The following is a 57,671-nucleotide window of genomic DNA, read 5'->3' on the forward strand; positions in this document are numbered from 1 at the left end:
TACACGAAACTGGGGCTGACCGCCAAAGTGCGCGTCTCGCAAAGTGTGTTGAAGTACGGCGCGCTGCTGCCTGACGTGCCGTTGCTCAAGTACAACGACGGTCGTTTGCTACCGACCATGTTCAACGGCGCAATGCTCACGTCCAAAGAGCTCAAGGACCTGACCTTTATGGCGGCGCGGCTGGACAAGTACACCGCCCGGGATTCCACCGATTCCCAGGACATCCGCGTGCACTGCAAGAACAAGCGCTATGCCTGCAACGTCACCGCCGATCATTTCGACATGTACGGCTTCGACTACAAGATCAACGAGCGCCTGACCGGCCAATATCACTACGCCGAGCTGGAAGACATCTACCGTCAGCACTTCGTAGGTTTGCTGGCCAACCAGCCGTTGGGCGAGGGCGTGCTCAAGGCTGACCTTCGACTGCTCAAAAGTGCCGACAGCGGTGCCGCTCGTGCAGGTTCCATCGACAACCGTGCCCTGAGTGGCATGCTCGCTTACGCCATCAGCGGCCACACCTTCAGCGCCGGTTGGCAGCGCATGAACGGCGACAATTCGATGCCGTATCTGGATGGGACCAATCCGTACCTGGTCAACTATGTACAGGTCAACGACTTCGCCGCTGCGCAGGAGCGCTCGTGGCAGCTGCGTTATGACTATGACTTCAAAGCGATTGGCATCAATGGCCTGAGCTTCCTGACCCGTTACGTCAACGGTGACCATATCAAAGTGCTGGGCAGTGATCAGGAAGGGAGGGAGTGGGAGCGCGACAGCGAACTCAAGTACGTGGTGCAGAGCGGGACGTTCAAAGATGTCAGCCTGCGGTTGCGCAATGCGACGTACCGGACGAACTACGAGAAGTTCGCCCGCGATGTCGATGAGACCCGGTTGATTGTAAGTTACAACTTTTCGGTGTTATGACCGGTAGGAGCTGCCGCAGGCTGCGATCTTTTGATCTTGCTTTTAATGGCCAAAATCAAAAGATCGCAGCCTGCGGCAGCTCTTACAGGAGGTGTGCCAGATGTGTCAGGTGAGTTGCTGGCGATATGGCAAATCAGGTCCGGTCTTGCTGCAGGTCAGCGCCGCAGCCTGCACTGCGAACTTGAGCATTGCATCAATCTGCTCACGAGTCAGCTGCTGCACACCCTCAACCGAATCCAGCTGCTGCTCGGTCAGCCAGGTAATCAACGCCGCCTGGAACGTATCGCCAGCGCCCACGGTGTCGGCAATTTTCACTGAACTCGCCGGTACCGACCATGAGCCATGGGCACGACTGAACACCGTCGCCCCCTCGCCACCACGGGTCAGAAACACCAACTGACAGCGATGCTGCAGCCAGCCTTCAATTACCCGTTGCGGATCCTGCTCGGGGTACAACAGGCTCAAATCCTCATCGCTGACTTTGATCAGGTCGGCCAGCTCAACCAGGGTGGCAATACGCGAACGCCACAGGTCGATATTCGGCTCAGGATTGAGCCGCACGTTGGGATCAAGGCTGATCAAGCGTTTACCGCTTTCCCGTTGCACCAATGCCAACAGCGTGTCGGCAATCGGTTGCACCACCAGCGAAAACGAACCGATGTGCAAGCCGCGTACCTCAGGGCCCAGTTCCGGCAGATGCTCGGTTTTCAGCTGACGATCCGCGCAGCCTTCACCCCGGAAGCTGTAATGCGGCGAACCATTGGCACCGACGGCCACCATTGCCAGGGTGGTAGGCGCAGCGAAATCCACCAGGTAATCCGGGCGCACGCCTTCATCCTGCAGGACCTGCTGCAAGCGTCGACCGAGATAGTCGGTGGACAGGCCGGCAAACAGCGCCGCGTCCACGCCCAAGCGACGCAAACCCACCGCGACGTTGAACGGCGAGCCGCCGGCAATCGCCTTGAAATTCACTTTTGAAGCCAGGCCGCTGGCGTCGTCTTCACTGAAGAAATCGAACAGCGCTTCGCCACACACCAAGTACATAGTTATTCACTCTTTAAAGGGTTGCGACATGCTGTTGATAGCGTTCGTAGGCTTGCTGACAGGCCGCCACATTGTCTGCGATCGGCAAGGTTTCGCTGGCTGGATCGAGCTTTACGCAGCGTTCGCATAGATCCTCCAGGCTGTCTTCATGCCCGTTTTCCCAGGACTTGCACCACGCTGCCTGAATCGCGGCGCCAAGGGCAGCGGCTTCGCTTTGTTCGGTGCAGATAACTGGGGTGTTCATGATGTCGGCGACGATCTGCCGCCACACCGGGCTTTTTGAGCCGCCGCCGATCAGGCAAATGCTGCGGCTTTGTAAGCCATTCTGGCGCAGCAGGTCCAGTCCATAACGCAAACCGAAGGTCGTGCCTTCGACCACCGCGCGGCACAGGTTGGCCTGGGTCAGGTTGGTCATGGTCAAGCCCAGGAGGCTGCCGGTGGCATGGGGCAGGGCGGGGACGCGCTCGCCGTTGAGGAACGGCAGTATGCACACGCCTTCGGCACCGATGGGTGCTTGCGCGACGAGGTCGTTGAACTGTTCGATATCCAGCTCGAACAGCTCGCGAATCACCCCGGTCGCGTTGGTCAGGTTCATGGTACAGATCAGCGGCAGCCAGCCACCGCTGGAGGAGCAGAACGTTGCGACGCAAGCGTCCGGACTGACTTTCGGCTGGTCGGCATAAGCGTACACCGTCCCCGATGAACCGAGGCTCATGGTGATTGCGCCGGGCTTGATATTGCCGGTGCCGATGGCGCCCATCATGTTGTCGCCACCGCCACTGGAGACCAGCGCCTGCGGGTTGATGCCCAGGTGTTCGGCGATGCTCGGCAGGATCGTGCCGACCGCTTGATGAGCGTCGATCAACTCCGGCAGCGCGGCTTGCAGTCGCCCGGTGGGATCGATGTCACGCAGCAGCTGCAAGTCCCATTGGCGGCTGCGCACGTTGAAATACCCGGTGCCCGAGGCGTCGCCGTACTCACTGCAACTGCGGCCGGTGAGCCAATAGTTGAGGTAGTCGTGGGGTAGCAGGATGCGCGCGATGCGAGCGAAAATCTGCGGATGTTGTTCTTTGGTCCAGAGCAGTTTGGAGACGGTATAGCCCGGCGCGATCACAACGCCGAGGCGTTCCAGCGAGCCTTTTTCGCCACCCAGATGGGCGAGCAGACGGTCGTTTTCCGGGGTGGATTCGGTGTCACACCAGAGTTTGGCCGGACGCAGCACCTGGCCCTGATCGTCGAGCAGCACCAGCCCGTGTTGCTGGCCGGAGACTCCGATGCCGAGGACCTGCTGACCGTCGACATTCGCCGCCAGCAATGCACGGCGGGTGGCAAGGGCGAAGGCTTCCAGCCATTGCGAGGTGTCTTGCTCGCGGCGGCCATTGGCGCCACTGATCAACGTGTGGGAGGCGGCACCCTGGCCGAGCACCTGACCGCTGACGGCATCGAGGATGATGGCTTTGGTGCCTTGGGTGCCGCAGTCGATGCCGAGGAATAGTTGTTGGTTTGCCATGGGCGGTCCTGCTGGTTTGTAACGTTAATCTGAAAACCACCCCTCACCCCAGCCCTCTCCCCAGAGGGGAGAGGGGGAAAGGGGGCCGATCTTTGTGCTTTTCAAGCCAGAGTTCGACTCGATTTTTCAGGTCGATGTAGCTCCAAGAGCAACTCGGTCAGTCCCCTCTACCCCCTGGGGAGAGGGTTAGGGTGAGGGGTGGTTCTCTCTGACACTCAAGCCACCTAGGCCAACACCCGCTCCAACGTCCGCGTCACCCCCACATCCCGCAAGCTGTTACAGCACCACTCAAACGCCGCCACAAACTCGGGCGAACGCGGGATCGCCGTACCAAAAATCTCCTCAACTGCCAGCAACCGCTGCGTGATCAACGCATCATCCGCCACCAACGCCTGACAGAACGCCGCCCGCGGATCAGGAATGCTGTAGGTCTCGCCATTCTCGTCCACGCCCTTCAAATACAGGGCCCAAGCGGCCACCACCAATGCCGCGCGCGTCGTCTCTCGTCCATCCGCGATCAATCGATTGATCGTCGGCACAGTGAACTTCGGAAACTTCGACGAACCGTCCGAACACACGCGCTCCAGCTGATCGGCAATCGCCTGGTTGGAGAAGCGCGCCTCCAGGGTGTTTTTGTACTCGGTCAGGTCAATCCCCGGCACGGGTGACAGTTGCGGGGTCACGTCCAGGTCCATATAGGCACGCATGTAGCGCACGAACAGCGGGTCGTTCATGGTTTCGTGAACGAAGCGGTAACCCTTCAAAAAACCCAGATAAGTGAGTGCGAGGTGACTGCCGTTGAGCAGTTTGATTTTCATCTCTTCATAAGGCGTGACGTCATCAGTGAACTGCACGCCGACCTTTTCCCAGGCCGGCCGACCGTTGACGAACTTGTCTTCCAGCACCCACTGCACAAAGGGTTCGCAGACCACCGGCCAGGCGTCGTCGATAGCGTGTTTATCGTGTAGTTGCAGCTTGTGTTCGGTGCTGGTCATCGGCGTGATGCGGTCGACCATCGCGCTCGGAAAACTGACATTGCTGGCGATCCAGTCCCGCAGATCGGCATCGCGCAGGGCGGCGAACGCCAGTAACGCTTTGCGAGTGACCGCGCCGTTGTGCGGCAGGTTATCGCAGGACATCAAGGTGAACGCGGGCGTGCCGGCTGCACGACGTTTGGCCAGCGCGGCGCAGAGAAAACCGAACACGGTTTTCGGCATGCTCGGGTGTGCCAGGTCGTGCTGGATTTGCGGCAGCTGGGCCATGAATTCGCCGGTGCTGTCGTCGATGCAGTAGCCGCCTTCGGTAATGGTCAGCGAAACGATACGAATCTCGGGGCTGGCGAGTTTGTCGATCAACGCTTGCGCGCCGTCTTCGGCCAACAGCATGTCGCGAATCGCGCCGATCACCCGAACTTCGGTGTCGTCGGTATCGCCCAACTCGAACAGGGTGAAGAGGTAATCCTGCTCTTTGAGATCGTCCCGGGCGCGGCGGTCTTCGGCGCGCAGGCCGACGCCGCAAATCGCCCAGTCGAGGTCTTCGCCGGTATTCATCAACGCATCGGTGTAATACGCCTGATGCGCCCGGTGGAAACCGCCAACGCCGATGTGCGCGATGCCTTGGCGGGTGTCGCTCAGGGCGTAGGCGGGCAGGACCACCTCGGGGGCGAGGCGGTTGAGGTTCTGTTTATTCAGTTTCATCACATGCTCTCTAAAATCAGGCCGCAGCGCGCAACGGGCGGGTCAGCGCCACGCCGTCGGCATCGAATAAATGGCAGTGATCGGCGTCCAGATGCAGGCTCAGCGACTCGCCATAACGGCTGGCCAGGTCGCCGCGAACGCGCATGGTCAGCGCTTCGCCGGACGAGGTCACCACGTGGCAGAAGGTGTCGCTGCCCAGGCGTTCGCTGACGTCGGCGGTGACCTGCAAGGTGCAATCGCCGGTTTGCGCGAGATTCAGATGCTCCGGGCGAATGCCCAGGGTCACCGCGCCGCCGACGCTCAGGTTGGCGCCGCTCAGCGGCAACGTGATGCGGGTGCCGGCGTCCAGCAGCACTTCGCAGCGCTGGCTTTCGACGCGGGTGACTTTGCCCTTGAGGAAGCCCATTTTCGGCGTGCCCAGGAACCCGGCAACGAACAGGTTGGCCGGCTGGTGATACAGATCCAGTGGCGAGCCGACTTGTTCGACTTTGCCGCCATTGAGTACCACGACTTTGTCGGCCATGGTCATGGCTTCGACCTGGTCGTGGGTCACGTAGATCATCGTGGCTTTGAGTTCTTTGTGCAGGCGCAGCAGTTCCAGGCGCATCTGCACCCGCAGGGCGGCGTCGAGGTTGGACAGTGGTTCGTCGAACAGGAAGATCTTCGGATTGCGCACGATGGCCCGGCCGATGGCCACGCGTTGACGCTGACCGCCGGACAACTGTTTCGGTTTACGTTCGAGCATCGGCCCGAGTTCGAGGATGCGCGCCGCTTCGCCGACTTTCTTCTCGACTTCGGCTTTCGGTACGCCCGCCAGGTCAAGGGCAAACGACATGTTTTTGCGCACGCTCATGTGTGGGTACAGGGCATAGGTCTGGAACACCATCGCCAGGTCGCGCTTGGCCGGGCTGACTTCGGTGATGTCGCGGCCATCGAGTTCGATGGTGCCACTGGTGACCTCCTCCAGGCCGGCGATCAGTCGCAGCAAGGTGGATTTGCCGCAGCCCGACGGGCCGACGAATACCACGAACTCGCGGTCGTTCACTTCCAGGTCGATGCCTTTGATGATGGAAAAGCCTTCGAAGCCTTTTTGCAGATTCTTGATTTTCAGGTTGGCCATGATGATGGGCCTCCACTTGTTGTTTTTTAAGATCAAAAGATCGCAGCCTTCGGCAGCTCCTACACGGAACGTCCGGCCGATGCGGTGCCCCTGTAGGAGCTGCCGCAGGCTGCGATCTTTTGCTTTTGATTTTTCATTTCACGGCGCCGAACGACAGGCCGCGGACCAATTGTTTCTGGCTGATCCAGCCGAAGATCAGGATCGGCGCGCAGGCCAGGGTCGACACCGCCGACAACTTGGCCCAGAACAACCCTTCGGGACTTGAGTACGAGGCGATCAACGCGGTCAGTGGCGCGGCTTTCGACGAAGTCAGGTTCAGCGACCAGAACGCCTCGTTCCAGCACAGGATCAGCGACAGCAGCACCGTGGACGCCAGGCCGCCCTTGGCGATCGGCAGCAGCACCCGGACCATTTCCTGCCACAGCGTGGCACCGTCGAGGCGCGCGGCTTCGAGGATGTCTTTCGGGATATCTTTGAAGTAGGTGTAAATCATCCAGACCACGATCGGCAGGTTGATCAGGGTGTAGATCACGATCAGCGCGATGCGCGTATCGAGCAGGCCGAAACTCTTGGCCAGCAGGTAGATCGGCATCAGCACGCCCACCGGTGGCAGCATTTTGGTGGAGAGCATCCACAGCAGCGTGCCTTTGGTGCGCTGGGTTTCGTAGAACGCCATCGAGTAGGCCGCCGGCACCGCGATCAGCAGGCACAGGGCGGTAGCGCTGAACGAAATCACCACCGAGTTCCAGGCGAAGCTGAAGTAATCGCTGCGCTCATTGATGTGCAGGTAGTTCTCCAGCGTCGGCGTGAAGAGGAACTGCGGCGGCGTGGCGAACGCGTCGATTTCGGTTTTGAAACTGGTCATCACCATCCAGAAGATCGGGAAGAAGATCAGGATCGCGATGGCCCAGGCCAGGGTGCCGAGCAGCAGGCTTTGCAGGCGGCGGGATTGTTGAAGGGTCATGGCGCAGGCCTCAGGCTTTGTCTGTCAGGTTTTTGCCGATCATGCGCACCAGCACGATGGCCGCGATGTTGGCGATCACCACCGCGATCAAGCCACCGGCGGACGCCATGCCGACGTCGAACTGCACCAGCGCCTGGTTGTAGATCAGGTAGGCGAGGTTGGTCGAGGCGTAGCCGGGGCCGCCGTTGGTGGTGGTGAAGATTTCGGCGAACACCGAGAGCAGGAAGATGGTTTCGATCATCACCACCACCGCAATCGGCCGGGCCAGGTGCGGCAAGGTCAGGTGCCAGAAGATCGCGATCGGCCCGGCACTGTCGAGGCGCGCGGCTTCCTTCTGTTCCTGGTCGAGGGACTGCATGGCGGTCATCAGGATCAGGATCGCGAACGGCAGCCATTGCCAGGACACGATGATGATGATCGACAGCAGCGGGTAGTGCGCCAGCCAGTCCACCGGCTGCGCGCCGAACAGTTTCCAGACGTAGGCGAGGATCCCCGACACCGGATGGAAAATCAGGTTCTTCCAGATCAGCGCCCCGACGGTGGGCATGATGAAAAACGGCGAGATCAGCATCACCCGCACGATGCCGCGACCGAGAAACTCACTGGCCTCCAGCAGCGCACTGATCAACACGCCGAACACCACGCTGATCAGCAGCACGCTGCCGACCAGCAACAAGGTGTTGGTGGCGCCGGGCAGAAAGCCCGAGTCGCTGAGGAAGTAGCTGAAGTTCTCCAGCCCGACGAACGCGTTCTCGCCGGGGTACAGCAGGTTGTAGCGGATCAGCGAAAAGTAAACGGTCATGCCCAGCGGCACGATCATCCACAGCAGCAACAACGCCACCGAGGGGCTGACCAGAAACCAGCCGGGGTTGGCCAACCGGCTTTTACGCACCGGTTGGGGAATGTCCATGTGAGCTTTGGCAGTTGAAATATTCATGGCGATAGAACCGATTGGGAACATGAGCAAAAGAGCGGTGAGTCCCCTGTAGGAGCAAAGCTTGCTCGCGATGAACGATGATGCGGTTCATCTGACAGACCGCGTCGCGACAATCGCGGGCAAGCCTTGCTCCTACAGGTAGTGCCGGGTTACTTGGGGTAACCGGCGCGCTTCATTTCACGTTCGGTGGTTGACTGGGCAGCGGTCAGGGCCTGGTCGACCGTGGTCTGGCCGATCAGCGCTGCCGAGAACAATTTGCCGACCTGGGTGCCCACGGCCTGGAACTCAGGAATGGTCACCAACTGGATGCCGATGTACGGCACGGGCTTGAGGGTCGGCTTGCTCGGGTCCGCGGCTTTCAGCGATTCAAGGGTCGCCTTGGCGAACGGCGCAGCCTTCATGTACTCATCGCTGTACGTCGAAGCGCGAGTACCTGGCGGCACGTTGGCGATGCCGTCTTTCTCGGCAACCAACGCACCGTATTCCTTGGAAGTGGCCCAGGCGCTGAAGGTCTTCGCCGCGTCCTTGGCCTTGGAACTGGTGGGAATTGCCAGCGCCCAGGAATACAACCAGGCCGAGCCCTTGTCGGTGGTCTCGTGCGGTGCGTAGGTGAAGCCGACGTGGTCGCTGACCTTGCTTTGGGTCTTGTCGGTGACGAAGGAGCCGGCCACGCTGGCATCCACCCAGATCGCGCATTTGCCGCTGTTGAACAGCGCCAGGTTTTCGTTGAAACCGTTGCTCGACGCACCCGGCGGGCCGGATTTTTTCATGGTGTCGACGTAGAAATTCAGCGCGTTTTTCCACTCGGGGCCGGTGAATTCCGGCTGCCACTGCTCATCAAACCAGCGCGCACCATAGGCATTGGCGACGGTGGTGATCAGCGCCATGTTCTCACCCCAGCCGGCCTTGCCGCGCAGGCAGATGCCGTACTGTTCTTTATCCTTGTTGGTGAGTTTGCTGGCGAATTCGCTGATCTGGGTCCAGGTCGGGTGCTCGGGCATGGTCAGCCCGGCGTCCTTGAACAGATCGGTGCGGTAATAGGTGATGGAGCTTTCAGCGTAGAACGGCAGGGCATACAGCGAACCCTTGACCGACAGGCCTTCACGCACCGACGGGAAGACGTCGTCGAGGGCATAAGACGCCGGCAAATCCTTCATCGGCTCCAGCCAGCCCTTGGCGCCCCAGAGTGCAGCTTCGTACATGCCGATGGTCAACACATCGAACTGTCCGCCCTGAGTGGCAATGTCGGTGGTCAGGCGTTGGCGCAGGACGTTTTCTTCCAGCACCACCCAATTGAGCTTGATGTCCGGATGCTCGGCCTCGAAGGTTTTCGAGAGTTTTTGCATGCGGATCATGTCGCTGTTGTTGACGGTGGCAATGGTCAGGGTCTGGGCGCCGAGGCTGACGCTGCTGAGGGTCATGCAGGTGAGGGCAAGCAGAGCTTTTACAGAAGGTTGCATCGTGCACTCCTTTTCTGCACCCGGCGGGTACAGAAGGACAGTTATTGTTTTTGTGTCTTCCGACGGCAGGAAGAATGTGCACTGATTACAGCCTTCAATTGATGACGTGACAAATCATCCATCGCACTTCGATCGATACTATTTTGCACTGGGTTTTGAGAGGAGAGGTGCAGGGAACGGCTTTTCAGCTGTTGACGCCTATTGAATCCGTACAGGTTTTCAGTGCGAAAACAGGTCTTAACCTGTGGGAGCGAGCCTGCTCGCGATGGCGTCGTGTCAGTCAACATTAATGTGGAATGATCCACCGCTTTCGCGAGCAGGCTCGCTCCCACAGGGATTTGTGATTAACCAAGGTTTTGTTCGGTCAACCGCTGCACCGCCAACCGCCGGTAATGCGACGGCGTCATGCCCTTGAGCTGCTGAAAGCGCCGATTGAAGTTGGAAATATTGTTGAAGCCCGACTCGAAACACACGTCGGTTACCGGCTTGTTGCCATCGGCCAGCAGCTCGCAGGATTTGCTGATGCGCAGGCGATTGACGAACTCGATGAAGCAGCGGCCAGTGGCTTGCTTGAACACTCGACTGAAATAGGTCGGCTTCATGCCCAAGTGCTCGGCGACTTCTTCCAGCGGCAGTTCACGGGCGTAATGCGCGAAGATGTAATCCACCGCCCGGTTGGTGCGATCGATGTTGTGCTCGTCGGCCAATTGCGGCGTCGTGGCGCCAGACAGCAGTTGATAGTCGTCAGAGGCCGCCAGCAACTCCAGCAAGATGAAAAAGTGCCCGAGGCGCGTCACGCCCTGGGTGTCGGCAATGCGCTGCATCAAGGTCATGGCCTGGCGGATGGTGCGCTTGCAGCGAAACTCGATGCCGTACTGGGCGCGCTCCAACAGCGGCGCCAGCGCCTTAAGCTCGGCAAACACCACGTGGCCGCTGTCGAACAACTCGTCCGTGAAATTGACCAGCATGTCGCGCTTGGGCACCACTTCGTCTTCGGCCACCTGGCTGATCCAGTTGTGGGGCAGGTTGGGGCCGGTGAGAAACAGCGATTCCGGATAGAAATTACCGATGTAGTCACCGATGAACACTTTGCCGGAGCTGGCGACGATCAGGTGCAGCTCGTATTCCTTGTGGAAATGCCAGCGCACCAACGGGCAAGGAAAACCGTGCTGGCGGTAGATGATGGACAACCCGTTGTGGTCGTCCATCAGTTCGTAGGAGGGGTCTGTCACGCGGGCTGTTCGGGTCATGTCAGGACGCTTTTCTTGTTATCGCTATCCGATCATGCCTCTTTTGGCGCCTGCTGTGCCAGCCTGCCACGACTATCGCTAACGGGTGACCCCATCGCGCGCGAAAGATGGTTAATTTCGCTTGCTCGCTTTCGTCAGGTTTACCGTTCGGCAGTAAGAGACAATGTTGGATTCTTCAATAAAATCGACATTGATGATGTTGCACTTTGATGCCCAATCGCTTTTATTCGGATCGAACCAGAAATTAAGCTCGTTATGAATATCCACAGGGCCGCCGAGAGCGCTGTAACTGGTGGCGGAAAGCGACCACGGTGCCCCTGTGCCCGGCGGGTATTTCAGCACATTAATAATGTGCTGTTTCAAATCAGCGGCATTGGTGATACCGCTGCCAGACCATTTGTGCGCGATCTGCTCGTGAAATACATTTCGATCAAGAGCACTGTGCCATGGGGCGGCGACTAAAATTCTTTGCATAGAGCTGATTTGTTTGAGTTCACGAAGACTCAGAGACCGGTTTTGGGTGGGGATTATGCGATCGCCGATAAGGAGCTTTATTACGCTGTTGAAGTAAGTGAAATCAAACTGATCCCTCTTCAGTTCATGAAAGTCCAGGATGATGAATTCGTTGGGGTTCTCTTGAAGAAATTCTTCCACGTCAAATAAAAGGTTCCCCAAGGTACGACCATTGCGGTAACCGTTGTGATGAATGCAGAATTTCCCGAGTCCCTGCGCGTCAGCGTCGTACATTAAACGGATATCGAGTGCTCGAGAACCGTGTCTCAGCTGAGCATAAAACGATTGGTGCTGACAGGCGAGCCAGTGGGCGCCTGGAATCAGCGGCCAGGATGCTTTCCAGTCGCTGCCCGCGTTATGAGTGCCTGGCAGCGTCAATTCGCAGAGCGACAATGTATCAATTGCCGGAGTAGCGGCCATCCAGTTGTTAAGTGTGTAATTATTCTGAACAAAGCTGTCCATTTAATGCATCCTTGCATTGATTTGTCAGGGGTGAGTAGTTGTGCCGAACTCAACTAATCAAGTTAAAGTTCGGCTGGGTATTTATAGGGGTGATGTTGAACCTGGTCAATACAGTGGTAATGCAAAATGTTTGTTGTTGGGGCAGGTGTTATAGCGGGCTTCGATTCTTTGCTTCAATCCATTGCGCCATGTACTGCGTACTTTTATGGTGATGATGACGCAACATGCTTCCCGTAAAGTTATCGCTTCTAAGTTGTGCCAGGTGCTGTTGGCAATACAACAACTTTTCGATCAGCGCCGGACCATGTTCCGATTGTCGATAACGATCGGCCAGCAATGTCTTCCCTTGGGATTGGGCGTCCGTCCATAGAGCCTCATCCTTGTACAGCTGAACCGCGCCATCGGCGAACGCCTGTGCTGTTCGGGTCACAGCCCCCGGCCAGAGATGTTCGCCATGCATCGCTTCTGCGCCGATTGGCGTTGTGATCGTGGGTGTGCCACACAGCATCGCGTCGACAATTTTGCCTTTGATTCCGGCACCGAAGCGTAGGGGGGCCAGACAAATCCGTGCGCCAGACATGACCTGCAACGCATCTTCTGCCCAGTTCATCACATGAAAACCCTGGCCGGGGTTGTGCAACGCAGTCGCTTTGGGCGGTGTGTAAGCACCGTAAATGTGCAATTGAGCCTTGGGCAGTTGTTCGCGGATCAGCGGCCAGATAGTGGTTTTCATCCAGAGCACCGCATCCCAGTTGGGCGCATGACGGAAGTTGCCGATGCTGAGAAAGTGCGCGCGGTCTTCAAAAGAAACCGGTGGCACGCTCGGAAGATCGACCATCAGCGGGCACCAATGCAGCAAGTGGCGCGGCAGCTTGAATTGCTCGACCAGCAACTCGATCTCTACTTCAGAAATCATCAGATTCAGGTCGCAACGATAAATCGCTGCGATTTCCCGTTTGGCCAGATCGGTCTCGGCCATGAGTTCAAACTCTTCACGTAATGCCGGCGCGAACAGCTCGTTGAAGTCATTGGCGTCGTCACTCGCCTTCAAACGCTCCTTGAGGCGTTCATGGCGGGCATCTCGCAAGCTTTGCAGGTCGGAGGTCTCAAGCACGCGCAAGGCATCGGGGCAGTGCTTCTCGACGCGCCAGCCGAACTGTTCTTCCATCATGAACCGATCGAACAGCACGATATCCGGGGCCAGTTCGCTGATGAACGTGTCGAAACTGCTGTTGTTCAATTCGATCGGGACTTCGCGAATGCCCAGGACCGCCAGGTCTGCCCGGTGTTCACCGGTGCCGGCCGGGCTACTGAAAGTAATGTCCCAGCCTTGCTGCAAGAAGGTCTCGAGAATTTGCATCATGTGCCCACCGGCCGCTGAAGAGCGGGGCTCGGGCCAGACGTAACCGATGATCAGGACTTTGGTGGAAGAGGGCTGACTCATGGGGCATTCCTTGATGCGGGCACGGGGCGTCGAAAAAGCGCGCAATTAAACCACAGTCAGTTGTTTCCATTCAGCCAATCTGCCGCAGGCCCGCCCTGCGGCAGATCATGTGGCTTAAACCGGATTCAACTCCACAAGAACCTCCCAGCCGATGTAGCCGTTGTTTCTTTCGAGCGCCTTCGACATCGTCTCAATGTTTCGCCGGTACATGACTGGATCTTTCGATAACTGGCTAAGCAGTGATGTGGTCAGTGCGAACGAATCCGCATTATTGAAAGCACCGGCCTTGTCGATCACTTCCTGCGTAACCCGATCACGCCCGTGGCCGGATGCCAGGTTAATCAGCGGAGCAACATCCAGTCGTTGATAGTTACCTTGTCGTCCGGATTTTGGAAGGCCGGCATAGGAGAGATCCCTTGTGTCAGGGGCTCCATGAAACAACTCATGAACAATGTCATCGGCGAGTACATTATGGCTATAGCCTTCGGTACGGAACTGCTGATTGAAGTTATGGGAATAGATGCGCATGAACTTCTGTTGGGCTGCGTCCTTCGGGGTGGCGCCTACCCATTTTTTGTACCAGATCGGGTTCAGGCTTGCGATGCTGTCTGACTGAGCGGTGTCCAGGATAAAGTTGTCGGGTGTGACTTTTGCAATATCGTTTTTTACTTCGTTCAGGTGAGTCAGAAGTTTGCCTCGACCTTGACTGGAGTTGTCACCTAACAGCAGATTCACAACCTTCCCAGAGTCGGTATCAAGTGATGCGTCCGTCAGGACTTTGATAGCATCGTCGATCTTTGTTCTAGAGGCTGGTAACGCGTCATTGAGCAGTTTGCGGGTGTAGGATGCCGGCATCAGCTTATCCAGCTTGAGCAGATGCCAGACTTTCGTTGGTTCGAAGTTGTTGAGTTTCGCTCCCCATGGCTGACCGTGCCGGTTGAGTGCGTACCAATGGTCGTTCTGGCGTATACCCCAGACCCTGAAAAGGTCTTTCGACGATTCCACAGGGCGCCAGGTTCCAAGCCGAATGATGTCTGGATCGACGGCTCTGGCCAATGGCTCGAATTGAGTCTGCCCCGTCAACTGGCGAAGATCGGAAATGGCGTTTTCCAAGACTGCCACACTCCCGTTAAAACCTTTGCGCAACAGTTTTGCGCCACCTATAAGCAAGTCCGTAACGCCATCCAGCGGATTCAGCAAGCTGCTCGCCAGGCCCAAGCCAGTCTTGGCCATGGCACTGGCTTTCGTTGCAAGGGTCATGCTTCTGACGGCAAGACTGGCTACCTTGGCGATAACCCCGACCACCAACAGAAGTGTCATCGCAGCTTCCAGAGTGCAGGCACCTACTCCTTGGAACTGTCGATCCAGATCGTCTGAACTGATGTCTTCGATGCATGATTTGAACGGTACGACAATATTGAGAAACGTGTTCAACCCTTCTTCGCGTTCTGCGCGCAATGCCTCCAGCCGGGTTTGCCCCCAACATTCTTTTACCAACTCATCATAGGTTGCGATTGGCCGGTGCTTGAGCACGAAGTTTACGAGCGACTCGAATTCACTTGAATAGAAACTTTGGTAATAGCCTTTGCTTTCAATGTCCGAAGCCAGGGGGGGCGCTGACAGTTCACCGATCTTTTCAATGACGCCACGACTGGTATTGACGAGGCCAGGTGTGACGCCATGGGTGTAGCACTCGATGTCCGTGGGCAGTTGATGCACCGGTGCTGGATGGGTGTGGTTTTTTTCACTGCCGCGGGGGCTTGTATGTAACAGGTTCTCCCTTTCGATCAGCTCGGCCAGTTCCGTGTTTTCACGGCAGACTCCGTGCAAGGTGAACAGCTCATAACAACTCAGTCGTCCTTCGAAGTAGGTACACATCACCACGCCGTAACGACCGGTGGCCTGCTCTTTGTCTTTATGACTCTCCATGGGAACCCGATTCGGCACTTTCAGTATGACGTCAAGGGTTGACGCTAATGGATTCATGGGGAGGCGGGTGATTGGATGAAGAGTGGCGACTGAAGGCCGTACAGAGAATATCGTCACTTGTCCGCGCAGCAGCCGCGCCCGATCAACAAGCGGCAAGGATGAAAGGGCCAGTTTCAAATGCGTACTCACGGCCTGCGCATGTGACACATAGTTTTGATTGAATTGACGGTAAAACACTCCATCCGGAGAAATCAGATTAGGGAGCATCTTTGGAAACGCAGTATAAATACTCGCTCCATGCTTCAAGTCCCAATCACCTGTCTGCAGGTCGTTGGACATGTGCAGGTCTACAGGGGACATGAGAAACGGGTTGGCATAGGCGTCTTCCAGTGGTCGATTGCTCTTTTGGTGAAGGACGTCATCTTCAAGATAAGTGCATCCTTTGGCGACTTGCTTGAGGATGTCCAGGGCGACGCTCTTGCGGGTCGGCAACGGGCGAGACAACGTTTCAGCCGTTTCAGCAATGGTTTTCGCATGGCGGGCGTAAGCGGCCACTGCCACTTCAAGTGAATCCTTGGCCGACCGGTTAACTTCATCATGGGTGACGATACTGTTGAGCAACGCCCAGTCGATCACTGGATCTACAGCAGCCAAGGCATTGAGTGCCTGTTGCGACTCGGTAACCGAGTCAGACTTCATCAGGTGTTGTATTTGCGCATGGGTCATTGAGCGCGACGATCCCGGTGAGAGGGTTTCCTGCACCGCGATGGTCCGGCAGTAATCAACCCATTGCGGGGTGCCTAATAGCAAAGTAGGCGGCAAGTCCTTGACCAGAAACTCCGGCGCGGTGCCGGCGAGCACTAAATGCGAGGCCAGTGCCGCGTTCTGTTCAGTGATCCGGTGGTGGTTGATCAGATGTCTTTCGAATTCCGTTTGAACACTGGCGAAAGATTTCTCTATGTGTTGGGCCGCATAGAGATCGAAACCGGCCACTTGATTGCGCGGTTCTTGCTCCCCGACCATCGGATGGAGATCTAACAGTAGCGCGGTCAACAGTATTTGCTGGAGAGATTCATCCGATAAGGGCTGATCATCTTGCGCACCATACCAATCCAGGTCCCGTACAAAACTTTTTGCCCAGATTAGAGCAATGGAGCTGGAAACAAGCGTTTTCAGAAAATACTCCGCATCCGATCGTTTGAAGGGAGTGGATCGTCCCCCCAGAACAGTCTCTGACAGAAGTTCCAATAATGACTCGCCCTTGGTGTGTTCCTTGATCAGTGCTCGAAGCCGGTTGCGCTGTGCTGATGACACAGTGAGCGGATTGTTTTCTTCGGCCTGTATCATTTCCCAATAGTTGCCGAATGGCGGACTGACGGGATGTCGCTGTTCCAGGAAGGCAATCAGGTTCTGGGCATCGATGACCGTCCGAGGGAGGAGGTAACGATGGAATCTCAACCATTGAATCATGCCGACCTGGTCGTCAAGGGTGACGACGCCACCGGTCAATTGCGCCATTTCAACCAATACAACAAGATCATCATTCAGATCCGGAGCCAGTTTGAACGCACCCTCGAAACTCTGGGTTCTGCCAGCGTGGTGTGCCTTGACCTGCCCCTTGGCGGTTACTTCAAACAGTGAATCTTCGGACAGCCGGAGTTTCATCAACAGGTTTTTGAAAGAGGCTTTTTCGACCATGTTTCGCAACATGACTCTGGCGGGCTGGAGAGTTTCTTCTAGCGATGAGCCAGACTCCAGAGAGATAAAAGTACCTTCCAGGCTGACTTCCATGGAATGACTGTTGTCTTGCGCGTGACGCTTTAATTTGTCGAGAAACTCCAGGCGTTCGATATTGTCTTTTTGACTGTTGTGATCTTGGGGTGAGGTATAAACTGAAGGCCTTGATAAGTATCTTTGAAAGGTGTTGGTTGTATTTGTAATGCTCATGGTAAATCCATTTATTTTTGGGTTGTATGTTTGAGGTATCCTCTTTTAATGTTTGAGTGATAACAAGTCGGCGTATGTAAGTGTGTGTTGCATCTGTCCGGAAATAATGACGGAGTTAGTGGGTTGTCATGTTGTTCGAGTGCAAAGGCCTCTTCGCTATAACTGGCAAGAGGTTTTAAATGATGCATTTGACTTTATTCCGCAACTGATCAATGGAGAACGGTTTGCCAATTACGTGCAGTCAAGGAAACACGACAACCCCACGGAGCAAAAGGGTTGTCGTGTCTTGATTTACTGACCCTGGGTGGCGGGTAGCGTTCTGCAAAACGCCGCATCGGCGGGTGGCGCCTTATCCGGATACGTATCCGGAAGCACCTTGACCATTGTCGTTTCGACAACGCCGTCCGCGTACTCAGCTTCGAAGAACTCTGCGCTCCAACCCTCCGTGGGAGCACGAAGAGTCGTCTGGACGTCCGTTGAGGCCGGCAATTGTGCTGCGATATAGCGCACGCCGCAGTTGTACCGGAAGTCCCGTGCCTTCGGGTTGTGGGCTGTCCACTGGGTCAATCTGATCGGCATTTCGGACAAGGTCAGCTGCAGCCTGGTTGATGTGGCATTTAGGTGCTGTTCCTGTGCCTTTAACCTCGGTGCGGTATTGCCGGTCTGCCACCGCTTGATATAAGGAATCAGGTTCGCTTCAACAAACGCCCGCACATCGTGGGCGGAGTTGGGAATGACCCGAAGTGTATTGTCACCCGGCAGATCCATAAGATACTGGCGTGAAGCATCCGGGATGAAGAAGTCATCGCCACTGGCGTTGACGATGTATTTCGGGATTTTCAAGCGGTCGCTGTAGCCGGGCAGATTGCGATAGGTCATCGGATCTTCGACCTGCATCAGCTTCTTGAACGGCTCACTCTTGCGTTGGGCGATCACACCTTGCGAGTGGTAGTCGGCGTACGCCAGAGGCCAGTGACCGCCGTAGGCCAGAAACGTCTGGTCGAACACTTTGTCCGTGTTCAAGACGTCGATGACAAACGGCACGATGCTATCGACGCGGGAGTCCGCAAGGGCGGACAGCCACACCGCCCAACCGCGTTTCGATGCGCCGGTGGCCAGAAAACTCACCACCTGGCCTGGCGGCGTTTCCTTTTGCGCCAGGTCCATGGCCTTGACCAGCGCTTCCATCATCGGCACATGCAGCGACATAAAGGGCTGCTGTTCCGGGGCCTGCATGAACAGTTTCCAGCTGTGGGCAACGCTGCCATCTTCCGTGCGCGCCACGCCGTCATCGCTGTAGGTCAAATACTGATTAGGGACATTGCTGACAGCCACTACGATCAAACCCGTTTGCCGGGCAATATTGAGCAGTGTGTCCTTCGAAAAGTTATTAGGTGCTCCCGGAGACTCACCGGGCAAAGGGTTGTTGACGCCGTCGTTGGCGACCAGCACGGCGCGCGTGCCCTTGACGTTGTCGGGAATGTACAGGTCGACTCCGTGAATCCAGTCTGCCGGGGCGACTTGACCGTTCTGGCTCCAGGACTGTGACCTCAGCTCGAAGCGCCGGATATTGACGCCGGGCTGTGGCTCTTGTCCCTTACTGATATAGCGCAGCGGTTGCGTCGCTGCGGCTTTGCGATAGCAGCTCAATACTTCGCTGAACGCCTGTCCGCTCTGTTCAAAGCAGTGCTGGGGATTGTCGGAAGAGGCTGACTGGCAACCATATCCGGCGATGAGCATCAGCAACAAACCGCTGATTTTCAAACAACGTGCGTAGCGTTCGGTTCTACTCGGCATGGACTCGGTTCCTTATGAGTGGGATCACCGGTCCAATCAAACGCCAGGCGGGCGGCCTTTTCTACTGTCAAACTTGACAGGTCAGAGCCCAAAAACACCGAAAAATGCAGCCTTACGTCGGTTTATGCAGAAAAGTGCTGGGGCCAGGATGCCCAGTCAGCTGTCTCAGGCCAGCATGCCTTTGACCTTGTCGCGCAACTGATCAATGGAAAACGGTTTACCAATCACGTGCATACCTTCGGGCACATCCATGCTTTCGGCATAACCGCTGGCAAACAGAATGGGCAGCTCGGGGCGCAACATCCGGGCCTGGGTGGCCAATTCGCGACCGTCCATGATTGGCAGCCCCACATCGGTCATCATCAAATCGATGTACTGGTCTTCATCGTTGAGAAACTCCAGCGCCTGTTCGCTGCCATCGGCCTCGAGCACTTTGAACTCGAGCTCCTCCAGCACATCGACAATCAGCATGCGCACGATGGCGTCGTCTTCGACTACAAGGATGATGGACGCGGTGGCGGACATAGTGGGTTCTCAGAGGAGGAATTCGCGGTTGTCGGTCGATCGAAATCGCCGGGCTCTTGCTTGAGTAAGTGACGGAACCCGACAAGTTCCCACGCGGTAGAAAAAAAGAATAGCCGCACAAGTGCCGGCAGGATAACCGCTCCTTTGCGGTGGAGCAGTGGAATGTAGGATTTTGCGCGGAAAGGTGTCAGATAATTGGATCAAACCGGCGCTTTTGGGGCAAACTCCTTGGTTTTCAACAGTTCGACAAGGTTTTCCCTATGACATCCGCGTCTTCGGTTGATGAGCAACGATTCCGTAAACTCCTGAACCGCAACATTAGCCTGCCGTTGAGTGTCGGCGTACTCAGTGCAGTGTTCTTTGTTTCGCTGATCACTTACCTGCTGTCGGTGACCCAATGGGTCGAGCACACCGACCGGGTGATCAATAACGCCAATGAATCGATCAAGCTCACCGTCGATCTGGAAACCGGTATGCGCGGCTTCCTGCTCACTGGCGACGAGCACTTCCTTGAACCCTACGAAACGGCCAAGCCGCGAATCGCTGTCGCCCTCAATACCTTGCTCGACCTTACCGCGGACAACCCGGTGCAGACCGACCGTCTGCACCGGCTCCAGGCCTTGCAGAATGAGTGGGCCACTTACGCGCAGAGCCTAATTGAATTGCAGCGAGCCAGCGGCGATTACCGCAGCGCGGTCAAGACCGGGCGCGGCAAGCGGCTGACCGATGAGATCCGCAAGCAATTCGAAGACGTGATCGACATGGAGCAACAGTTGCGCACCACGCGCAACGAAGACGTGCGCCGTACCACTATCTGGAGCATCAGCCTTTACCTGTTGTTCATCGCCGGGATCAGCGCCTTGCTGGCCTACATTGGTCGTCGGGATTTGCTCAACCTTTCGCAAAGTTACAGCGCCAACCTCGCCGGGCAACAGGGCAGCGCCCAGCGTCTGGAACAGCAGGCCTGGCTGCGCAATGGCCAGACTGAACTGGCCGAACAAGTGCTGGGGCAACTGTCGCTTAATCTGCTGGGCCGCAACATTCTGCAGTTCTGCGCGCAGTACCTGGGCACCGCCGTCGCCGCCATTTATGTCCGCGAAGACCATGGCGGTCTCAAGCGCATTGCCTCTTATGGCTTCTCCCGCGAGCAGGAAGCGCGCGAACAGCAGATTTACAGCGATGAAGGCATTGTCGGCCAGGTAGCGCACCAGGCTCGCTTGATCCGTCTCGATGACGTACCGAGCGGTTACTTCAAGGTCAGCTCCGGCCTGGGTGAAGGTCTGCCGCACAGTGTGCTGGTGGTGCCGACCAGTGACGACGATCGGGTCAACGGTGTGATCGAGCTGGGCTTCCTGCGCCCGCTGACGGACCGCGATGTCGAATTGCTTGAACTGATTGCCGGCAACATCGGCACGTCCATCGAGGCCGCTCGCTATCGCCAGCGACTGCAGGAAGTGCTGGCTGAAACCCAGCAGCTCAATGAAGAGCTGCAAGTCCAGCAGGAAGAACTCAAGACCGCCAACGAAGAGCTGGAAGAGCAGTCGCGGATTCTCAAGGAATCTCAGGTGCATCTGGAGACCCAGCAGGTCGAGCTTGAACAAACCAATGAGCAGCTCGCCGAACAGGGGCAGATCCTGGCGGACCAGCGCGACGCCATGGACCTGAAGAACACCCTGCTCAATCAGGCCCAGCTCCAGCTCGAAGAACGCGCCGAAGAGTTGCAGCGTTCGAGCAAGTACAAGTCTGAATTCCTCGCCAACATGTCCCACGAGTTGCGCACGCCGCTGAACAGCTCGTTGATCCTGGCCAAGTTGCTGGCGGAAAATCCTCAGGAAAACCTCAGCGCCGAGCAGGTCAAGTTTGCCGAGTCGATCTATTCCGCCGGCAATGATTTGCTCAACTTGATCAACGACATTCTCGACATTTCCAAGGTCGAGGCCGGCAAGCTTGAGATGCGACCGGAAAACACCAGTGTCGCGCGTCTGGTGGATGGTTTGCGCGGGATGTTCCAACCCCTGGCGACCGACAAGAAACTGGATTTCCAGGTCGAAATGCAGGCCGGTGCGCCGATGATGATCTTCACCGACCGCCAGCGTCTGGAGCAGGTGATCAAGAATCTGCTGTCCAACGCAGTGAAATTCACCGAAAAAGGCGAGGTCAGCCTGACAGTTGCCAGTCAGCCCGGCGATGGTATTGCCTTTATCATTCGCGATTCGGGGATTGGCATTGCCGCGGATCAGCAGGACGGTATTTTCGAAGCCTTCCGCCAGGCCGATGGCACCACCAATCGCCGTTACGGCGGCACCGGCCTGGGCTTGTCGATTTCCCGTGACCTGGCCGCCTTGCTCGGCGGTTCCATCAGTGTCACCAGCGAGCCGGGGCAGGGCAGTGTGTTCACCCTGGTGTTGCCGCAGCAATACGTTGAGCCGGGCGATGAGCCTGTCGAACCGATGAGAGCCACGCCGGTTGCCATGACCCCGAGAGTAATGCCCGCCGTGCTGGTCCCGCTGATTGCCGAAGTCGATATTCCGCGTTTCGACGACGATCGCACCAAAGCGCCATTCGCCACGCGTTGCATTCTGGTGGTGGAAGACGAGCCGAACTTCGCCAATATCCTTTACGACCTGGCGCATGAGCTGGGTTATCAGTGCCTGGTGGCGCACGGGGCGGACGAGGGTTACGACCTGGCCAGGGAATTCATCCCGGACGCCATTCTGCTGGACATGCGGTTGCCGGATCATTCCGGGTTGACTGTGTTGCAACGCCTGAAGGAACACGCTGAAACACGGCACATTCCGGTGCATGTGATTTCCGTGGAAGACCGGGTCGAAGCCGCAATGCACATGGGCGCCATTGGTTACGCGGTCAAGCCGACCACCCGCGAAGAGCTCAAGGACGTGTTTGCCCGCCTTGAGGCCAAGCTGACCCAGAAAGTCAAACGCGTCCTGCTGGTCGAAGACGATGATCTGCAGCGCGACAGCATTGCCCGGCTGATCGGCGATGAGGACATCGAGATCACTGCCGTTGGCCTGGCACAAGATGCGCTGGACCTGCTGCGCACGACGATTTTCGATTGCATGATCATCGACCTGAAGCTACCGGACATGCTCGGCAACGACTTGCTCAAGCGCATGTCCACGGAAGATATCTGCTCGTTCCCTCCAGTGATCGTCTACACCGGGCGCAACCTGACCCGGGACGAAGAGGCCGAGCTGCGCAAGTATTCGCGCTCGATCATCATCAAGGGCGCGCGCTCGCCAGAGCGTTTGCTGGATGAGGTGACACTCTTTCTGCACAAAGTCGAATCCAGGTTGTCCCATGAACGCCAGAGGATGCTCAAGACCGCGCGCAGCCGCGATAAGGTCTTCGAGGGTCGCAAGGTGCTGCTGGTGGACGACGATGTACGCAACATCTTCGCCCTCACCAGTGCCCTGGAGCAAAAGGGTGCAGTCGTGGTCATCGGCCGGAACGGCCGTGAAGCGATTGAAAGACTGAATGAAGTCGAGGACATCGATCTGGTGCTGATGGACGTGATGATGCCGGAGATGGATGGTTTCGAAGCCACCATCGAGATCCGCAAGGACCCGCGCTGGCGCAAGCTGCCGATCATTGCGGTGACGGCCAAGGCCATGAAGGACGATCAGGAGCGCTGCTTGCAAGCGGGCTCCAACGATTACCTGGCCAAGCCCATCGACCTGGATCGCCTGTTCTCGCTGATTCGCGTGTGGTTGCCGAAGATGGAACGCATTTAGTGGAAAAGAACACCGAAATCGAATTGCGCTTGTTGATCGAGGCGATCTACCTCAAATACAGCTATGACTTTCGCGACTACTCCGGCGCTTCGATCAAGCGCCGGGTCAATCATGCGTTGAGCCAGTTCGAGTGCACGACCATTTCAGCGTTGCAGGAAAAGGTCCTGCACGACCCGACGGCGTTCATGCAGTTGTTGCAGCTGCTGACGATCCCGGTCAGCGAAATGTTCCGCGATCCCTCGCATTTCCTGGCGATCCGCAAGGAAGTGGTGCCGCTGCTCAAGACTTACCCCTCGATCAAGATCTGGATCGCCGGTTGCAGCACCGGTGAAGAGGTCTATTCGATGGCTATTCTGCTGCGCGAAGAAGGCTTGCTCGATCGCACCATCATCTACGCCACCGACATCAATCCGCGCTCGCTGGATAAAGCCAAGCAAGGGATATTCTCCATGGAGAATGTCCGCGCCTACACTCATAACTACCAGCAGGCAGGTGGCCAGCGTTCGTTCGCCGACTACTACACGGCGGCTTACGGTTACGCCATTTTCGACAAGACGCTGTGTGAGAACGTGACCTTCGCCGATCACAGCCTGGCGACTGACAGTGTTTTTTCAGAAACTCAATTAATTTCGTGTCGTAATGTTTTGATTTACTTCAATAAAAAGCTTCAGGATCGTGCTTTCGGTTTGTTCCATGAATCCCTTTGCCATCGAGGATTTTTGGTGCTGGGCAGCAAGGAAACTCTGGATTTCTCGGCCTACGGTAACCAGTTCGAACCGTTGGTCAAACAAGAACGGATTTACCGCAAATCATGAACAGTGCAGCGGATTTGCCTTCTATAGAGGCTATCGTGATCGGCGCCTCGGCCGGCGGTGTGGAGGCGTTGCTGAGCATCCTCAGCCCATTGCGAGAAGGCTTCAAACTGCCGATCATCGTGGTTTTGCACTTGCCGGACGAACGTCGCAGCCATCTGGCCGAGGTGTTCGCACGGCGAGTCGCCATGCCTGTACTGGAAGCCCGCGACAAGACGCTGGTCGAAGCGGGAACGCTGTATTTTGCGACGCCGGGTTATCACTTGTCGGTGGAGCAGGACCGCAGTTTTTCCTTGAGCCTGGAAGCCCGCGTGCATTATTCGCGACCGGCCATCGATTACCTGTTCGAGTCGGCCGCCGATGCCTACGGTCCAGCTCTGGCCGCGGTGTTGTTGACCGGCGCCAATCGTGATGGCGCCCGCGGCCTGGCCCAGGTCAAGCGCCGAGGTGGCATGACCATCGTTCAGGACCCGGACGAAGCCCAGGTCGCGACCATGCCCCAGGCGGCGCTTGATATACACCAGCCGGACCATATTCTCCCTATTCGCGGCATCGGCCGTCTGCTTGTCGAGCTGGAACGAATCGCATGCTAAGTACTATCCAGGCCAAACTGCTGATCGTCGACGACTTGCCGGAGAACCTGTTGGCGCTCGAAGCGCTGATCAAGCGCGAAGACCGTATCGTCTATAAAGCCTTGTCCGCCGACGAAGCCTTGTCGCTGTTACTGCAACACGAATTCGCCATGGCCATTCTCGATGTGCAGATGCCCGGCATGAATGGCTTCGAACTGGCCGAGCTGATGCGCGGTACGGAAAAGACCAAGAACATTCCGATCGTGTTCGTCAGTGCGGGCGGTCGCGAACTGAACTACGCGTTCAAGGGCTATGAAAGCGGCGCCGTGGATTTCCTCTACAAGCCGCTGGATATCCATGCGGTCAAAAGCAAGGTCAACGTGTTCGTCGAACTGTATCGCCAAAGCAAGGCGATGAAACAGCAGGTCGAAGAGCTGGAGCAAAGCCGCCGAGAGCAGGAAGCGCTGCTCGAGCAGTTACAGAGTACCCAGCTGGAACTGGAGCAAGCGGTGCGCATGCGCGATGACTTCATGTCCATCGTTGCCCACGAAGTCCGCACGCCGCTCAATGGCCTGATCCTCGAAACCCAGTTACGCAAGATGCACCTGGCCAGGGATAATGCTGCGGCGTTCACCCTGGACAAAATGCACGCGATGGTCGATCGCGACGAACGGCAGATCAAAAGCCTGATCCGCTTGATCGAGGACATGCTCGATGTGTCGCGCATTCGCACCGGCAAGTTGTCGATCCGACCGACGCGTTTCGATTTGTCGGCGCTGGTTCGCGACTGGTTGCAGAACTTTGCACCGCAGATCGAGGCTGCCGAGTCCTCGGTCACCTTGGAGGCCGACCAAACGGTGGTGGGCAGCTGGGACGAATTTCGCATTGAACAGGTGATTTCCAACCTGCTGACCAATGCTTTGCGTTACGGCGCCAAGAGTCCGATCACCGTTAAGGTGTACAGTGAGAGCGGTCAGGCTTGGGTGGAAGTGCGCGATTTCGGGATCGGCATCGGCGAAGAGAACCAGAAGCGTATTTTCCAGCAGTTCGAACGCGTCACGGCCAAACACGCTGTCGCGGGGTTGGGCCTGGGGTTGTTTATTTCCGAGCAGATTGTGGCCGCCCATGGCGGTTCCATTACCGTCGAAAGCCGGATTGGCGAAGGCGCCTTGTTTCGCGTTTGTCTGCCGCAGTAGGAAAACAGCCAGATAAACGCAACCTCTGATCGACCCGACGGTCGTATCAGCAGCTATTGACCGAACAAAGGCTTCCCATGAGTGAAGATGCACAAGACGTCGTATTGATCGTCGAAGATGACCCCTCGATTTTGATGGTGCTGTCGGCCTATCTGTCGGGTGAGGGCTACCGGGTGTTGCAGGCCGAAAACGGCGAGCAGGCCTTCGAAATTCTGTCGAGCAAACCGCACCTGGACATGATGATCACCGATTTCCGCCTGCCGGGCGGAATCTCTGGCGTGCAGATTGCTGAACCCGCCGTGAAGCTGCGACCGGAACTCAAGGTGATCTTTATCAGCGGTTATCCGCAGGAAATCCGCGAGACGGACAGCCCGATCACCCGTAAGGCGCCGATCCTGGCCAAGCCGTTTGATCTGGATGTGCTGCAAGAGCTTATGCAGGAAATGCTTTCGTAAAACTCTTTGCTCCTACGGGTAATGCTGTTTGGGTACATATCCGTTTCTGCGGTGATGGCGGCTGGCGGTTTCGCTTTTACAGCGACTCCCTTTTGCAGACGCCCAAAAGGAAGCAAAACGCTTTGCCCCTCCATTCGGTGCCTCGCTGTGGCTCGGCATGCCCTCACTCCGGCATTGCTCCGGGGGCCCGCCGCCATCGGCCATCCATGGCTGGGGGCGGCTACCGCGGCATCCTTGCCGCGGTGCCCCCTGCGCAATACCAGCGTTCGGCCTCTGGGAAAGGGGCAACAGATCAAAATCAAAAGCCAAAGCAACGGCAACGGCAAGATCAACAGCTTCGCGAGCAAGTCGAATCGTCGCACCGCCGCTCCCACATAAAGCAGATCGGCGTACAGCTTTTGCTTCTCACCACTCAACAGGCCGAGCGTTAGCTCGCCTGCAGCTTTTGATCTGGATGCACCGCCGCCTCGGGAGGCCGAGGGGAGGTTCTGCGCAGTGGGCAACCCGGCATGGATGCCGGGTTAGCCGCCCCCGGCCATGGATGGCCGATGGCGGCGGGCCCACGGAGCAGGACCGGAGCGAGGGCATGCCGAGCCACAGCGAGGCACCGAACGATAGGGGCAAGAGCCCTTGGTTACTTGGGGCTTTTCCAAGTGACTCGCTGTAAAAGCGAAACCAATAGCCGCCGTGACCGCAAAAACGGATATACACACAAAAAAACAGGTCGGCCCTTGATCCACCGTCCCCTCGCTACGCATGTGTGCACCTGGAAACACCGACCTCAAGTGAACAGCAGGGGGACGCGTCAGATCCGGATCATCTCCCGCACCTTCGCCGTCAACAGGTCGAAGGTGAACGGCTTGGTGATCATCTGCATGCCAGGATCCAGAAAACCACCGCGCACCGCCGCGTGTTCGGCGTAACCGGTGATGAATAACACCTTCAGATCAGGCCGGTATTGCCGGCCGATTTCCGCCAGTTGCCGGCCATTCATGCCAGGCAATCCAACGTCGCTGATCAACAGATCGATACGCTGCCCGGAATCGAGAATCGGCACTGCGCTGTCCGCATCGCCCGCCTCGACGAAGGCATAGCCCAGGTCACTCAACACCGTACTGACCAACACCCGCACCGCCGGATCATCCTCGACGATCAGCACCGTTTCGCCATTCTGCGCGAACGGAGCGTGCTGGACGTTCACCGGGCTGTCCTGAGGCAGGACACCGCTGAATCGCGGCAAAAACAGGCTCACCGTGGTGCCTTTGCCCACTTCACTGTGAATGGCAACGTGGCCGCGTGATTGCTTGCTGAAGCCATAGATCATCGACAATCCAAGGCCTGTGCCCTGACCGATGGGCTTAGTGGTAAAGAACGGGTCAAAGGCCCGGTTGATGGTGCTTTGCGGCATGCCACACCCGGTGTCCGTGACGCTCAGCACCACGTAATCACCCGGTTGAAGGTTGCTTTGCGTCTCGGTGAAGCCAAGGTCCAGATGCTGATTGCTGGTTTTTACCACCAGTTTTCCGCCATCGGGCATCGCATCCCGAGCATTGATCACCAGATTGAGCAGGGCGCTTTCCAGTTGATTGGGATCGGCCTCGGCCACCCAGAGTTGCTCGTTCAGCTGCATGTCCAGCTGAATGGTTTCGTTGATGCTGCGCTGAAGCAATTCGCCCATGGACACCACCAGGGTGTTCATCTCCACGGGTTTGGAGTCCAGCGACTGACGCCGGGAGAACGCCAGCAAACGGTGGGTCAGGCCTGCCGCGCGGTTGGCTGAGGTCACGCCCAGGTCGATAAGACTGTCCAGATCCTCGGTGCGCCCACGGGCCAGACGTCGGCGCAGCAGCTCAAGGCTGCCGATGATGCCGGTCAACATGTTGTTGAAGTCGTGGGCAATGCCGCCGGTGAGCTGGCCGACCGCTTCCATCTTCTGCGATTGGCGCAGGGCTTCTTCATTGTGTCGAAGCTGGGCGGTACGTTCCTCGACCTGCTGTTCAAGGGTTTCGAGGGTGTTTTGCAGTCGCAGTTCGCTTTGACTCAAATCGATCAGCCGGTCCCTGGCTTCGTACTGTCGTCGACGACCGCGCAATGCGGTGGTCACCAGGCTGATCAACGTGACCGGGTGAAAAGGACGCTCAAGAAAGGTCACGTTCCCCAGCTGTGGGCCGTAGCGCGACGCCGGGTTTTGTTCCGGGCCGCCATGGTAGGTCATCAATACAATCGGCAGGTCAGACCAGGCCGGCTGTTGCTCGATCAGCCCGAGCAGCGGTTCAAGATCACCGCCCAGCAAGGCCTCGGAAGAGATCAGCAGTAATCCTGCCCCTTGCTGCAGTTCGCTGCACAACGCCACCAGGTCCCGAGTAATGACCCCGTCGTAACCCGCTTCATTGAGCATCATCAGCGCAATCTGGCTGTCGCGACCCAGCGGCGCGAGAATGATTGCACGCTCGGACATCGCTTCCTGGGCGATCACGGGCTTTGTTCCTCAAGCAGAGGATTGCTGGCACCCAGATAGGTCGGGACACCGCGCAATACCCCCTGAAATGCATCCAGCGGTTCACCAATGGTCATGCCCTGAGTGCTGATGCGGTACTCACGAATGGTCGATTCATGGCTGCCCGTGCGTTTCTTGATGATCGAAATCGCCCGGCGCACCTTGCCCAGTGCTTCGAAGTAGCGCAGCAGAATCACCGTGTCGGCCAGATAGGTGATGTCCACGGGGGCCTGCATGTCACCGACCAGTCCATGCTGGGCGACGGTCATGAAGGTCGCGGCACCCTGGCGATTGAGGTACAGCAGCAACTCGTGCATGTGCAGTACCAGGGCGTTTTCTTCGGGCATCGCCGCCTGATAGCCATTGATGCTGTCGATCACCACGGTCTTGATATTGCCCTCATCGACGCAGCGCCGCACCCGGTAGGAAAACTCTCCGGGGGACAACTCGGCCGCGTCCACTTGCTCGATCAGCAGGTTGCCGGTGTCTTGCAGCGCCTGGAGGTCGATGCCAATGTTCTTCATGCGCTCGAACAGCAACCCGAGCTCTTCATCGAATATAAACAGCGCGGCTTTTTCGCCACGGGCCACGGCGGCAGCGGCGAAGATCATCGAGATCAGCGATTTGCCGGTACCGGCAGGGCCGAGGATCAACGTGCTGGACCCGGTCTCGATCCCGCCACCGAGCAAGGCATCCATTTCCTTGATGCCGCTGGACAGTTGCTGACGGATATAGCGACCGCGATGCTCGGCAGCCACCAGGCGCGGAAACACATGAACGCCATCGCCCATGATGGTGAAGTCATGAAACCCGCCACGGTACTTCTGGCCGCGGTACTTCACCACACGGATTCGCCGGCGCTCGGCGCCATAATTTGGGGTCAGCTCCTCAAGACGAATGACGCCGTGGGCCACACTGTGCACGGTTTTGTCGAGGGATTCGGTGGTCAGGTCGTCCAGCAACACCACCGTGGCGTCATAGCGCACGAAGTAGTGTTTGATCGCGAGGATCTGGCGACGGTAGCGCAATGAGCTTTGGGCCAGCAGACGGATCTCGGAAAGACTGTCGAGTACCACGCGGGTCGGCTTGACCCGTTCGACCACTTCGAAAATCTGCCTGGTGGCTTCGCCCAGTTCAAGGTCCGAGGAATACAACAAGCTCTGCTGATGCTCGGCATTGAGCAGACTTTCCGGGGGCGTCAGCTCGAAGATGTGGATGTTTTCATCCAGCTCCCAGCCGTGGGACAACGCACCCTGTCGCAGCTCTCGCTCGGTTTCCGACAACGTGATGTACAACGAGCGTTCGCCGGCACGAGCGCCGGCCAACAGGAAATGCAAAGCGACGGTGGTTTTGCCGGTTCCGGGTTCCCCCTCCAGTAAAAACACATGCCCGCGGGACAAACCACCGGCCAGGATGTCATCCAGACCTTCGATGCCGGTGGCGGCTTTTGCACTGATCAACTCGTTTGATGTAGACAAAAAATGCCCTCTCATGACTAGGGGAAGCGAGGCAGCAGGCCGTAGTGCCTGAATGGACTGCCTGTTCTCTTGACCCTTGGCCGAGACGACGAGTTCAACGAAATTTTTGCTGTTGTTAAAGCCCTTGCTGCAAGGCGGGGTCGTCGGGATTGAGTTGTTCAAGTTGCGCCAACAAAATCTGTACGTTTTGCAGCTGGCCGCTTTCTTTCCAGTAGTTGATCAACAATACCCGGGCTCTTCGGTCGGCCGGGTGACGCTGGACGATCTCCTGCAACTGTTTCTGCGCCGCTTCCAGTTCCTGTTCATCGTGAAGCGTGGTGGCCAGGTCGTAGCGGTAATCCTTGTTGTCCGGCTCCAGCTCCACGGCTTTGGAAAGGCCGAGGAGGGCGAACTCACTTTGCCCGTGATGCAACAGCCAGAGTCCCAGGGCATGTTGCAGGTAGGCCGAGTCGGGCTGAGCCTTTAGCTGCTTGGCCAACAGTTGCCGGGCCGCATCGTTTTGGCCCAGGCGATCGAGCACGTCGATTTGCATCACCAGCGCGGGCAGGTTACCGGGCGCAAGACGCAAGGTGTTCTCCAGCGCCTGCTGCGCCTCTTTCAATTCGGCATTGTGCAGATGCAGCCGAGCCAGTTGATATTGGTTGTCGGCGCTTTCCGGTTGACTCTTCAGGTCCTGTTCCCAGGCATCGATGGCTTGCTCCAGCGGCCCGAAGTACAAACCGAGATCGTCCGGCGATAGCCCCAGCAAGGCGTTTACGGCGGCATAGCGGACGCGCTGTTCGCTGTCATCGAGTAACGGGCCCAGCAGCAGGCTGCGCTGACCGCTGGGCACCAGACCGCTGATGCTTTTGATCGCCGCGATGCGCACGTCCGGCGATTCATGCTGCAAGTCCGCATCCGCCAGTTTCAGGGCCACGGAACTGGGGTAGTTGGGCAGTTCGGCATGCAACCAGACGCGGCGTTTGGGCGATATATCGGGGCGGCCCAATTGCTGGTAAAGAACCCGCGCTGCACCCGGTTGGCCCGCGCGCGCCTGATTCAGCGCCTCGCTGTAGCCACGCTTGATCGCCTCCGGCACGGCGGGGGGTGTGCTGCGCAGGAAAAACCAGGCAAGGCCGATGGCAAACAGGACGCAGAGGCTGATGAGCAGGTAGCGGCGGGACTGGGGCATGCAGGAATCCGGGAGCTGGCAAGCTGTTGCAAAGTTGCCAGCTTCGGTCAGCCAAGGCTGGGAGTCAAACCCAGACTCAGTTCAATTTGTTAGTCAGTCAATTCGAGGCGGGCTGGCCTTTCAATGATTTTGCCTACAAGTTGCGTCGATATTGAAACCCGTCGAGGCGCCTTGGCAGTGACTACGCTTGCTGGAGATGACTCAATGAGCGCTCCCATGCAACCGCTGCTTCAATACTTCAAAGCGATACTCAACCCCGGGCCCGGCGTGGCGTTGTTCGCCCTGCGGACCATCGTGGCCGGGCTGCTGACGTTGTATCTGGCGTTCCTGTTCGACCTTGAGCAGCCCAAGTGGTCGATCATGGCGGTGGTTATAGTCAGTCAGCCATTGGGCGGCATGGCCCTGGCCCGGAGTTTCGGCCAGGTCATCGGCACCACGCTCGGGGCGGTCGTGGCGGTGTTGATCATGGCGATCTTTCCCCAGGCGCCCCTGCCTTTCATCCTCACCTTGGCCTTGTGGCTGGCGCTGTGTACTGCCGGCGGCACCTTGTTGCGCTACACCAGTTCCCAGGCGTTTGTTTTGAGCGGGTACACGGCGGTGGTCGTGGCACTGCTGGCGGTGCCCGATCAGGACGGTACGTTCCTTCTCGCGGTCACCCGGGTGACCGAGACGCTATTGGCGGTGGCTTGTGTGTGCGTGGTCAGCCTGCTCACCGCGCGACCGGAAGCGGTGGTCCGGGATTATTTCGCCAAGATCGATCAGGTCATCAAGCTGCTCGCGACCCACGCTGCTGCCGTCATTCGAACCGAGGAAAGCGAGGCCGATTTCCATCGGCGGCAGATGCAACTGCTCGGCGCGATCAGCGCCCTGGAAGGCGTAAGGCGGCATTTGTATTACGACGCACCCCGGTTGCGCAGCGCCAATAGTCTGGTGCAACTACTGGGAAATCAGCTTGTGCTGCTGACCTCGCGGCTGACGGCGCTACGCCACCAGCGGCAACTGCTGGCCGAGCGCTGGAAAGGAGCGTTGCCCGAAGAGATACAGCGTTTGCGTGCCGAAGAACTGGCGTTTCTCGATGAATTGGCCCTGCAAGGGCGCTCACTGTCGACCGAAGCGCGGCACCATTTTGCGGCGCTGCAACAGCGTTTCGATGATCAAGCCTATAAGGCAGAACAACTGACCGAAACGATGCCAGCCACGCTGCGCTCGCTGGCCTGGGCACTGCGCTGGGAGCAGGCGCGGATGCTGGAGCAGCTCGGCCAGATTCTCGAACTGAGCGATGCGATCCAGGAAGGGCGTGCGGCCAGTAGCATGTTTCGCGGCCAGGAGAATCCGCTCCATCTGGATTTCACGTTGGCGGCAATGAACGCGGTCCGCGCATTTACCGCGTTGCTGGTGGCTGGTCTGATCTGGATCGAGACCGCCTGGGACGGGGCGCGTGGCGGGATGATCGTGGCGGGAATTCTCTGTTCGCTGATGGCGACTTTTCCAAGGCCGTTGCTGGCCAGCCAAAGCTTTGCCAGGGGGCTGGGTCTGGCCTTGGTGGTATCGGCGTTGTATCTGTTCCTGCTGATACCGATGATCAGTGACTTCGAGTTACTCGCCTTGTTACTAACCCCATTGCTGTATGCCGTCGCGGTGGGGTTGTCCAGTCCGCCCACCACGGGCACAGGCATTGGTCTTGGACTGACGACAATGCTGTTGTTGGGCCCGCAAAACACGGAAATCGGTCAAAACAGTGCCATTCAGTGGTTCGAGTTTGCCGGTTCGTATATCTGCGCCGCCGCGCTGGCGCTCAGTGTCTACGCCTTGATCTTCCCGTTCAGGCCCGATTTGCGAATGCGCCGACTGTTCAATGAGAACCGTGAGCAGGTCTACGCTTTGCTGAAGACGCCGGCCACCGATGAGCAGCAATTTGCGTTTGAAAGTCGCATGGTCGATCGCCTGACCATGATGTTGGGACTGTTGCCGGCCACCAACGACAAGCAATCCAGCGAGCTGTTCGAAGTCAGTCTCGGGTGCATGGCTCTGGGTGTGGCGTTGAACCAGCTCAGGCAACAGGGGCAAAGCAACACCTTGCTCAGTACTGATCAGCAAAACCGTTTGCTGGCGGCGGTTCGTGAGACAGGACGATTGATCGCCGGGCGGCCCGGGATTGACCTTGAACAGCTGCTCGGAAATCTGCGTGTCTCGGGCGATGAAATGGACGACCTCCATTTAGACGTTCATGAACACCTGTGGTCGGTCTTCAGGATGCGCGTGGCGTTGTTGATCGTGGTGTCGTTTCTGGAGCGACATCGCAAACACTTTCAACCCGCAGAAACGGAAGGAGTGCCAGTCCTTGCCCATTGATTTCGAATTGGGTGGCGTCTACTTGCCGCCGATTGCCCAGGCCTTACTGCTGGCCCTGCCGATTTACTTGCTGCTGGACTGGATCTTGCGCCGCATTGGCGTGCTGCGGTTCGTCTGGCATGAAGCCTTGTTCGAAGGCGCGTTATACGCCTGCGTTTGCGCAACGCTGATTCTGGTGATGGGAGCTTGATGCGTTGAAGAAGATCCTTGCCCGACTCGTAACGGTGGCGGTGGTACTGCTGGCCTTTGTTCTCGGCTGGTTTGCCTGGGAACATTACACCCGCGCGCCCTGGACCCGCGATGCACGGGTGCGTGCCGATGTGGTGACCTTGTCCGCCGATGTCTCGGGGCGCATCGTCGGCCTGGGCGTGCAGGACAACCAGCACGTGGAGAAAGGCCAGTTGCTGCTGGAGATCGACCCGGCGCGCTATGTCCTGGCGGTGGAGCATGCCAAACGCTCGGTGGAAGTGGCGAAAGCCACCCTTGGTCAGTCAGAGGCAACGATTGTCGCCAGTGAAGCGCTGCTCCGTCAGCGTCAGAGTGAAGAGCGCCGACGGCGCACGCTCAAGCAGCGCTTCGCCATTTCTGGCGAAGAATGGGAAAAGTCCAGCACGGAAGTGGCGGTGGCGCAGGCCGAGTTGCTGCGCAACCAGGCTAACCTCGGCTTGGCCCAGGCCAACGTGCAATTGGCCATCGCCGCATTGACCCAGGCCGAACTGGATTTGAAGCGCACACGGGTGGAAGCGCCCGTCAGTGGTTACGTCACCAACCTGCTGACCCGTCAGGGTGACTATGCCGCGGCCGGTGGCGCGCTGCTGGCGCTGGTGGACAGCGACTCGTTTTATGTCAGCGGCTACTTTGAAGAAACCAAGCTGCCGCGAATCGAGGAGGGCGACCGGGTCAGGATCGAATTGATGAGCGGCGAAACCTTCGGCGGCACAGTGCAAAGCATTGCCTTCGCCATTTCCGACCGGGAGAACCTGCCCGGCGGTCGCCTGCTGGCCAATATCAACCCCAGTTACACCTGGGTCAAACTGGCGCAGCGGGTGCCGGTGCGGATAAAGATCGACCCCGATTACGCGGCCAAAAACCGACTGCGTGCAGGGACCACGGCCACCGTAACCATCATGGAAACCCGCAATCCCCCGGATCACCCCTAACCCCTGTAGGAGCTGAGCTTGCTCGCGATGGCGCCTTAACATTCAACATGGATGTCGACTGACACGCCGCCATCGCGAGCAAGCTCGGCTCCTACAGGGGGGTCAGGTGTTTTCATTGGGCAAAAAAAGCCCCGCGACCGAATGAGGCGCAGGGCAAAGGAACTGGTTGGTTGCGACCAACCAAAGGAGCTCGTTAAAACTTTACTTGATGGCGACCGTCTCTGGTTGCCAGCCACCGCCCAAGGCTTTGTAAATTGCGACAATGCCGCGATACAGCTCTACTTCGGCCTGGGCCTGAGTGTCTTCGGCCGCCAGGCGCTCACGCTGGGCGTCGAGCAGGACGAGGAAGTCCGCCGTGCCTTCGCGGTAGCGAATTTGGGCGAGATCGGCCGCGGCGCGGCTGGATTCGCTCTGACGGATCAGCGAGATCAGGCGTTGTTGACGTTTGCCGTAGTCGCTAAAGGCGTTTTCCGATTCTTCCAGTGCCAACAGTACTTGCTGCTCGTAGGTCGCCAGGGCGCCTTCGGCATCCGCATCGGCACCCCGTAGACGGGCGCGCACGCTGCCAAGGTCGAACGCCGCCCAGGTAATGCTTGGGCCCAGTGCCCAGGCGTTGGCCGCCGAGGAACCGATTTGCGAACCGCGCCCGGCGGTGAAGCCAAGGAAGCCGCTGAGGCTGACCCGTGGGAACAAATCAGCCTTGGCCACGCCGATTCGGGCGGTGGCGGAGGCCAGTTTGCGCTCGGCGCTGAGAATGTCCGGGCGACGTTGCAGCAGTTCACCCGGATCACCGATCGGCAGGGCCTTGGCGATCGCCGGCAAGTCTTTTGGACTCAGGTCGACGGTCAGCTTGTCCGGACGCTCACCCAACAGGGTGGCGATGCGGTTTTTCTGCCGAACCTGTTCGGCCTGTAATTGCGGCACGCTGGCTTCGACGGATGCCAGGCGTGCATCGGCGCGAACCACATCGAGTTGATCGCCGACGCCGGCATCACGCAGGCTGACGGTGATCTTGCTCGATTCCTGCTGGTTGTTCAGGTTGGCCAGGGCGATCTTTTCCCGCAGCTGCGCACCGCGCAGTTGACCGTAGGCATCCACCAGTTCGGCAATCATCGAGACTTGCAGTTGGTACAGATCGGCTTCAAGCGCTTGCTGTTCGGCGTCGGCGGATTCCAGATTGCGCTGGATACGGCCAAACAGGTCGATCTCCCACGCCATGTCCAGACCCAGGTCGTAGCGTTCGCTATTGACCCGCTTGGTGGTCTGGCCCGGAATCTGACCCTTGGCCAGGTCACTGCTGACCCGGCTGGTGATGGTTGGCATGGCGTCATTGCTGACGTCATCGCGAATCGCCCGGGCCGCTTTCCAGCGAGCGAAGGCTACGCGCAAATCACGGTTGCCTTTCAGCGATTGAGTCACCAACTGGTTGAGGGTCGGGTCTTCGAACTGCTGCCACCAGATGCCTTCGAAACGCGAGCGGTCGAAGTTTTTCTGACCGGCGCTGCCATCGGTGGCGGTGGTGATGTTGGCCGGCTCAGTGGCTGGGGTCTTGTAGTCCGGGCCGACGGCACAGGCACTCAGGGCCAGTACCAGAAGGCTCGGCAGGAAGGCTTTCAGACTCATTGTTGCGCCTCCAGTTTCAGGGCCTTGGCCGCTTTGCGCTTTTCACCGCGCTCCACAAAGTTACGAATCAGTACGTAGAACACTGGCGTCAGCAACAGACCGAAGAAGGTCACCCCGAGCATCCCGGAGAACACTGCCACACCCATGGCATGACGCATTTCGGCACCGGCACCGCTGGAGAACACCAGAGGCACAACACCCATGATGAACGCGAAGGAAGTCATCAGGATCGGCCGCAGACGCAGACGGCAAGCTTCCAGTACCGCGTCGAGCGGGCTGAGACCTTCGTCCTGCTGTTTATCCTTGGCAAACTCGACGATCAGAATCGCGTTCTTACAGGCAAGTCCCACCAGTACGATCAAGCCGATCTGGGTGAAGATGTTGTTGTCGCCACCCGAAGCAATCACACCGGTGATGGCCGACAGCAGGGTCATCGGTACGATCAGGATCACCGCCAGTGGCAGGCTCCAGCTTTCGTATTGAGCGGCGAGCACCAGGAACGCCAGCAGTACGCAGAGCGGGAACACGAACAGTGCGGTGTTGCCGGACAGAATCTGCTGGTAGGTCAGGTCGGTCCACTCGTAGGTCATGCCGTTCGGAAGTTCTTCCTTGAGCAGTTTCTCGATGGCTTTTTCGGCCTGGCCGGAGCTGTAGCCGGGGGCTGCCGCACCGTTGATTTCAGCAGTGATGAAGCCGTTGTAGTGCATCACGCGGTCCGGGCCCGAGGTGTCGCTGACCTTGATGAAGGTCGCCAGCGGGATCATCTCGCCTTTGTTGTTACGCACTTTCAGCTGACCGATCTGGTCCGGTTCGAGACGGAACTGCTGTTCGGCCTGAACGTTGACCTGGTAGGTGCGACCGAAGCGGTTGAAGTCGTTGGCATACAGCGAACCCAGATAGATCTGCAGGGTGTCGAAGATGTCGCTGACGGCCACGCCGTGAGTCTTGGCTTTTTCCCGGTCGATAGCTGCATCGACTTGCGGCACGTTCACGGTGTAGCTGGTGAACAGGGCGGCCAGTTCCGGCACGTTGTGGCTCTTGGTGATGATGTTCATGGTTTCTTTGTACAGCTCGTCATAGCCCAGGTTGCCCCGGTCTTCGATCTGCAGGCGGAAACCACCAATGGTGCCCAGGCCTTGTACCGGCGGCGGCGGGAAGATCGCCATGTAGGCTTCCTGAATCCCGGCGTACTGGCCGTTCAATGCACCGGCAATCGCACCGGCAGACATGCTCGGGTCTTTACGCTCGTCGAACGGTTTCAAGGTGACGAACACGATGCCGGCGTTAGGGCTGTTGGTGAAACCGTTGATCGACAGGCCCGGGAAGGCCACGGCACTTTCCACGCCTGGCTGTTTCAGGGCGAGGTCGGACATGCGTTTGATCACGTCTTCGGTACGGTCCAGGCTCGAGGCGTCCGGCAGTTGCGCGAAGGCCACCAGGTATTGCTTGTCCTGGCCGGGTACGAAACCGGTCGGGGTGTTGGCGAAACCGAAGAAGGTCAGCACCATCAGGCCTGCGTACAACAGCAGGGCGATGCCGCTGCTGCGGATAACCCGGCCCACGGTGCCGACATAACCATGGCTGGCCTTGTCGAAGAAGCGGTTGAATGGGCGGAACAGCCAGCCACCGAAGATCTTGTCGAGGACCTTGGAGAAACGGTCCTTCGGCGCGTCATGGCTTTTGAGCAACACCGCAGCCAGGGCGGGCGACAGGGTCAGCGAGTTGAACGCCGAGATCACGGTCGAGATCGCAATGGTCAGGGCGAACTGTTTGTAGAACTGACCGGTCAAGCCAGAGATGAACGCGGCCGGGATAAACACCGCACACAACACCAGCGCCGTCGCGATGATCGGGCCGGTCACTTCACGCATCGCACGTTTGGTTGCTTCGACCGGCGTCAATCCCAGTCCGATATTTCGCTCGACGTTCTCCACCACCACGATGGCGTCGTCCACCACGATACCGATGGCCAACACCAGCCCGAACAGTGACAAGGCGTTCAGCGAGAAGCCGAACAGGTGCATCACGGCAAACGTACCGATCAGCGAAACCGGCACCGCCACCAACGGAATGATCGAGGCGCGCCAGGTTTGCAGGAACAGGATCACCACCAGCACAACGAGGATCAGCGCTTCGAAGAGGGTATGAACCACTGCCTCGATGGAGCCGCGCACGAAGATCGTCGGGTCATAGACGATGCTGAAGTCCATGCCTTCCGGGAAGCTCTTTTTCAGCTCCGCCATCTTGTCGCGCACTTCGTTGGAAATTTCGATTGCGTTGGAACCAGGGCGCTGGAAGATCGGGATCGCCACTGCCGGTTGGTTGTTCAGCAGCGAACGCAACGCGTATTGGCTGGAACCCAACTCAATGCGAGCGATATCTTTCAGGCGAGTGATTTCACCGTTTTCGCCGGAGCGAATGATGATGTTTTCGAACTCTTCTTCAGAAACCAGACGACCTTGCGTGTTGACCGACAGCTGGAACGCGGTGGCACTCGGTGCAGGAGGTGCACCCAACGCACCGGCAGCTACCTGACGGTTTTGCTCACGGATTGCGGTTACGACATCGGTGGCGGTCAGGTTGCGCGAAGCGGTCTTGTTCGGATCGAGCCAGACCCGCAGCGAATAATCGCCCATGCCGAACAGCTGCACATCACCGACACCGCCCAGACGCGCCAGCTCATCCTTGATGTTGAGCAAGGCGTAGTTGGACAGGTAGAGCATGTCGTAGCGTTTGTCCGGCGAGGTCAAGTGCACAACCATGGTCAGGTCGGGCGAAGCCTTGTCCACAGTGATACCGATGCGCGTCACTTCTTCTGGAAGTTTCGGCTCGGTCCGGGTCACGCGGTTCTGCACCTGTACCTGTGCGTTGTCCAGGTCGGTGCCCAGCGCAAAGGTGATGGTCAGCGTGATTTTGCCGTCAGCGGTGGACTGCGAGGACATGTACAGCATGTTCTCGACGCCGGTGATGGCTTGCTCCAATGGAGCGGCCACGGTTTCACCGATGACTTTAGGGTTGGCACCCGGGAAGTTCGCACGAACCACAACGGTCGGTGGAACTACTTCCGGGTACTCGCTGATCGGCAACTGGAACAGCGAGATGGCGCCGGCGATCAGGATCAGCAGCGAAAGTACCGCTGCAAAGATCGGCCGTGAAATGAAGAATTGGGAAAAATTCATCGTAGAGATCCCTTAACCGCGTGGAGTCGCAGCAGCCAGTTTCACAACCGAACCCGGCGCGACCTTGGCAGGGGCGACTTGGGGCAGGTTGCTGGCTTCCAGCGCTTGTCGTTGTTGTGCAAGTGCCGCGAGAGTTTGTTCGCTGGCCATCGGGATCACTTCAGGGGTGACCGGCGAACCAGGGCGAACCCGTTGCAGACCCTTGACGATGACGGTGTCGTCCTTGTTCAGGCCGCTGCGCACGATGCGCAAACCTTCGATCTTCGGACCCAGCTCGACCGAGCGGTAAACAGTCTTGTTGTCGGCATCCATCACCAGCACAAACTTTTTACCCAGATCGGTACCGACCGCTTCGTCGTTGATCAGCACGGCGGAATAGGTGCCGCTGCCGACCAGTTTCAGACGGGCATACAGGCCTGGGGTGTAGGCGCCGTCGCTGTTGTCGAACACGGCACGACCGCGGATGGTGCCGGTTTTCGGGTTGACCTGGTTGTCGACGAAGTTCATCACGCCCTGGTGTGGGTTGCCGTCTTCGTTGGAGAGACCCAGGTACACTGGCGTGGTAGCGCCGCGTTTGCCCTGGCGAGCGAGCTGGGTGTATTTGAGGAACACACGCTCGTCGGCGTCGAAGTAGGCGTAGACCTTGTCGGTGGACACCACACTGGTCAGCGCGGTGGTATCGGCGGTCACCAGGTTGCCGGCGGTAATTTCCGCACGGCTGACGCGACCACTGATCGGCGCGGTGACACGGGTGAAGCTCAGGTTCAGTTTGGCCAGGTCCAGTTGCGCCTGGAGGGCACCGACGGCGGCGCGGGCTTCTTGAGCAGCGCTGGTGCGCGAATCGGCCAGCTCGGCGGAGATCGCGTTGCTGGTGCGCAGACGTTCGCCACGCTGGGATTCGTTTTCGCTGCGGGTGGCGTTGGCGCGGGACTGGGCAACCAAGGCTTCGAGGCGGCGGACCTCGGCCTGGAATGGACGCGGGTCGATCTGGAACAACAGGTCGCCTTTCTTGACCAAAGCGCCTTCAGTGAAGGCCACTTCATCGATCTGGCCAGAGACCCGTGGACGTATTTCTACGGTTTCCGGCGCTTCGAGGCGGCCGGTGAATTCGTCCCACTCGTTAACCGGTTGTTCCAGCACCTTGGCCACGCTGACCTTGGCTGCGGGCATAGTGGCGGCCGTGTCCGGAGTCTTGCCGCAGGCGCTCATCACCAGTACGGCCAACAGGGCCAACGGGAAGCGTAAATGTTTGAGTGATTGTTCCATGGATGCATCCGCCAATGTATTGAGAATGGACGGATGATGCTCGGCGAGGATGTATCGCACGAATCGAATGAGCTAAAGGTAACTATCATTCGGAATGATATAAGCGACAGCCAAGCTCTCTAGCGTGCACCTTTCGTTAGGCGGCTATCAATTGGATTGATGACAATTCAGTGTTGCGGGGAATGCAAAGATAAGGCGTTGGGTCGAGTCGCTGCCATCGCGAGCAAGCTCGGCTCCTACAGAATGTGTGACCCCTGTAGGAGCCGAGCTTGCTCGCGATGGGGCCATCAGCCCTAATACATAATCAGGATCAGGCCAAACTATCCGGATCACCGAAGAACATCTGAATCCGCGAGCGTAACCAACGCTCGCCCGGATCATTATCCTGCGACCCACGCCAGGCCATGTGCAATTCAAAACTGCGCACCGGCAACGGCGGGTCTTCAGCCCGCACACCGCCGGCCGCCGTCAACGCTTCAGCCGTGTAATCCGGCACGGTCGCGACAATATCGGTCCCGCTGATGAGTGTGCTGAGTCCGTTGAACTGCGGCACCGCGAGCACCACATGGCGTTTGCGTCCGAGCTTTTCCAGTTCTTCATCTATAAAGCCGCTCAGGTCACCGGCGAACGACACCAGTGCATGAGGCCGCGCGCAAAAATCATCCAGGCTCAACGGCCCCGGCACCGTGTCGGCCCGCAACAGCTTCGGCATGCTGCGGCGCAGTACTTTGCGCTTGGCGTTGGCCGGCAGGTCGGCGGTGTAGCTGACGCCGATGGAAATCTCGCCCGAGGCCAGCAGGCTCGGCATCAGGATGTAGTTGGCCCGACGCACCACCAGCACGATCCCCGGTGATTCGGCGCGCAGGCGTTTGAGCAGCATCGGCAGCAACGCGAACTCGACATCGTCCGACAGACCGATGCGAAACACTGCGGTGCTGGTCGCCGGATCGAATTCCGCCGCACGACTGACCGCTGTGGAAATCGAATCCAGTGCAGGCGAGAGCAGGGCGAAGATTTCCACCGCCCGGGCTGACGGCTCCATGCTGCGGCCGGTACGCACGAACAACGGATCATCGAACAGCCCGCGCAGGCGCGAGAGCGCCGCACTGATGGCCGGCTGGCCGAGGAACAGTTTCTCCGCAGCGCGGGTCACACTGCGTTCGTGCATCAATGTTTCGAAAACGATCAACAGGTTCAGGTCGACACGACGCAGGTCATTACGATTCATCTGGAGTCCTGGCAGAGTCATCAAGCTTGACGAGAGCGGCCATATGAGAACAATGGCCGGCATGAATATTACGGGGAAAGGCTGCTACTCTGCACCGAGTAATTCAGTTTTCCTGAAAAGGGCTGCTTCGGTTTTCACGGCATTTGACGATGTCGCCGGCGCTGCGGAATCAATGACAGGCATGTCGACTATTAATAGCCACTGATAGTCTTGGGTAGAAAGCCCAGATAGAGTTCAGGGCATTAGAGGTTTCTTTGACGAGGTTTGCGATGTCCCGCACGATCCGTTTTCACAAGTTTGGTCCAGCCGAGGTGCTCAAATGCGAAGAGCATGCGGCCGCTCTCCCTGCACCGGGCGAAGTGCAGGTGCGCGTCGAGGCGATTGGCATCAGCTGGTACGACATTCTCTGGCGCCAGAACCTGGCCTCTTCCCACGCTCGTCTGCCTTCAGGCCTTGGCCATGAAATGTCCGGCGTCGTGACGGCGGTCGGCGAGGGCGTCGATGATCTGGCAATCGGCGACAAGGTCGCCAGCTTCCCGGCTGAAAGCCCGAACGATTATCCGGTCTACGGCGAACAGATCGTCCTGCCGCGCTCGGCACTGACCCGCTACCCGGACGTGCTCAGCCCGATCGAAGCCAGCGTGCATTACACGCCGCTGCTGATCGCTTACTTCGCTTATGTCGATCTGGCACGGGTCAAACCCGGGCAATTCGCACTGGTGACCGACGCCAGCCACTGTGCCGGTCCGTCCTTTGTACAACTGGGCAAGGCTCTGGGTATCCGGGTCATTGCCGCGACCAAGACCGCAGAAGAGCGTGAAAACCTGCTGTCCCTGGGTGCCGAGAAAGTCATCGTCACCGAAGAACAGGATCTGCTGATGCAGATCAACAAGATCACCGACAACCGTGGCGTGGACGTTGTGTTCGACGGTCTCGGCGGTCCACAGATGTCGTTGCTTGGCGATGTGCTTGCACCTCGTGGCAGCCTGGTGCTGTACGGCCTGCAAGGTGGCAACCAGACGCCGTTCCCGGCCTGCGCAGCGTTCCAGAAGAACATCCAGTTCTTTGTGCACTGCATCGGCAACTTCACCGGCAAGCCTGAGCTGGGCATCATCCAGGACCAGGTCGCACTGCAACGCGCCTTGCGCGACATCAACCAGATGACCGCCGACCGCGTGCTGCTGCCGCTCAAGACTCGGGTCTTCCCGTTTGCCGAGTTTGTAGAAGCACACCGCTACATGGACGAATGCCCATGCCGCGAACGGGTCGCGCTCCAGGTCGAACCTGCATAAGCCCTTCATGTAAGCCCCTCTGCAAGAGTCCGTGTCCCCACGGACTCTTCTGTTTTCAGCACCTGCCAAAATGAGACGTCCCATTGCCCCGTCAATGGGTCAGTTCAGCAACTGAACTGGTTTTTGCTCTCAATCTGTATCTTCTAATCATCATATAAGCCTTGATAATTGAATGATTACTTTCATCTCAAGGAATGAGTCATGGCTGGGTATCGGCTTGATACTTTTCAATACACACTGTTAATACATATCCGACCAATAGTTCGTCGTTGCGCCGTTGCCAAAAAAACATGGGTGACTTCTTTCTCTATTTCTTGTGCTAATTGTCTGTGGGACGCTGTCGGACATTTCCTAGGATGTCGCTCGCAGCCGCAAGAGGCTGGCTCTACGGGGGTTAGCGGCCACCTGTCTCCGGCGGGAGCAGGGGAGACTTCTAGTTATTTCAAATAATTACTAAAAGCTTAAGTGCTAGCATTTGGCAATAGCGTCCAGTACTTCAATCGTGGCAAGCAATCATTGCGCTATGCGTGTCGTTGTTGGCGCGATATCGAACTTACACAGGTAAATAAAGATGACCAATATCCATGACCAAGCGATGAACTATGTCTATCAGCAAGTGCTGCAGCGATTGCTGAGTTTCTTCTCGCGCGCCGAACGCACGGCATTGCAGCTGATGATTCAGCGACTGGTGGTCGCCGCCGGGGGCATGGAGCGTATTGGCGATTACAAGGTCCTGGCGATTCAGTCCGGGTCCCGCGACAGTTGTTACACCCTGGCGCTGCTGCGCGCCGCGCAGCTGAGTATCGCCGGCCGGGCGCCAGCGACATTCCAGTTGCGAGTGGCCTCCTTGCGCTTGAACGACGCAAGCCCGACGGCCCTGGAAAACATCCATCGCAGCTACAGCGCCTTGTTCCTCTACGACGATCCTCGGGTCGAAGTGTTGATGGTTGATAACCGGGAAGTCCTGCCGTTCAACCACCTGGCGCCGATTTCCGAAGGCGGCCGTGAATCCAATCGGCTCAATCTTTTGATGGTGGGCCATTGTCGCGCCTGGAGCGGGCCGCTTGATCTGTGGGACGACGGGTATCTGGCCACCGGCGAGTTCTATGGGCAAATAGCTCGTTGGGACAGTGGTGTCGATGCATTGATCAGCAGCGACTCACCTCGTCAGCAGAAGCAGTTTCTCGACGGGTTGAAACGTGCTGCCGCCAAGGCCGGGCTCAAGACCTCGAATCACCACGAAACCGGCTACGAGGTGCTTTTCGCGCTGCTCGATGAACTGGGCAGCGACTGCTACCGCGCTTTTTATGCTGAGCATGACCAGGTTGCGTGGCGCCCGGCCGAACGATTTGAGGCCTGTCGTCGCGCCACGTACATCGACATTCACGACTTGTTGGTCAGCAACCTGGAAGAGCGTTGGCCGCTGCTCACAGAGTTTCTCGGTTTTCAACCTGACGAACTGGCGGCTCAGCTCAGCGACAACGAGTACGTCAGCCTTTCTATCTCTGCACACATGCGGGGTTTGCAGTCGTGCTTCGTGCAGGACCGCGGCTACGAGACGGGCATCGCTGAATACCTGCAACGGGCATTGGTGATGATGCGGCGCAAACAACTGCCGGAACGGTTGTGCGAGCAAGCGGTAGAGGCGTTCGGCAATCCGGCGACGTTGGCCGAGCAGCGTGTGCTGGCAGCGGCCGAGGCGCAAAAAAACCTTGGCCTGAGCGAGGCTCAACTGGTGTGCCTGCTCTTTTCACCTTTCGTCGAGAATGGCGCGGCGCTTGAGCTTTTTCTGCGCCAGTGCCACCCCGGCATGCTCGTGGCAATGCCTGATTTGCACCGGGCAATGCGGGGCAATCCGGTGCCGGAGCAGGTTCTGCAATGGATAACCGACGTCAGCGGGTTGCCTGTCAGCTTGATCGGCAAGCTTTACCGCATGGGCCCGGTGTCTGCGGATGAGGGTAGGGCGGCCGCGCTGGAAATCGACGGCGCGGGTGTGCAAGCAGCAACCGACTATGACGACGACACGGCGGTGGCGGATGAATGGTCAGCGGGGCGCTGAAAGTGCGTGGCTTGACAGATTTCTTGACGATGCATGATGAAATTCACACGGCATTCGGCCCTCGCCCATGAAAGGGCCACGAGAAACTGACTTCGCGTATCAGGCGGTGTACCGATATCTGACTAACCTGATCAACGAACCGGTCAGTGACACGCGAGTCCGTCTGCCTTCGTTGCGACAGTTGGCGGAGCGTCTGAGCGTGTCGATCTCGACCATTCAGTACGCTTATTCGCTGCTGGAGAAGGAAGGGCGCGTTTATTCGGTGGCCAAGTCCGGGTATTACGCGTTACCGGTGTCCTCCATCAGCACGCTCAGCAGTGGCAACGACCTGCTTGAAACCGTTTATGTCAACGCCAGACGGCCCGGAATGCTGGTCTTGAGCGCCGATGAACCGGCGTTGTTGCAACCCCTCGACAGTCCGTTGTTACTGCTGGAACGAGAACTGCTGCGTCAGTATCCGCGTCAGCCGCAACCGACATCGCAACCTTGCGGCGAGCTGGAATTGCGCATTGCCCTGGCAGCGCGCTACACCACCTCGCCGCTGCGTTGCTGGCATGCCGACGATGTCTATATTGGCGCCGACCTGCGCGGCGTGCTGGAAATACTGATCGCTGTGTTGAGTCTCAAGGACGCCACGGTGTTGGTCGAGTCGCCGTGCGACTGGGCGATTCTGCGGTTGCTGCAGGCTGCGCAGGTGCGAGTGATCGAGCTGGCGGTGCAATCCAGCGGTGGCCTGGACGTCGAATGGCTCAAGGAGCTGCTGGAGACCGAGCCGGTGCGGCTGGTGATGGTTTCATCCGGGCTGAACATGCCGCGAGGCAGCCTGGCACCCGACGACAACCGACAAATCGTCGCGCAGTTGCTGGAGCGACATGGCAGTTGGGTGTTGGAAAACGACTGCTACGGCGAACTCGGATTCGAACCGGACGGCCAGCGGTTTCGCGACTTGCTGGACCCTGATCGGCTGATCGTGTTTTCCACCTTCGAGAAAATCATCGGGCCGGAGGCGCCATACGGCTATCTGCTGGCGCGGCATTTCAGTGCTGAACTGCAACGGTACTTTCTGCTACGTTCGTTCCGCTTGTCACCGATTCGCCAGAAAGCCATCGCTCGCTTGTACGGCAATGGGCGTGTCGATCAGCACCTTCAGGTATTACGGAGGATGCTCAAGGACCGCAAGGTGCAGATGACGCAGCTGTTGCAGGAGCGTCTGGGAGATGCCTTGCACTTTGTCGAACCCCAGGGCGGTGCAACCATCTGGGTTCGCTCGCTGCGCCAGGTCGATGTGCGCCGGGTGTTCCAGCGCCTGCTCAAGCACCAGGTGGTGATCGCACCGGGAGAGCTGTTCAGTCTCCAGGGCTTGCATGCGCAACACTTGCGCCTGAGTCACACCTTCGGCGGTGATCACGACCTTGCCGCGGCAATGGGCTTGTTAGGGGACGCCTTGCGTCTGGAGTCGATCGATTGAACGGGGTTCCACACCCTGCGTGACTCTCATGGATCGATCCCATCGCGCTACGGTCAAACTGCCAGTAAACTGCGTTCCTATTCCTGAACCACTCTACTTCAGAGGTTTTGCATGACACTCAGTCCTTTTGCGGGCAAACCGGCACCGGTAGAACTGTTGGTCGACATCCCGCGACTGGTAACGGCCTATTACACCGGTCAACCCGATGCCGCCATTTCGACCCAGCGCGTAGCGTTTGGCACGTCCGGGCACCGAGGCAGCTCGTTCGACCTGAGTTTCAACGAATGGCACGTTCTGGCGATCAGCCAGGCAATCTGCCTGTACCGCGAAGCCCAAGGCATTGACGGCCCGCTGTTCGTTGGCATCGACACCCACGCGTTGTCCACTCCTGCCGGCGCCAGTGCCCTTGAAGTGCTGGCCGCCAACGGCGTGACGGTAATGATCGCCGAAGGTGACGAATACACCCCGACACCGGCTATTTCCCACGCCATTCTCTGCTATAACCGCGGACGCACGTCGGGCCTGGCGGACGGCATCGTCATCACGCCGTCCCACAATCCGCCGCAAAGCGGTGGCTACAAATACAACCCTACCAATGGTGGCCCGGCCGATACCCACATCACCAAGTGGATCGAAGCCAAGGCCAACGAACTGCTGAGCAACAAGCTCGCCGGCGTCAAGCGCATCAGCTACGAGCAGGCGCTGAAGGCCAGTACGACCCATCGTCACGACTACCTCAACACCTACGTTGCCGACCTGATCAACGTGATCGACTTCGACGCCATCCGTGATGCCAAGCTGCGTCTGGGTGTCGATCCGCTGGGCGGAGCAGGGGTGCGCTACTGGTCGGCGATTGCCGAGCATTACCGTCTGGATCTGGAAGTGGTCAACAAACAGGTCGATCCGACCTTCCGCTTCATGACGGTCGACTGGGATGGTCAGATCCGCATGGACCCATCGTCCACTCACGCCATGCAGGGCCTTATCGGTCTGAAAGAGCGTTTCGACGTGGCTTTCGCGTGCGACCCGGACCACGATCGCCATGGCATCGTGACCCCGTCCGGTGGTTTGCTCGCACCGAACAACTACCTCGCCGTAACGATCGATTACCTGTTCCAGAACCGTCCGCAATGGCGCGCCGATGCGGCCGTGGGTAAAACCGTGGTCAGCAGTGGCTTGATCGATCGGGTGGCAAAACGTCTGGGTCGTCGCCTGTACGAAGTGCCGGTCGGCTTCAAGTGGTTTGCTGACGGCCTGTTCGACGGCTCTCTGGGCTTTGGCGGCGAAGAAAGTGCCGGCGCTTCGTTCCTGCGCAAGGATGGCAGCGTCTGGTGCACCGACAAGGACGGCTTGATCCCGGCACTGCTGGCCGCAGAAATGACCGCCCGCACCGGCCGCGACCCAAGTCAGGCCTATCGCGCCTTGACCGACGAACTGGGCGAACCGTTCTCGGTGCGCGTCGATGCCAAGGCCAACCCTGAACAGAAGGCACTGCTGAGCAAATTGTCGCCGGACCAGGTCACCTCGACCCAGCTGGCGGGCGAAGCAATCCAGAGCATCCTCAGTCACGCACCGGGTAACGACCAGGCGATCGGTGGTCTGAAAGTCATGACCGAGAACGGCTGGTTCGCGGCGCGTCCGTCGGGCACCGAAGACATCTACAAGATCTACGCTGAAAGCTTCGTCAGTGACGAACACCTCAAGCAATTGGTGGCAGAAGCGCAAACACTGGTGGACGGCGCGATCTCTGCGAAGTAATCCAGAATGTAAAAAGGGGCGGCCATGACGGTCGCCCCTTTTTTTGTCCCGCGTTTACCCGATCAAGCCAGGTCCACCAGGACGATTTCACTGTCTTCGATGGCGGTCACCCGCAACACTTGCTCATCGGCAACCGCAATACCGTCTCGAGCTTGTGCACGCAAGCCATTGACTTCAATGATGCCGGTGGCCGGTACCAGATAGGCGCGACGGCCATTGTCCAGGCGATACTCAGCGGATTCACCGGCCTTCAGGTTCGCGGCCACCAATCGCGCATCGGCTCGAATCCGCAGGCTTTGATCGTCGCCGGCCTTGCCGCTCGCCAGGGTTACGAAACCTTCGCGCTGGCCTTTTGGAAAAGGCTTGGCGCCCCAGGACGGTGCCAAACCGGATTCGTTCGGGATGATCCAGATCTGGAAGATCCTGGTCTCGGTGGCTTCCAGGTTGTATTCACTGTGGGCAATTCCGGTGCCGGCGCTCATGACTTGAACGTCGCCTGCTTCGGTACGACCCTTGTTGCCCAGGTTGTCTTCGTGAGTGATTGCGCCTTCACGGACATAAGTGATGATTTCCATGTCCCGGTGCGGGTGTTTCGGGAACCCGGTGCCAGAGGCAATCACGTCGTCGTTCCACACCCGCAGGTTGCCCCAGTTCATGCGTTTTGGGTCATGGTACTCGGCGAACGAAAAGTGGTGATGAGCATCCAACCAGCCATGGTTGGCGCCGCCCAGGGATTTGAAGGGTCTGAGTTCAAGCATGATCGTCTCCTGAAAAGGTTCGTCATGGGGCAGAGCGCCTGAGCCACGAAACGCGAACCGGTGGTTGATGGGGAGCATCATCTATCAGGTATAGATCGATAAAAAGCGTAAAAAATGCCTCAATACAATCGAATAATTTGATATCAAATTACCTCGAAAGATTCTCACCCAACCTTCACTTCATCGCATAAGCCAATGACCTGTAAGCATTTCACTAGAACTGAACGGCAAATGCAGACACCATAGCCCTCAACAGCCTCACACCCTGGAGTCAGCCCGCGTGCCGCAACACACCCCCGATCTTCCTCCTGAACTTCGTCCCCTGGCCGAGATGCCGCTGCTCAAGCGTCTGGCCGCCCGGTTCTTTGGTCACGGCCTGACGCGTCTGCGCGCACAACACCGGGCATCCTGGCTGCACGGCCAGGCCGACGGCTTTCGCAGCGGGCACAGTGCCGGGGTGGATTACGGCTATAAGGAAGGCAAACTTGAAGGGTTGGAGGAAGGCCGACAGGTATTGTTGATCCGCGACTCGCGCTCGACTGAACACCGGCCGCCCAATGTTGACGACAATCTGTTCGACGATTGGCGTCTGCCGTTGAGCGCTGAGTTGAAGAAGCGCATGAAGACGGATGTCGCTCGACTGCTGCCATCGCACGCCCAGCCCAGCGCCGCGCAGTGGAAAATGATCTTCAGCGACACGCCCTCGACCTCGGTGATTGCCGGTGCGGGTGCGGGCAAGTCGACGACGTTGGTGTTGCGTATTTTGCTGCTGACCCATTATCTGGGGTTCGAGCTGAGTTCAATGACGGTGGTGACCTTTACCCGTGAATCGCGCAAAGACTTCATCAGCAAACTGATCGAGCTGTTTGCGCTCTGGGGCCGGTCGCTCAGTTTCAAAGAGGCGCGCGATCTGGTGCGCACCTTCCATTCGCGAATCCTGCCGATGGTTCGCAGTCTGCCGGGTTTCGAGCGCCTGCAAGCCTTCGAAAACCTCAGTCACCGTGCGCAAAGCGGCGATGAGGAGGTCGACAGCAATCCTTTCGACCTGCGCATCAACGACGCCCAGCGCCAACAACTCAACGCTTGTTATCACAGCCTGCACACGCGCAATGAGCGCTTTCGCGAATTGATCACGCCATTGTCCCGTCATGCGCTGCAACTCAAGGAGCTGGAGCGCGATCACCCGGACGTGCAGAAACGCATGGCCGTGACCGAACTGGCCGCCAAGCGTGATGAAGAACTCTGCGACACTATCGAAGATTTGTGGTTTCGCGCGGGTGCCTGGCCGATCAAAGGCATTGAGCCGAAGCGCCAGACGTTCGATATCAACGGCTCGACATTTCATTGTCATGGCTATATTCCGAGCCTGGACGCTTGGGTGGTGCTGGGATTCGATCCCCGGGAAAACCCGCAGGTCAGCCGCCCCAATGCCAAATTGAGCGTTCGTGCGGAATGGGCGGTCAAGCGCACCCTGTTTCAAGCTTTCTGTCGTAAGCCATTGATATGGCTAGATAGTTACGAGTCATCAAAGCGTGTATTGGCGTCTCTTGGAGGCGATGCCAGTGCCGGGCCGGGCTTCGATTACAAGGTCAAGGGCGAGCTGAGCTCTGCGCCGTTACTGGACAGTTTTGTCGCTGCCGCCGGATTTATCGAGAATCTTGGCCTGGATGTACCCAATGCCGTGGGCCAGATGAGTTTTGCCAAGGAGGACCCCGACCGGTTTTTCTTTGAGGCCTTGAGCCTGTACTGGCGAGCGCTGGAAGATCATCTGCTCGATCAGAAGCCACCGGTGATGACCTACAACCGGATGTTCGCCTTGTTCAGCGAACATTCGCCGGAAAACCTGAAACTGCTGAGCGATGAGCTGCTCAGGCCGATGTCGCACCTGATGATCGACGAGTTTCAGGACGTATCGCCGCAGATCGTTTCCTGGATTCGTGCGAGCCTGGCGGAAATCCGCAGTCGGGGGCCGGCCATGCACGTGGGGCGCGGCGCGCAACGTTCGTCGTTGCTTTGTGTCGGCGATGACTGGCAATCCATCTACGGCTGGCGGGGCAGTTCGCCGACGTACTTCATGGAATTCAACAAGGAATTCCCTTCGCCGAGCACGACCAAGGTCATGCTGAGCGACAACTACCGCAGTCACCAGCACATCATCGATGCCGCCGAACATATCGTTCGTGCGGCGCCGGCGATCGCGGGCAAGAAGGCCAAGGCCAGTGGCGAGCCGAAGGCATTGCTGCCGGTTAACGTTCTCGATCGTGACGATCAAGGCATGGCCAAACGCCTGATGGAGCATTACAGAAAGGGCGATTCAATCTTGATGCTTTATCGAAAAAGCAGCGATAAGTCATTGATAGAAGAGCATATTCAGTCTGTAGTTAATGTGGATTCTAGCTTGCCGTACGAAGCGCGAAGGCTCAAGCAGCTGACTTATCACAGCGCCAAGGGACTTCAGGCCGACGCCGTGTTCCTGCTGGGTGATTGTCAGCACCTGACCAGTTCTCCGTACAAGAATCAGGTCTACCGCATGGCAGGTCTTGGCAAGACAGGCGACAGCGAAGCGTACGACAGCGCACAGAAAGACGAGATCCTGCGACTGGCTTACGTCGGCATCACTCGGGCGGTGAGTCATTGCTATTGGTATGTCGATGGGCAAGACACCCAGGCAGCCAACGTGCCTAAAGCTTCCGATCGAATCGGCAAGGGCAAGGCGTTCTTTGCCGATCACCGGCTGGGCAAGACATCGGCGTAAACCATCAAAGATCGTCCGAACGCGGCCCGAACCTTCGGCAGCTCCTACATGTGAATGCATACACCTGTAGGAGCTGCCGGAGGCTGCGATCTTTTGATCCATGCCCCACAAAAAAGCCCACTTAACGTGGGCTTGTTGTTTGAAGTTCAGCCTTCAGGCATAGCTCCTGAGGGCGGCTGGCGGAATGAAAGCCTCAAGCTCGTCTTCCACCGCTTCGATTATTCGTTCTACATCCGCGGCATTCATTACCGTCGCGCAAGGAATACCGGCGATGGCGATCATGGTCTCGCCACTGGCACGGTCAAATAGACGGGCAATCATGCTGCCCGGCGCATCCATGCTCGCCTCGAAACCCATGGGATGAAAATGCCAGCGCATCAGCTGGCAGGCGTTTGGAAAAGTGACTTTACTGAACCCTTTATTCATATACAGCCCGCCTTATTCATCGAGCGCTTCCTTTAGCTCATGTTAGGAGGGAAGAGCCTTCAATGGCTCAACCGGTGACTGCCTTTAAAAGTAGCATCCGGATGTGAAAATAATGTGGATTTTTCAGGTCGTTTAGCGATTGGTTCAGTTTTTTTGATGCAGATCACGGGAATCGCCGGTGTCCGGCAGTTGGCTGTCACGGGTTGGTCATTGAAGCTGAGACGGAATTTCGGCAAGCTCGGCATTTTCTCGCCGAGTCCTTTATGCACGCCGATGATGATGGTCCGCTGCAAACCCAGGCCACGGGCGACACGGTGATGCGTTATCACTTGCGCTGGAAGCACCGGGACCTGGACGGGGTGATGGCGCTCTATCACTCAGAGATCCAGTACAGCGATTTTTTCCAGAACCGTGTGATGGGGCTGTCCGAATTACGTGAATACGTGCGCAGCAGCATGCCCCGAGATCCCGATGAGGCCCTGGAGCATTCGGACCGTATTCGTCTGGACGGCAACACGGCGTTCATTCAGTACCGTATAACCCTTCGTGGCGGTGAAGACCTGGTGTCGTTCCGGGCCAGCGAGGCGATTACCGTCCGTGACGGACTGATCTGGCGGGTCAACGAATACGCCTCGCTGGTGCATGAACAGCCCTCCAGCAAGGTCGCCAGCAGCCAACGCCCGGCGGTCAGTCGGCTCGGGCTGTCTGCGCGCCAACTGAGTTTCATGGCTGAAGACTTGCAGCAGTATTTTCAGCGCCAACAACCTTATCTCGATCCCGAACTCGACCTGCAACGGGTGGCGAAGGAGTGCGGGTACAGCCGCAATCAGATTTCCTACCTGCTGAATCAGGTGCTTGGCCAGAGCTTCTACCGATACGTCAACCAGGCGCGCCTGCAGCATTTGCTCGCGGCACTGGATAACGCCACGCCGCCACTGCGTATCGACGAACTGGCGTTTGCCGCCGGGTTCAATTCGCTGTCGGCGTTTTACAGCTGCTTCCGTCAGCACACCGGCCAGTCGCCCAAGGCCTACGTAAAACAAATTTCTTTGCGTGCACGCGCGCAAGACAGCCTCTAAGTCCACGCACTAGGATCGACGCCATCGAAGTTTGAGCGGCGGAGTCTTGCATGTCGGCGTGGCGCACTATCAGTTTGTGGATGGATCAACTCGACGAGCCACTATTGGCGCGTCCGCCGCTGGAACAGGATCTGGACGTAGACGTCGCCATCATTGGCGCGGGATACACCGGCCTCTGGACCGCGTACTACCTCAAGCGCCAGGCGCCCGACCTGAGCATTGCCATCGTTGAAGCGCAAACCGCCGGTTTTGGCGCCTCGGGGCGTAACGGCGGCTGGCTGATGGGCAATGTGCTGGGCGAAGACCGCTTGCTCGCCGACTTGCCGCCCGAACAACGTCGGGCTTCTTTCGATTTGCTGCACGGCATTCCGGATGAAGTCGGAATGGTCCTCGAACGTGAAGGCATCGACTGCGATTACCGCAAGGGCGGGGCGCTGTATTGCGCTGCCCGCTATCCGGAACAGGAAGCCAGCCTTCGGCACTATCTCGACACGCTCTATAGCCAGGGATTGACCGAAAGCGATTACCGCTGGCTTAGCCCCGAGCAGTTGGCGCAACAAATCAGAGTCGCCAAACCTTATGGCGGTATCTATGCACCGCACGTTGCGACCATTCACCCGGCAAAGTTGGTGCGAGGTCTGGCTCGGACGGTGGAGAAAATGGGCATCAGGATTTACGAGAACAGCCCGGTCACCCAATGGCAATCGGGTGGCCTGCGCACGGCGAAAGCCTTGGTTCGCAGCCGTTGGATCGTGCCGGCGGTCGAAGGTTACTCGGTCACCTTGCCACCGTTGGGGCGTTATCAGCTGCCGGTGCAAAGCTTGATAGTGGCCACCGAGCCGTTATCCGCCGCCACGTGGGATGAAATCGGCCTGAGTCGCGGCCAGGCCTTCAGCGAAAACAGTCGCCAGGTCACTTACGGTCAGCGCACGGCTGACAACCGGTTGGTGTTCGGTGCGCGAGGCGGTTATCAGTTTGCAGCCAAGTTGCGTCATGACTTCGACTTGACCACCAGCGAAGTGGAGCTGCGGCGTTATCTGTTTGGCGAACTCTTCCCGCAACTCAGGAACGTGCGGATTACCCACGCCTGGGGCGGCAATCTGGGAATGTCCCGGCGTTTCAAGCCGCACATGCTGTGCGATCAGGCCAGTGGTATCGCCTTGTCGGGAGGCTATGGCGGGGAGGGCGTCGGTGCCAGCAACCTGGGCGGCCGGACGCTGGCCGACCTGATTCTGCAGCGCGACACCGAGCTGGTTCGCCAACCGTGGGTCATCCAGGGAGGACTCGACGCGCTCAAGGCCTGGGAGCCGGAGCCCTGCCGCTGGCTTGGTTACAACGCGATCATCCGCAGCTTCGCCCATGAAGACCAGACCCTGGCCAACCCGGCCACCGCACCCTGGCGTCGCAAACTGGCCACCGGTATTGCCGGCTTCATGGAAGGTTTCATGCAGTAAACGGTGCGTTCTTCATCTACAGGCTCAATCGACAGGTACTCCCATGAGCATCACGCAATTCAAGAACACCGCAACCCTGAAGCTGGAAGAGTCGAATCCGGTCGCCGTGCCGCTGGGCTTGCCCGTGGCAGTGGCCTCAACCACCAGCGTTGAGCGCGACGATGGCGTTGAAACCGGCGTCTGGGAATGCACGCCCGGCCGCTGGCGGCGGCAGATCGTCGCCCAGGAGTTCTGTCACTTTATCCAGGGGCGCTGCACGTTTACCCCGGATGACGGTGAAACCCTGCACGTAGAAGCCGGCGATGCACTGATGTTGCCAGCCAACAGCCTCGGAATCTGGGATATCCAGGAAACCGTGCGCAAGACCTACGTTTTGATTTTTTGATCCTCTGATTGCCTGCCAACAACAACAAACCCATCAGGAATCGACTCATGATCCGAAAGACACTGACTCTGGCTCCCCTTGCGCTTTTCGCGACCCTCGGCCACGCGGCCGAGACCGTCAAGATCTACAACTGGTCGGAGTACATCGCCCCGGACACGACCAAAAACTTCCAGAAAGAAACCGGGATCGCATTCAGCTACGACGTCTTCGACAGCAATGAAACCCTCGACGGCAAATTGATGACCGGCAACTCCGGCTACGACGTGGTGTTTCCGTCCAACCACTTCATGGCGCGGCAGATTCAAGGCGTGGCGCTGAAGAAGCTCGACAAGAGCCAACTGCCGAACTGGAAAAACCTCAATCCGGCGCTGCTCAAGGCCTTGCAAACCAATGACCCGGGCAACGAACACGGCTTCCCGTATCTCTGGGGCAGCACCGGCATCGGTTACAACATCGCCAAGGTCAAGGCCGTGTTGGGTGATAACGCGCCAGTGGACTCCTGGGACCTGATTTTCAAACCCGAAAACATGCAAAAGCTGCAGAAGTGCGGCGTGGCGATCCTCGACAACGGCCCCGAACTGTTGCCAGCGGCGCTGAACTACCTGGGCCTGCCGCATCACAGCAAGAACCCGGAAGACTACAAAAAGGCTGAAGCGCTGCTGATGAAAGTCCGCCCGTATGTCAGCTATTTCCACTCGTCCAAGTACACCAGCGACCTGGCCAACGGTGACATCTGCGTGGCCGTCGGCTTCTCCGGTGACATTCTGCAAGCCGAAAATCGCGCGAAAGAAGCCAAGAACGGCGTCGACATCGGCTACGAGATTCCCAAGGAAGGCGCCGCGATCTGGTTCGACATGGTCGCCATGCCGGTAGACGCCCCGGACGAAAAGGCCGGCTACGCCTTCATGAACTACCTGCTGCGCCCGGACGTCATGGCAAGCATCAGCAACTACGTGCACTACGCCAACGGTAACGAACAGGCCGACAGCTTGATCGACCCGGCGATCAAGAATGACACCAAGGTCTACCCGAGCCCGTACATGATGGGGAAATTGTTTGCGCTGGAGGCGATGCCCCTGAACATTGACCGGGTTCGTACGCGGGTGTGGAACAAGATTCGGACCGGGAGTTGAGGGTTCATTTCTTGTAGTCATTGGGTGCTCATCGGGTTGACTGACACGCTGTAGATTCCAGGCTTCCTTTCGATGGATCAGGAGGCAATGGAATGCCTGTTTGTATAAATGCGGGTCAGCTACGCGTTGGTCGTTTCTCTGAGTCCGGACGTATTTATCTGCTAACGGCTGTCGTTGACCAACGGCAGCCGTTTTTTGCTGATTGGCGATTGGGGAGGTTGGTCGTTCAGGAGTTGCGTCAGGTGCAGGAGGCGGGTTGGGCGGATTTTTTGACGTGGGTTGTGATGCCAGACCCTATGCATTGCCTGGTGCAACTGCACGACAAAACACTGGCCGAGCTAATGTGCCGCATAAAGTCCCGGAGTAGCCTGGCGGTCAATCAGGCGTTAGGACGGCGAGGGCGGCTGTGGCAGAAGGGCTATCACGATCGTTCGGTTCGGCGGGAGGAGGACGTGAAGGCGCTTGCTCGATATGTCGTAGCCAACCCAATACGAGCAGGACTAGTGACGCGCGTTCATGATTATCCGCTGTGGGATGCGTGTTGGTTGTGAGTATCTGACGACTGCTTCGCAGTCGAACGCAGGCTGCGCCAGCTGCTACAGGTTTCGCGTACACCGCAATCCTTGTAGCAGCTGCCGAAGGCTGCGTTCGGCTGCGAAGCAGTCGCCAAAATCTAAAACCCAACAAATCTCCAACTAATATCAATGCGCTGGCACTCATACTAATAACTTACTAAAAGTGAGACCCCATCGACAAAAAGAAACTTACCTCTATTTAATAATTAAATATCAAATCGTCAGACAATTTGCGCAAGCCGCCATCTAACAAACAATATTTCGA

The 57,671-nt window shown here is 58.1% G+C and carries 41 protein-coding genes (1 of these 41 running past the window's edge); 19 read left to right on the forward strand and 22 right to left on the reverse strand.

The features are described 5' to 3' along the window. Positions 1–924 carry the 3' portion of an OprD family porin gene (locus PMI27_RS22740; protein WP_008149998.1) on the forward strand. It extends 378 nt beyond the left edge of the window, so 924 of the gene's 1,302 nt are visible here — the last part of the coding sequence; its start codon lies off the left edge, out of view; the stop codon is at positions 922–924. Positions 925–1,029: 105 nt separating this feature from the next. On the opposite strand, the gene PMI27_RS22735 is transcribed toward PMI27_RS22740, so the two are convergent. The 13 genes from PMI27_RS22735 to PMI27_RS22675 all read right to left on the reverse strand — a co-directional run bounded on the left by PMI27_RS22735 (position 1,030) and on the right by PMI27_RS22675 (position 19,523). Then, positions 1,030–1,968, reverse strand: coding sequence for a carbohydrate kinase family protein (locus tag PMI27_RS22735; RefSeq protein WP_008150000.1), 939 nt, complete (start codon positions 1,966–1,968; stop codon positions 1,030–1,032). Between the two features lie 13 nt (positions 1,969–1,981). Continuing rightward, positions 1,982–3,478 carry a xylulokinase gene (xylB, locus tag PMI27_RS22730; protein WP_008150002.1) on the reverse strand — a complete coding sequence of 499 codons (1,497 nt, stop codon included), beginning with the start codon at positions 3,476–3,478 and terminating at the stop codon, positions 1,982–1,984. Between the two features lie 224 nt (positions 3,479–3,702). Beyond that, positions 3,703–5,175, reverse strand: a complete 1,473-nt coding sequence (locus PMI27_RS22725; protein WP_008150005.1) for a mannitol dehydrogenase family protein — start codon at positions 5,173–5,175, stop codon at positions 3,703–3,705. A gap of 16 nt (positions 5,176–5,191) precedes the next feature. After that, positions 5,192–6,295 carry an ABC transporter ATP-binding protein gene (locus tag PMI27_RS22720; protein ID WP_024164535.1) on the reverse strand — a complete coding sequence of 368 codons (1,104 nt, stop codon included), beginning with the start codon at positions 6,293–6,295 and terminating at the stop codon, positions 5,192–5,194. A gap of 133 nt (positions 6,296–6,428) precedes the next feature. Next, positions 6,429–7,259 carry a carbohydrate ABC transporter permease gene (locus tag PMI27_RS22715; protein ID WP_024164536.1) on the reverse strand — a complete coding sequence of 277 codons (831 nt, stop codon included), beginning with the start codon at positions 7,257–7,259 and terminating at the stop codon, positions 6,429–6,431. 10 nt (positions 7,260–7,269) lie between these two features. Continuing rightward, positions 7,270–8,196, reverse strand: coding sequence for an ABC transporter permease subunit (locus PMI27_RS22710; RefSeq protein ID WP_008153894.1), 927 nt, complete (start codon positions 8,194–8,196; stop codon positions 7,270–7,272). A 149-nt stretch (positions 8,197–8,345) separates the two neighbouring features. Further along, positions 8,346–9,656, reverse strand: a complete 1,311-nt coding sequence (locus PMI27_RS22705; protein ID WP_008146936.1) for an ABC transporter substrate-binding protein — start codon at positions 9,654–9,656, stop codon at positions 8,346–8,348. 344 nt (positions 9,657–10,000) lie between these two features. Then, positions 10,001–10,906 carry an AraC family transcriptional regulator gene (locus tag PMI27_RS22700; protein ID WP_008146938.1) on the reverse strand — a complete coding sequence of 302 codons (906 nt, stop codon included), beginning with the start codon at positions 10,904–10,906 and terminating at the stop codon, positions 10,001–10,003. A gap of 111 nt (positions 10,907–11,017) precedes the next feature. Beyond that, on the reverse strand, positions 11,018–11,881 hold the full coding sequence (locus tag PMI27_RS22695; protein WP_008146941.1) for a hypothetical protein: 864 nt from the start codon (positions 11,879–11,881) through the stop codon (positions 11,018–11,020). Between the two features lie 148 nt (positions 11,882–12,029). Further along, positions 12,030–13,325: a glycosyltransferase gene (locus PMI27_RS22690; RefSeq protein WP_008146942.1), complete on the reverse strand. Its 1,296-nt coding sequence runs from the start codon at positions 13,323–13,325 to the stop codon at positions 12,030–12,032. 114 nt (positions 13,326–13,439) lie between these two features. Next, complete coding sequence (locus tag PMI27_RS22685) at positions 13,440–17,201, reverse strand: hypothetical protein (RefSeq protein WP_008146944.1); 3,762 nt, start codon at positions 17,199–17,201, stop codon at positions 13,440–13,442. A gap of 291 nt (positions 17,202–17,492) precedes the next feature. Further along, the gene (locus PMI27_RS22680) at positions 17,493–18,965 is read right to left on the reverse strand and encodes a PhoPQ-activated protein PqaA family protein (protein WP_238545886.1); all 1,473 of its coding nucleotides are present in this window, start codon (positions 18,963–18,965) and stop codon (positions 17,493–17,495) included. 198 nt (positions 18,966–19,163) lie between these two features. After that, positions 19,164–19,523 (reverse strand): response regulator, encoded by a 360-nt coding sequence (locus PMI27_RS22675; protein WP_008146947.1) that lies wholly within the window; start codon positions 19,521–19,523, stop codon positions 19,164–19,166. Positions 19,524–19,783: 260 nt separating this feature from the next. On the opposite strand from PMI27_RS22675, the gene PMI27_RS22670 reads away from it, so the two are divergent. From PMI27_RS22670 to PMI27_RS22650, 5 genes are all read left to right on the forward strand, one after another. Further along, positions 19,784–23,275 carry a response regulator gene (locus PMI27_RS22670; RefSeq protein WP_008146950.1) on the forward strand — a complete coding sequence of 1,164 codons (3,492 nt, stop codon included), beginning with the start codon at positions 19,784–19,786 and terminating at the stop codon, positions 23,273–23,275. Continuing rightward, a complete protein-coding gene (locus tag PMI27_RS22665; RefSeq protein ID WP_008146953.1) occupies positions 23,275–24,090 on the forward strand; it encodes a CheR family methyltransferase in 816 nt (271 codons plus the stop codon). Before PMI27_RS22670 ends, PMI27_RS22665 begins: the two co-directional genes overlap by 1 nt. After that, positions 24,087–24,680: a chemotaxis protein CheB gene (locus tag PMI27_RS22660; protein ID WP_008146955.1), complete on the forward strand. Its 594-nt coding sequence runs from the start codon at positions 24,087–24,089 to the stop codon at positions 24,678–24,680. The genes PMI27_RS22665 and PMI27_RS22660 overlap by 4 nt, the downstream gene beginning before the upstream one ends. Then, positions 24,674–25,855: a hybrid sensor histidine kinase/response regulator gene (locus PMI27_RS22655; protein ID WP_008146957.1), complete on the forward strand. Its 1,182-nt coding sequence runs from the start codon at positions 24,674–24,676 to the stop codon at positions 25,853–25,855. The genes PMI27_RS22660 and PMI27_RS22655 overlap by 7 nt, the downstream gene beginning before the upstream one ends. Before the next feature lie 77 nt (positions 25,856–25,932). Beyond that, positions 25,933–26,310, forward strand: a complete 378-nt coding sequence (locus tag PMI27_RS22650) for a response regulator (RefSeq protein WP_008146959.1) — start codon at positions 25,933–25,935, stop codon at positions 26,308–26,310. Positions 26,311–27,115: 805 nt separating this feature from the next. Here PMI27_RS22650 and PMI27_RS22645 read toward each other — a convergent pair. From PMI27_RS22645 to PMI27_RS22635, 3 genes are all read right to left on the reverse strand, one after another. After that, positions 27,116–28,768 carry an ATP-binding protein gene (locus PMI27_RS22645; RefSeq protein WP_033053291.1) on the reverse strand — a complete coding sequence of 551 codons (1,653 nt, stop codon included), beginning with the start codon at positions 28,766–28,768 and terminating at the stop codon, positions 27,116–27,118. Positions 28,769–28,782: 14 nt separating this feature from the next. Next, positions 28,783–30,285 carry an ATPase domain-containing protein gene (locus tag PMI27_RS22640; protein WP_008156387.1) on the reverse strand — a complete coding sequence of 501 codons (1,503 nt, stop codon included), beginning with the start codon at positions 30,283–30,285 and terminating at the stop codon, positions 28,783–28,785. Positions 30,286–30,400: 115 nt separating this feature from the next. After that, entirely contained in the window at positions 30,401–31,456 is a 1,056-nt protein-coding gene (locus PMI27_RS22635; RefSeq protein WP_008156385.1) for a tetratricopeptide repeat protein, read from the reverse strand. A 204-nt stretch (positions 31,457–31,660) separates the two neighbouring features. On the opposite strand from PMI27_RS22635, the gene PMI27_RS22630 reads away from it, so the two are divergent. Genes PMI27_RS22630 through PMI27_RS22620 form a run of 3 tightly spaced genes read left to right on the forward strand, consistent with a single transcriptional unit; the run spans position 31,661 to position 34,968 of the window. Next, a complete protein-coding gene (locus PMI27_RS22630; RefSeq protein ID WP_008156383.1) occupies positions 31,661–33,808 on the forward strand; it encodes an FUSC family protein in 2,148 nt (715 codons plus the stop codon). Continuing rightward, complete coding sequence (locus PMI27_RS22625; RefSeq protein ID WP_008156381.1) at positions 33,798–33,998, forward strand: DUF1656 domain-containing protein; 201 nt, start codon at positions 33,798–33,800, stop codon at positions 33,996–33,998. The genes PMI27_RS22630 and PMI27_RS22625 overlap by 11 nt, the downstream gene beginning before the upstream one ends. Before the next feature lie 4 nt (positions 33,999–34,002). Next, positions 34,003–34,968 (forward strand): HlyD family efflux transporter periplasmic adaptor subunit, encoded by a 966-nt coding sequence (locus PMI27_RS22620; protein WP_008156379.1) that lies wholly within the window; start codon positions 34,003–34,005, stop codon positions 34,966–34,968. Positions 34,969–35,169: 201 nt separating this feature from the next. Here the strand turns inward: PMI27_RS22620 and PMI27_RS22615 are convergent, their stop codons facing one another. The 4 genes from PMI27_RS22615 to PMI27_RS22600 all read right to left on the reverse strand — a co-directional run bounded on the left by PMI27_RS22615 (position 35,170) and on the right by PMI27_RS22600 (position 42,264). Further along, complete coding sequence (locus tag PMI27_RS22615; protein ID WP_008156377.1) at positions 35,170–36,591, reverse strand: efflux transporter outer membrane subunit; 1,422 nt, start codon at positions 36,589–36,591, stop codon at positions 35,170–35,172. Beyond that, positions 36,588–39,770 (reverse strand): efflux RND transporter permease subunit, encoded by a 3,183-nt coding sequence (locus PMI27_RS22610; protein WP_008156375.1) that lies wholly within the window; start codon positions 39,768–39,770, stop codon positions 36,588–36,590. The genes PMI27_RS22615 and PMI27_RS22610 overlap by 4 nt, the downstream gene beginning before the upstream one ends. Before the next feature lie 12 nt (positions 39,771–39,782). Then, the gene (gene mexE / locus PMI27_RS22605; protein ID WP_008156373.1) at positions 39,783–41,036 is read right to left on the reverse strand and encodes a multidrug efflux RND transporter periplasmic adaptor subunit MexE; all 1,254 of its coding nucleotides are present in this window, start codon (positions 41,034–41,036) and stop codon (positions 39,783–39,785) included. Positions 41,037–41,346: 310 nt separating this feature from the next. After that, positions 41,347–42,264: a LysR family transcriptional regulator gene (locus tag PMI27_RS22600; RefSeq protein ID WP_008156370.1), complete on the reverse strand. Its 918-nt coding sequence runs from the start codon at positions 42,262–42,264 to the stop codon at positions 41,347–41,349. Positions 42,265–42,533: 269 nt separating this feature from the next. On the opposite strand from PMI27_RS22600, the gene PMI27_RS22595 reads away from it, so the two are divergent. The 4 genes from PMI27_RS22595 (at position 42,534) to pgm (ending at position 48,841) form a co-directional block, all read left to right on the forward strand. Further along, positions 42,534–43,556 (forward strand): zinc-dependent alcohol dehydrogenase family protein, encoded by a 1,023-nt coding sequence (locus tag PMI27_RS22595; RefSeq protein WP_008156368.1) that lies wholly within the window; start codon positions 42,534–42,536, stop codon positions 43,554–43,556. 571 nt (positions 43,557–44,127) lie between these two features. Continuing rightward, positions 44,128–45,615 (forward strand): hypothetical protein, encoded by a 1,488-nt coding sequence (locus tag PMI27_RS22590; protein WP_008156365.1) that lies wholly within the window; start codon positions 44,128–44,130, stop codon positions 45,613–45,615. 67 nt (positions 45,616–45,682) lie between these two features. After that, entirely contained in the window at positions 45,683–47,083 is a 1,401-nt protein-coding gene (locus PMI27_RS22585; RefSeq protein WP_008156364.1) for an aminotransferase-like domain-containing protein, read from the forward strand. 111 nt (positions 47,084–47,194) lie between these two features. Then, the gene (gene pgm / locus PMI27_RS22580) at positions 47,195–48,841 is read left to right on the forward strand and encodes a phosphoglucomutase (alpha-D-glucose-1,6-bisphosphate-dependent) (RefSeq protein WP_008156361.1); all 1,647 of its coding nucleotides are present in this window, start codon (positions 47,195–47,197) and stop codon (positions 48,839–48,841) included. A 62-nt stretch (positions 48,842–48,903) separates the two neighbouring features. Here pgm and PMI27_RS22575 read toward each other — a convergent pair whose 3' ends face one another. Then, positions 48,904–49,599 (reverse strand): pirin family protein, encoded by a 696-nt coding sequence (locus tag PMI27_RS22575; RefSeq protein ID WP_008156359.1) that lies wholly within the window; start codon positions 49,597–49,599, stop codon positions 48,904–48,906. Between the two features lie 280 nt (positions 49,600–49,879). On the opposite strand from PMI27_RS22575, the gene PMI27_RS22570 reads away from it, so the two are divergent. Beyond that, entirely contained in the window at positions 49,880–52,354 is a 2,475-nt protein-coding gene (locus tag PMI27_RS22570; RefSeq protein ID WP_008156358.1) for a UvrD-helicase domain-containing protein, read from the forward strand. A gap of 153 nt (positions 52,355–52,507) precedes the next feature. Here the strand turns inward: PMI27_RS22570 and PMI27_RS22565 are convergent, their stop codons facing one another. Then, positions 52,508–52,780: a DUF1652 domain-containing protein gene (locus PMI27_RS22565; protein ID WP_008156356.1), complete on the reverse strand. Its 273-nt coding sequence runs from the start codon at positions 52,778–52,780 to the stop codon at positions 52,508–52,510. Between the two features lie 263 nt (positions 52,781–53,043). On the opposite strand from PMI27_RS22565, the gene PMI27_RS22560 reads away from it, so the two are divergent. From PMI27_RS22560 to PMI27_RS22540, 5 genes are all read left to right on the forward strand, one after another. Then, complete coding sequence (locus PMI27_RS22560) at positions 53,044–53,859, forward strand: helix-turn-helix transcriptional regulator (RefSeq protein WP_008156355.1); 816 nt, start codon at positions 53,044–53,046, stop codon at positions 53,857–53,859. Positions 53,860–53,909: 50 nt separating this feature from the next. Then, positions 53,910–55,313 carry an NAD(P)/FAD-dependent oxidoreductase gene (locus PMI27_RS22555; RefSeq protein WP_008156353.1) on the forward strand — a complete coding sequence of 468 codons (1,404 nt, stop codon included), beginning with the start codon at positions 53,910–53,912 and terminating at the stop codon, positions 55,311–55,313. A gap of 43 nt (positions 55,314–55,356) precedes the next feature. Further along, on the forward strand, positions 55,357–55,698 hold the full coding sequence (locus tag PMI27_RS22550; RefSeq protein ID WP_008156351.1) for a cupin domain-containing protein: 342 nt from the start codon (positions 55,357–55,359) through the stop codon (positions 55,696–55,698). 47 nt (positions 55,699–55,745) lie between these two features. Then, on the forward strand, positions 55,746–56,831 hold the full coding sequence (locus tag PMI27_RS22545; RefSeq protein WP_008156350.1) for a polyamine ABC transporter substrate-binding protein: 1,086 nt from the start codon (positions 55,746–55,748) through the stop codon (positions 56,829–56,831). 92 nt (positions 56,832–56,923) lie between these two features. Continuing rightward, complete coding sequence (locus PMI27_RS22540) at positions 56,924–57,382, forward strand: REP-associated tyrosine transposase (protein WP_008156348.1); 459 nt, start codon at positions 56,924–56,926, stop codon at positions 57,380–57,382. The last annotated feature ends 289 nt before the right edge of the window (positions 57,383–57,671 follow it).

Source organism: Pseudomonas sp. GM41(2012) (genome assembly GCF_000282315.2).
In the GTDB taxonomy this organism is placed as follows: Bacteria; Pseudomonadota; Gammaproteobacteria; order Pseudomonadales; family Pseudomonadaceae; genus Aquipseudomonas.

Bases quoted from the DNA above. Each gene is read 5' to 3' on its own strand.
- PMI27_RS22735 (WP_008150000.1), bottom strand. From the start codon at position 1,968: ATGTACTTGGTGTGTGGCGAAGCGCTGTTCGATTTCTTCAGTGAAGAC.
- xylB (WP_008150002.1), bottom strand. From the start codon at position 3,478: ATGGCAAACCAACAACTATTCCTCGGCATCGACTGCGGCACCCAAGGC.
- PMI27_RS22725 (WP_008150005.1), bottom strand. From the start codon at position 5,175: ATGAAACTGAATAAACAGAACCTCAACCGCCTCGCCCCCGAGGTGGTC.
- PMI27_RS22720 (WP_024164535.1), bottom strand. From the start codon at position 6,295: ATGGCCAACCTGAAAATCAAGAATCTGCAAAAAGGCTTCGAAGGCTTT.
- PMI27_RS22715 (WP_024164536.1), bottom strand. From the start codon at position 7,259: ATGACCCTTCAACAATCCCGCCGCCTGCAAAGCCTGCTGCTCGGCACC.
- PMI27_RS22710 (WP_008153894.1), bottom strand. From the start codon at position 8,196: ATGAATATTTCAACTGCCAAAGCTCACATGGACATTCCCCAACCGGTG.
- PMI27_RS22705 (WP_008146936.1), bottom strand. From the start codon at position 9,656: ATGCAACCTTCTGTAAAAGCTCTGCTTGCCCTCACCTGCATGACCCTC.
- PMI27_RS22700 (WP_008146938.1), bottom strand. From the start codon at position 10,906: ATGACCCGAACAGCCCGCGTGACAGACCCCTCCTACGAACTGATGGAC.
- PMI27_RS22695 (WP_008146941.1), bottom strand. From the start codon at position 11,881: ATGGACAGCTTTGTTCAGAATAATTACACACTTAACAACTGGATGGCC.
- PMI27_RS22690 (WP_008146942.1), bottom strand. From the start codon at position 13,325: ATGAGTCAGCCCTCTTCCACCAAAGTCCTGATCATCGGTTACGTCTGG.
- PMI27_RS22685 (WP_008146944.1), bottom strand. From the start codon at position 17,201: ATGAGCATTACAAATACAACCAACACCTTTCAAAGATACTTATCAAGG.
- PMI27_RS22675 (WP_008146947.1), bottom strand. From the start codon at position 19,523: ATGTCCGCCACCGCGTCCATCATCCTTGTAGTCGAAGACGACGCCATC.
- PMI27_RS22670 (WP_008146950.1), top strand. From the start codon at position 19,784: ATGACATCCGCGTCTTCGGTTGATGAGCAACGATTCCGTAAACTCCTG.
- PMI27_RS22660 (WP_008146955.1), top strand. From the start codon at position 24,087: ATGAACAGTGCAGCGGATTTGCCTTCTATAGAGGCTATCGTGATCGGC.
- PMI27_RS22655 (WP_008146957.1), top strand. From the start codon at position 24,674: ATGCTAAGTACTATCCAGGCCAAACTGCTGATCGTCGACGACTTGCCG.
- PMI27_RS22650 (WP_008146959.1), top strand. From the start codon at position 25,933: ATGAGTGAAGATGCACAAGACGTCGTATTGATCGTCGAAGATGACCCC.
- PMI27_RS22645 (WP_033053291.1), bottom strand. From the start codon at position 28,768: ATGTCCGAGCGTGCAATCATTCTCGCGCCGCTGGGTCGCGACAGCCAG.
- PMI27_RS22635 (WP_008156385.1), bottom strand. From the start codon at position 31,456: ATGCCCCAGTCCCGCCGCTACCTGCTCATCAGCCTCTGCGTCCTGTTT.
- PMI27_RS22630 (WP_008156383.1), top strand. From the start codon at position 31,661: ATGAGCGCTCCCATGCAACCGCTGCTTCAATACTTCAAAGCGATACTC.
- PMI27_RS22615 (WP_008156377.1), bottom strand. From the start codon at position 36,591: ATGAGTCTGAAAGCCTTCCTGCCGAGCCTTCTGGTACTGGCCCTGAGT.
- PMI27_RS22610 (WP_008156375.1), bottom strand. From the start codon at position 39,770: ATGAATTTTTCCCAATTCTTCATTTCACGGCCGATCTTTGCAGCGGTA.
- mexE (WP_008156373.1), bottom strand. From the start codon at position 41,036: ATGGAACAATCACTCAAACATTTACGCTTCCCGTTGGCCCTGTTGGCC.
- PMI27_RS22600 (WP_008156370.1), bottom strand. From the start codon at position 42,264: ATGAATCGTAATGACCTGCGTCGTGTCGACCTGAACCTGTTGATCGTT.
- PMI27_RS22595 (WP_008156368.1), top strand. From the start codon at position 42,534: ATGTCCCGCACGATCCGTTTTCACAAGTTTGGTCCAGCCGAGGTGCTC.
- PMI27_RS22590 (WP_008156365.1), top strand. From the start codon at position 44,128: ATGACCAATATCCATGACCAAGCGATGAACTATGTCTATCAGCAAGTG.
- PMI27_RS22585 (WP_008156364.1), top strand. From the start codon at position 45,683: ATGAAAGGGCCACGAGAAACTGACTTCGCGTATCAGGCGGTGTACCGA.
- pgm (WP_008156361.1), top strand. From the start codon at position 47,195: ATGACACTCAGTCCTTTTGCGGGCAAACCGGCACCGGTAGAACTGTTG.
- PMI27_RS22575 (WP_008156359.1), bottom strand. From the start codon at position 49,599: ATGCTTGAACTCAGACCCTTCAAATCCCTGGGCGGCGCCAACCATGGC.
- PMI27_RS22565 (WP_008156356.1), bottom strand. From the start codon at position 52,780: ATGAATAAAGGGTTCAGTAAAGTCACTTTTCCAAACGCCTGCCAGCTG.
- PMI27_RS22560 (WP_008156355.1), top strand. From the start codon at position 53,044: ATGCACGCCGATGATGATGGTCCGCTGCAAACCCAGGCCACGGGCGAC.
- PMI27_RS22555 (WP_008156353.1), top strand. From the start codon at position 53,910: ATGTCGGCGTGGCGCACTATCAGTTTGTGGATGGATCAACTCGACGAG.
- PMI27_RS22550 (WP_008156351.1), top strand. From the start codon at position 55,357: ATGAGCATCACGCAATTCAAGAACACCGCAACCCTGAAGCTGGAAGAG.
- PMI27_RS22545 (WP_008156350.1), top strand. From the start codon at position 55,746: ATGATCCGAAAGACACTGACTCTGGCTCCCCTTGCGCTTTTCGCGACC.
- PMI27_RS22540 (WP_008156348.1), top strand. From the start codon at position 56,924: ATGCCTGTTTGTATAAATGCGGGTCAGCTACGCGTTGGTCGTTTCTCT.